This window comes from Pseudomonas sp. TMB3-21, from assembly GCF_054898145.1.
In genome coordinates this window covers 1768720-1823238 of the sequence record NZ_CM142718.1, presented here as the reverse complement: position 1 = coordinate 1823238, position 54519 = coordinate 1768720, and the positions used below count along the sequence as shown (strand labels likewise).

Sequence of the window (54519 nt, the reverse complement as noted above, 5' to 3'; positions counted from 1 at the left end):
GGATGTTCGTCCGAACGCCGCCCGGTCCAGGCCCGCTCCTGCAATTCAATAACCATCAGACAGTGAAGACAATGGAAGACACCGACCTGCAAGCGCTGATGGCCAGACTCGAACTGCTAATTAATCGGGTCGAGCAACTTAAGGGTCAAAACGGACTCCTATTAGCTCAGGAAAAAACCTGGCGCGAGGAACGCGCTCACCTCATTGAAAAAAATGAAATCGCCCGGCGTAAGGTCGAATCGATGATTTCGCGCCTCAAGGCCCTGGAGCAAGACTCATGAGTTCAAGCAATAGCGTTACCGTGCAGATTCTCGACAAAGAATATTCGATCATCTGCCCCCAGGAAGAACGCAGCAATCTGGTGAGCGCTGCCCGTTACCTCGACGGCAAGATGCGTGAGATCCGCAGCAGCGGCAAAGTCATCGGCGCCGATCGTATTGCTGTGATGGCCGCGTTGAACATCACTCACGATCTTCTGCACAAGGCAGAACGCCCGGATGTGCAGGCCAACAGCTCGACCCGCGAGCAGGTTCGCGACCTGCTGGACCGCGTCGATCTGGTGCTCGCCACCGATCCGGACGTCAGCAAGGGCTGATTCGCCGAGCCGCTTGGGTTATACTCGCAGCACTCCCTGGGGTGCTTGCCAGTTGACCACGTCCCTGAGCCGATTCGCACTACCCTGGAGGCTGCACGTTGGGCTGGTGTGCATGTCCGCTAGACGGAAAGCCTTAAAGCCTACTGCATCTTCCACCTTGAACTTTCGGGTTCAAGGGCTAAGTCAGCAGCGGTTCTTCCGGGGAGCCTGATTCCAGTCCGATGCCGGTTTTATTATCGGCATCGGCTTTTTTATGGGTACGGTTTCCGTGCCCGTCCTGCCGAAGCCGAATCCATGACCGAACCTGCGCTGCTACCCCGCCCGCAACTTCGACGCATGCTGCGCAAGGCCCGCCGCGCACTGACACCCCATCAGCAGCGTCAGGCCGCCCGCGGGTTGTACCAGCAATTGGCTCATCAGCCATTGTTCCGGCGCGCCAAACACATTGCCCTGTACCTGCCGACTGACGGCGAGATCGACCCGCGCATCCTGCTGCGTGCCGCTCAGCGCCGCGGCAAGGCGACGTACCTGCCGGTGCTCAGCGCATGGCCGCGGACCAAAATGGTCTTCCAGCGCGTTCGCCCTGGCGAAAAACTCAAACCCAATCGCTTCCGGATCCTGGAGCCTGGGCATAACCTGGCCCGCCAACGTAAAGTCTGGGCGCTCGATCTGGTGCTGTTGCCGCTGGTAGGGTTTGACGATGTCGGCGGGCGCCTGGGCATGGGCGGTGGTTTCTATGATCGAAGCCTGGCCTACCTGGCGCGACGAAAAAACTGGCGCAAGCCGACGCTGCTGGGGCTGGCCCATGAATGTCAGAAGGTCGAACGATTGGCTCAAGCGAGCTGGGACGTGCCGTTGCAAGGAACGGTGACGGACAAGGCGTGGTATTTCGCAGGGTAGACGCCACTGGAATCAGCGGCGTTGGAAAATGATCTCAGCGTTTGAGCGCCGACGACTGGTGTTGCTGGGCGATTTCCAGCGGCGCCTCGGTCTTGCTGGACCATAAGCTTTGGGCATAACCGGTGGTTACGACGCCGAGACCGAACAAAATAACCAATATCCATAGTAAATCCGGTTTGCGTTTCATCGATTGCCCCCCAAAGGCATATCAACACGATGACAGCAGCGGTTTCCGTTTTAGGCCGTGCAGCAGCGTCAAGCTTAGAAGGCCGGCATTCTGCGGCAACGTGAACCGACACGCAAACTTTGGCGTCAACCGACTGTCGGTTTGTCATAAAATTGCCCGACAACTTGCCCACTTGACTCGCAAGGAGCAAAAACCATGGCCTATTGGCTGATGAAATCGGAGCCGGACGAGTTCTCGATCGCCGATCTGGAGAAGCTCGGCAATGCGCGCTGGGACGGCGTGCGAAACTACCAGGCGCGCAACTTCCTGCGGGCGATGGCGGTGGGTGACGAGTTTTTTTTCTATCACTCCAGCTGCCCGGAGCCGGGGATTGCCGGTATCGGCAAAATTGCGAAGACGGCTTATTCAGACCCGACGGCGCTGGAGCCCGAGAGTCATTATTACGATCCCAAGGCCACCGCAGAAAAAAACGCCTGGAGCGCGATTGATGTCGCTCATGTGAAGACGTTTGCGAAGGTGCTGAAGCTGGATTATTTGAAGCAGCAGACAGCCCTGGCGGAGATGCCGCTGGTGAAGAAGGGATCGAGGTTGTCGGTGATGCCTGTTACCGATGAGCAATGGGCGGCGGTGATTGCGCTGCGCTGATCTCGGCCGGCTTGCTGGCGATGGAAGATCTGAAATACGGTCTGTAGGAGCCGGCTTGCTGGCGATGGAAGATCTGAAATACGGTCTGTAGGAGCCGGCTTGCTGGCGATGGCGATTCTGAGATCGCTATCGCCAGCGAGCCGGCTCCTACAAATCCAGCATTACTGGATGATCAGGTTGTTAAACAACAAATCCTCAACGACCGGCTTACCCGTCTCATCGCTCATGATCTGCTGAGTCTGCTTCAGTGCTTCCTGCCGCAGCTTCTCCTTGGCTTCAACATTATTCATGGCCTCAGTGGTCTGCTGTGCAAACAACGCCACCAGCTGATTACGAATCAACGGCTCGTTGGCCTTGACCAGTTTGGTCGACTCCTCGCCGGTCACCCGCAACGCCACGTCAGCCTTGTAGACTTTGAGCTTCGACGTACCGTCCAGCCCGTAATTGCCCACGAACGGCGGGCTCAAGGTGATGTAATTCACCTTCGGCGTCTCTCCTTCCTTGGCTTCTTCAGCCACTGCTGCCACGGGCAGAGACAGGGCCAGCAACAACATGATCCACGCTTTCACAATTCGCTCCTTATCCGGTTTGCGGCCTAGCATAACCACCCGACACGCAAGCACAAGCTTATGGCTGACTATCAGGGCGGGGCATGCTCGTTGACCCGTTGACTCACACACCTACACTTATCGGCCATCACTCCCAAAGGAATAGCCCTGATGAAAGCCGTGCTGTGCAAAGCCTTCGGCCCTGCCGAATCGCTGGTGCTGGAAGACGTCGCCAGTCCTGTCGCGAAGAAGAACGAAATCCTGCTGGACGTGCACGCCGCCGGGGTGAATTTCCCGGACACGCTGATCATTGAGGGCAAATACCAGTTCAAGCCGCCCTTCCCGTTTTCCCCGGGTGGCGAAGCAGCGGGCGTAGTCAGCGCCGTGGGCGAGAAAGTCAGTCACCTCAAAGTCGGTGATCGAGTCATGGCCCTGACCGGCTGGGGCAGTTTTGCCGAGCAAGTCGCCGTGCCCGGTTACAACGTGCTGCCGATTCCACCCTCGATGGACTTCAACACCGCCGCCGCTTTCAGCATGACTTACGGCACGTCGATGCACGCGCTCAAGCAACGCGGCAATCTGCAACCCGGTGAGACCCTGCTGGTGCTCGGCGCATCCGGTGGTGTCGGCCTGGCTGCGGTGGAAATCGGCAAAGCCATGGGCGCCCGCGTGATCGCCGCCGCCAGCAGCGCCGAGAAACTCGCCGTGGCCAAGGCAGCCGGTGCCGATGAACTGATCAACTACAGCGAAACCAACCTCAAGGACGAAATCAAACGCCTGACCGACGGCCAAGGCGCTGACGTAATTTACGACCCGGTCGGCGGCGACCTCTTTGACCAAGCCATTCGCGCCATCGCCTGGAACGGCCGCTTGCTGGTGGTCGGCTTCGCCAGCGGACGCATCCCGGAACTGCCAGTGAATCTCGCCCTGCTCAAAGGCGCAGCGGTGATCGGCGTCTTCTGGGGCTCCTTCGCCCAGCGCCAGCCGCAGGACAACGCGGCGAATTTCCAGCAGTTGTTTGGCTGGTTCGCTGAGGGCAAGTTGAAACCACTGGTGTCGCAGGTGTATCCGCTGAGCGAAGCGGCGCAGGCGATCAATGATCTTGGGCAGCGCAAAGCTGTTGGCAAAGTCGTTGTACAGGTTAGATAAGCAGTCCAACACATGACTTGTAGCAGCTACCGGAGGCTGCGTTCGGTTGCGAGGCTGGCCTGAAAGCGGTGTCGCTTCGCAACCCGACGCAGGCTACGCCAGCTGCTACAACGCTATGAGGGGCCATCGGATAGCTTTCCCACAACGTCCTTCACTTACGCCTCAGCGACATGTTCTTAAACGAACATGCAATCTCCATAATTTCCGCTGTTTGGTCGATGCGAACCAGTGCTATTTTCGGTAACGAAACTGTAACATTCGCATCCGCAGCCATAACAAGAAATCTGGAGCTTCTGAATGTTTGCTTTCTTTCGACCTGCCGCACATCAGGCTCCTCTGCCTGAAGAAAAAATAGACAACACCTACCGACGCCTTCGCTGGCAGATCTTCGCCGGGATATTCATTGGCTACGCCGGGTATTACCTGCTGCGCAAAAACTTCTCGCTGGCCATGCCGTACCTGATCGAAGAGGGATACACCCGCGGCGAGCTGGGCTTGGCGCTGTCGGCAATCGCGATTGCTTACGGCTTGTCCAAGTTCCTGATGGGCATCGTGTCCGACCGCTCCAACCCGCGATTCTTCCTGCCTTTCGGTTTGCTGGTTTCCGCCGGTGTGATGTTCATATTCGGCTTCGCGCCTTGGGCGACGTCCAGCGTGACCATCATGTTCATCCTGCTGCTTATCAACGGCTGGGCGCAGGGCATGGGCTGGCCACCGAGTGGGCGGACCATGGTTCACTGGTGGTCGCAGAAGGAACGCGGCGGCGTGGTGTCATTGTGGAACGTGGCGCATAACGTTGGCGGTGGCCTGATCGGTCCGTTGTTTCTACTCGGCATGGGCCTGTTCAATGACTGGCACGCGGCGTTTTATGTGCCCGCGTCCGTAGCAATGGTGGTGGCGGTGTTTGCCTTCGTGACCATGCGCGACACGCCACAATCGGTCGGCCTGCCGCCGATCGAGAAGTACAAGAACGATTACCCGGAAGGCTACGACGCCAGTCACGAAGAAGAATTCAGCGCCAAGGAAATCTTCGTCAAATACGTGCTGCGCAACAAAATGCTCTGGTACATCGCCCTTGCCAACGTCTTCGTCTATCTGCTGCGCTACGGCGTGCTGGACTGGGCACCGACGTACCTCAAGGAAGCCAAGGGCTTCACCGTTGACAAAACCTCGTGGGCGTACTTTTTCTACGAGTGGGCGGGTATTCCGGGGACGCTGCTGTGCGGCTGGATGTCGGACAAGATCTTCCGCGGCAACCGTGGCCTGACCGGCATGGTGTTCATGGCGCTTGTGACCGTGGCAACGCTGGTCTACTGGCTCAACCCGGCCGGCAACCCGACGGTCGACATGATCGCACTGGTTTCGATCGGCTTCCTGATCTACGGCCCGGTGATGCTGATCGGTTTGCAGGCACTGGAACTGGCGCCGAAGAAAGCCGCCGGCACTGCTGCGGGTTTCACGGGCCTGTTCGGTTATCTGGGCGGATCGGTCGCGGCCAGTGCGGCCATGGGCTACACCGTGGACCACTTCGGCTGGGATGGCGGTTTCGTGCTGCTGATCGGGGCGTGTCTGCTGGCGATGGCGTTTCTTGCGCCAACCCTGTGGCACAAGCAAGTCGCCAGTCAGAGCCGGGAAGCGGTTGCCTGATCGACCTGTGATTTGCAGCGCTTGAGCCGCGCCTCCAGATTCCGGTCTGGCATGGCGTGGCTACGCAGGGCGTTGGCGGTCTGCTCGACATAATCGCGAGTGGTGCCGTAACGCCCGCAAGCGTTTTCGAATACGTGACTCAGAACATGATCCGGCAGGTTGCCGGCATAGCTGGGCAGATGCCGCTCCAGGACAAATCCCAACGCCTGAACCTGGCTGCCATCTTCGAGACGGCAGTTGAGCCAGTGTGGACGATAAGACGGGAACGGCATTTCGCGTTGCCACAGTGCGTAAAGCGATGCGTCGAGTTGTTCTTCAGGCAGGCGATAAGCGAACCCGCTGCATGAGCCGCCGCGATCCAGACCAAAGACAAGCCCCGGCACTTCCGGCGTGCCGCGATGTTCGTGGGACCACAGGTACAAACCGCGATGGTAGCCATGCACCCGTCCGCGCATCCGCTCTACAGCCGCGCATTCAGGACGCCAGATCAGTGAGCCGTATGCGAAGAGCCAGACCGGCCCACCTTTGTGGCGAGCCATGGTCGACTGCATGGAACCGAGCAATTGTTCGTGCGTAAGCTGCGGCCCCAGATCGAGCCGCGGAGGGTAAGCCAGATTCAACAAAGACGATTCAATAGCGCTCATGGCGATTAGCGTTCAGCTCCCCGCGAATAATGAATTACTTAATAGAACGCACCGCTGAAACAATAAGGCACATATGTTTCAGGCAATTTAAGTGCCATGGCACAGTTATTTAATTAATGCCTGAGAGAGATATAACCTACCGGTATTTATAATATTCTATAAATACCGATCGGCTATATGGGGAGTTATATGCCTGTAGGAGCAAGCTTGCTCGCGATGATCGTCAACGATTACGCGGGAAGTCAGGATAACTGCGTCGCTCTCGAGTCCATCGCGAGCAGGCTCGCTCCCACAGGGATCTAGAATCAAGAGCGAGGCTCAAGAGCGAGGCGCATACGCAAAAACATCAGCGCGCATCTGATGGGCATCCATCCCCGCGTCGACCAGCGCGTCCAGCGTGCCGTAGACCATCGCCGGGGAACCACTGGCGTAGACATGCAACGCTTTCAGGTCAGGGAAATCTTCGCACACTGCCTGGTGCAACATACCGCAGCGGCCTTGCCAGCCGCATTGGTCACTGACGACTTTGTGCAGGAACAGATTGGGCAACTTCAGCCATTCGTCCCAATGTTCGATCTCGTAGAAATCCTCAGGACGGCGCACGCCCCAGTACAAGTGCACCGGATGCTTGAAGCCTGCAGCGCGGCAATGTTCGATCAGGCCGTGGACCTGGCCCATGCCGGTTCCTGCTGCAATCAGCACCAGAGGACCGTCTGGCAATTCCGCCAGGTGGGTATCGCCGAAAGGCATCTCGATGCGCACCAATGAATTGCGCTGGAGCTGTTCGATCAGGTTCAGCGCACTGCTTTCGCGCGCCAGCACATGAATCTCCAGATCGCGCCCCGAGTGCGGTGCCGAGGCGAGGGAGAAGGCAGACTTCTCGCCATTCTCTCGTTCGATCATCAGGTACTGGCCGGCGTGATAACGCGGCGGCTTGCCGGCCGGGGCTCGCAGATGCACACGGAACGTGTCGCCACCGACGTCTCTGCACTCAATGACCTGACACGACAGGCCGCGCACCGGCAACTCTCCCAGTGAGAGCACGCCATCCCACAGCACGATGCAATCTTCCAGTGGCTCTGCGATGCACGTGTAGAACTCGCCATGGTCGCGCACAGTGCCGGACTGCTCGACCCGCCCTTCGACCAGCAGCGCCGCGCACACATGGCAATTGCCGTTGCGGCAGCTTTGCGGGCAGTCGTAGCCCAGACGGCGTGCGCCATCGAGAATCCGCTCGCCCGGTTCGATTTCAAGCACTGCACCGGAGGGCTGCAAGGTTACGCGCATCAATCTATTCCTAACTGATTCCAGATGTCATCGATCCGACGGGTAACGGCTTCGTCCTTGACGATGACCCGGCCCCATTCGCGCGTGGTTTCGCCCGGCCATTTATGCGTGGCATCCAGGCCCATTTTCGAGCCCAGACCGGACACAGGCGAGGCGAAGTCGAGGTAGTCGATCGGCGTGTTGTCGATCATCACCGTGTCGCGTTTGGGGTCCATGCGCGTAGTGATCGCCCACACCACGTCATTCCAGTCCCGCGCGTTGATATCGTCGTCAGTGACAATAACGAACTTGGTGTACATGAACTGTCGCAAAAACGACCAGACACCCAGCATTACCCGCTTGGCATGGCCGGGATACGACTTTTTCATGGTCACGATGGCCATGCGGTACGAGCAACCTTCTGGAGGCAAGTAGAAGTCGGTGATTTCCGGGAACTGCTTCTGCAGGATCGGCACGAACACTTCGTTCAAAGCCACGCCGAGAATTGCCGGCTCATCCGGCGGACGGCCGGTGTAAGTGCTGTGGTAGATCGGCTTGATCCGGTGAGTGATGCGCTCGACGGTGAACACCGGGAAGCTGTCAACTTCGTTGTAGTAACCGGTATGGTCTCCGTACGGACCTTCGTCGGCCATCTCGCCCGGATGGATCACGCCTTCGAGGATGATCTCGGCAGTGGCCGGCACTTGCAGGTCGTTGCCGCGGCATTTCACCAGCTCGGTGCGATTGCCCCGCAGCAAGCCGGCGAAGGCGTATTCGGAGAGGCTGTCCGGCACCGGCGTGACGGCGCCGAGAATCGTTGCCGGGTCGGCGCCAAGTGCAACGGACACCGGAAACGGCTGGCCTGGATGCTTCTCGCACCACTCGCGGAAATCCAGCGCGCCACCACGGTGGCTCAACCAACGCATGATGACCTTGTTGCGGCCGATTACTTGCTGGCGATAGATGCCGAGGTTCTGGCGATCCTTGTTCGGACCTTTGGTGACGGTCAGGCCCCAGGTGATCAGCGGACCGACGTCGCCGGGCCAGCAGGTCTGCACCGGCAGCATCGCCAGGTCGACGTCGTCGCCTTCGATGACCACTTCCTGGCAGACCGCGTCTTTGACCACTTTTGGCGCCATGGCGATGATCTTGCGGAAGATCGGCAGCTTCGACCAGGCGTCCTTCAACCCTTTCGGTGGCTCGGGCTCCTTGAGGAATGCCAGCAGTTTGCCGATTTCACGCAGCTCGCTGACCGCTTCGGCGCCCATGCCCATGGCCACTCGCTCGGGGGTGCCAAACAGGTTGCCGAGCACCGGAATGTCATAGCCGGTCGGGTTTTCGAACAGCAGTGCCGGGCCTTTGGCGCGCAGCGTGCGGTCGCAGACTTCCGTCATCTCCAGCACTGGAGACACGGGAATCTGGATGCGTTTCAATTCTCCGCGCTGCTCAAGTTGCTGCACGAAATCCCGAAGGTCCTTGAATTTCATTGAAGATGCCACCCCGAAAATAGGCGTACATCCTACCTGCTCTGACGGCCAAACAGCAGCCCGTCAGAGCGCAGCAGTGATCAATTGTGATTTGTGCCCAGCAGCACCGGCGCAAACAACGGGCTCAATCGGGCGCTGCCGGTGTCCGACAGATGATCGCGCGGCGCGAAAGTTGTAACGGGAAACATAAATATTTCATGAAAAAAAAGCGCCCTGTGAGGGGCGCTTTTTTTGAAGCGTATTTCGTCTTACTTGCGCTTCATCGACAAGAAGAACTCGTCGTTGGTCTTGGTCGTCTTCAGTTTGTCGACCAGGAACTCGATGGCGGCGATTTCATCCATCGGGTGCAGCAGCTTGCGCAGGATCCACATGCGTTGCAACTCGTCGTCGGCGGTCAGCAACTCTTCGCGGCGAGTGCCGGAACGGTTGATGTTGATAGCCGGGAAGACGCGTTTTTCGGCGATGCGGCGATCCAGAGGCAGCTCCATGTTGCCGGTGCCTTTGAATTCCTCGTAGATCACTTCGTCCATCTTCGAGCCGGTTTCAACCAGCGCGGTGGCAATAATGGTCAGCGAGCCGCCTTCTTCGATGTTCCGCGCAGCACCGAAGAAACGTTTCGGTTTCTCCAGGGCGTGGGCATCGACACCACCGGTGAGCACTTTGCCGGAGCTCGGGATCACGGTGTTGTAGGCGCGAGCCAGACGGGTGATGGAGTCGAGCAGGATCACCACGTCTTTCTTGTGTTCAACAAGGCGCTTGGCCTTCTCGATCACCATTTCGGCAACCTGCACGTGGCGGGTTGGCGGCTCGTCGAACGTCGAGGCAACCACTTCACCGCGCACGGTGCGCTGCATTTCGGTTACTTCTTCCGGACGCTCGTCGATCAGCAGAACGATCAGGTGAACTTCAGGATTGTTACGCGCGATGTTTGCAGCAATGTTCTGCAGCATGATCGTTTTGCCAGCTTTCGGCGGAGCAACGATCAGACCTCGCTGGCCTTTGCCGATCGGGGCGCACAGGTCGATGACACGACCGGTCAGGTCTTCGGTGGAACCGTTGCCGGCTTCCATCTTCATGCGCACGGTCGGGAACAGCGGGGTCAGGTTCTCGAAGAGAATCTTGTTTTTCGCGTTCTCGGGACGATCGTAGTTGATCGTGTCGACCTTGAGCAGTGCGAAATAACGCTCGCCTTCCTTGGGAGGGCGGATCTTGCCAACGATGGTGTCACCGGTGCGCAAGTTGAAGCGACGGATCTGGCTCGGCGAGACGTAGATGTCATCGGGGCCGGCCAGATAGGAAGCGTCAGCGGAGCGGAGGAAGCCGAAGCCGTCCTGGAGAATCTCCAGCACGCCATCACCGGAGATTTCCTCGCCGCTTTTCGCGTGCTTCTTGAGCAGGGAGAAAATCACGTCCTGCTTGCGCGAACGGGCCATATTTTCTATGCCCATCTGTTCGGCCAATTCGAGCAGTTCGGTAATCGGCTTTTGCTTGAGTTCAGTCAGATTCATATAGGAATGACGTAATCATTTATGGAGGGGGGAAATTAAGCTTTTGGCTTAATGAGGCCGCGCCGCAGAGAAGGCGACAGGATCGCGAACTAATTCGAAAAGGAGTGCGTCGGCGACGGCTAGCAGGGGGCATTGGAGAAACCAGTGCGGGGCCGAATGTACCACCTGAGTTTCGGAGCGTCTAGCCCTGGATAACGAAAAAGCCCCGCAATATGCGGGGCCTTTTTTCGGACACTTTACGTCAACGCTTAGATGTTGGCGTCGAGGAAAGCAGCCAGTTGCGACTTCGACAGTGCGCCGACCTTGGTCGCTTCAACGTTGCCGTTCTTGAACAGCATCAGCGTCGGGATACCACGCACGCCGTGCTTGGCCGGGGTTTCCTGATTTTCGTCGATGTTCAGTTTGGCAATGGTCAGCTTGCCTTTGTAAGTCTCGGCAATCTCGTCCAGGACAGGAGCGATCATTTTGCAAGGGCCGCACCATTCAGCCCAGTAGTCGACCAGTACAGCGCCTTCGGCCTTGAGTACATCGGCCTCGAAGCTAGCGTCGCTAACGTGTTTGATAAGATCGCTGCTCATGGAAGTCTCCAGGTTGTAAGCAAAAAAACGTGGCCCATCATAGCCGCCCTTCCCCGGTTCAGGAAGCCGCAGATGATTGAGTCTCGCTATGGTGGCGGATGAGTTTGGGTATAGCTCAATTTGCGCACAGCCGGGACTGCTTGCAGGACGATGCACTATCAGGGTGCACGCCCCTCTTCGATTTTCCTGAACGGTATTCGCGCGCAAGCCCAGTAAAACTGCAGCTCGGAGCAGGTAAAACCGCTGTTGGCACAGCCCGTGCTCTATCGAATCGCAGCCATCAATTATCAGCCGATTCGGAGTTCCGCCATGACCCAGCGCTACAGCGCCCTCCTCGCCACCCTGTTCGCCAGCCTGATGCTGAGCCAGGCGCCCGCTCACGCCGATGGTCTGGAGGACGTGGTCAAGCGCGGCGTGCTCAAAGTCGCGGTGCCGCAGGATTTCCCGCCGTTCGGCTCGGTCGGCCCGGACATGAAGCCACGTGGCCTCGATATCGACACGGCCAAGCTGCTGGCCGACCAACTCAAGGTCAAACTCGAACTGACCCCGGTCAACAGCACCAACCGCATCCCGTTCCTGACCACCGGCAAGGTCGATCTGGTGATATCCAGCCTGGGCAAAAATGCCGAACGCGAGAAAGTCATCGATTTCTCCAGCGCCTACGCCCCGTTCTACCTCGCGGTATTCGGCCCGCCAGATGCCAATATCAAAAGCCTCGATGACCTCAAAGGCAAAACCATCAGCGTAACCCGCGGCTCCATCGAAGACATCGAGCTGAGCAAAGTGGCGCCCGAAGGCGTGACCATCAAGCGCTTCGAAGACAACAACTCGACCATCGCCGCCTATATCGCCGGTCAGGTCGACCTGATCGCCAGCGGCAACGTGGTGATGGTGGCGATCACCGAGAAAAATCCAAAGCGCGTGCCAGCGCTGAAAGTGAAGCTCAAGGACTCACCTGTTTACGTCGGCGTGAATAAAAACGAGCCGGCGCTGTTGGGCAAGGTCAACCAGATCCTCGCCACCGCCAAGACCGACGGCGCACTGGAGAAGAACTCGCAAACCTGGCTGAAAGAGCCGCTGCCGGCGGATTTGTGATCGCCGGGAGGGAGGGAGACCATGGCTTATCAGTTCGATTTTCTACCGGTGGTACAGAACACCGATCTGCTTCTGCGCGGTGCGCTGTTCACCCTTGAACTGACGGCCATCGGCGCAGTATTTGGCGTGGGCCTGGGCATTGTTGGCGCACTGGTGCGGGCGTGGAACATTCGCCCCTTCGCGGCGATATTCGGGGTCTATGTCGAGCTGATCCGCAACACGCCGTTCCTGGTGCAGTTGTTTTTCATCTTCTTCGGGTTACCGTCCCTGGGCGTGCAGATTTCCGAATGGCAGGCTGCAGTGCTGGCGATGGTGATCAACCTCGGCGCGTACTCGACCGAAATCATTCGCGCGGGCGTTCAAGCGATCCCGCGCGGTCAGCTCGAAGCGGCTGCCGCGCTGGCGATGACTCGCCTTGAAACCTTCCGCCACGTGGTCCTGTTGCCGGCGCTGGGCAAAGTGTGGCCGGCGTTGAGCAGCCAGATCATCATCGTCATGCTCGGCTCGGCGGTCTGCTCGCAGATCGCCACGGAAGAGCTGAGCTTCGCGGCCAACTTCATTCAGTCGCGCAACTTTCGCGCGTTTGAAACCTACGCCCTGACCACGCTGGTCTATTTGTGCATGGCGCTGATGATCCGCCAGTTGCTGAACTGGATCGGCCGTCGTTACATCGCCCGGAGCAGCCAATGAGCGATTTCACGTTCTGGGACGTCCTGCGCAACCTGCTCACGGGCCTGCAGTGGACGCTGGCATTGTCGCTGGTGGCGTTTATCGGCGGCGGGCTGATCGGCTTGCTGATCATGGTTATGCGCATTTCGCAAAAAGCCTTGCCGCGCAACGTCGCCCGAACCTACATCGAACTGTTTCAGGGCACGCCGTTGCTGATGCAGCTGTTTCTGGTGTTCTTCGGCGTGGCGTTGGCCGGCATAGAAATTTCGCCGTGGATGGCAGCGGCGGTTGCCCTGACGCTGTTTACCAGCGCTTATCTGGCGGAGATCTGGCGCGGCTGCGTCGAGTCGATCCCGCACGGCCAGTGGGAAGCGTCGTCGAGCCTGGCGCTCAATCCGCTGGAGCAACTGCGCTACGTGATCCTGCCGCAAGCCTTGCGCATCGCCGTGGCACCGACCGTGGGCTTTTCGGTGCAAGTGGTCAAAGGCACCGCCGTCACTTCAATTATCGGTTTCACCGAGCTGACCAAGACCGGCAGCATGCTCGCCAACGCGACTTTTGAACCGTTCATGGTCTACGGCCTCGTTGCCCTCGGCTACTTCCTGCTTTGCTACCCCTTGTCGCTCAGTGCGCGCTACCTGGAAAGGAGACTGCATGCCGCTGCTTAGAATTTCCGCCCTGCATAAGTACTACGGCGATCACCATGTGCTCAAAGGCATCGACCTGAGTGTCGAGGAAGGCCAGGTCGTGGCGATCATCGGCCGCAGTGGCTCGGGCAAATCCACCTTGTTGCGCACACTCAACGGTCTGGAGTCGATCAACGATGGCGTGATCGAAGTCGACGGCGAATACCTCGATGCCGCCCGCGCCGACCTGCGCACCTTGCGCCAGAAAGTCGGGATGGTGTTCCAGCAATTCAATCTGTTCCCACACCTGACCGTCGGTGAAAACGTGATGCTCGCGCCACAAGTGGTACAGAAGGTGCCCAAGGCCCGGGCTGCAGAACTGGCGCGAGAGATGCTCGAGCGTGTGGGGCTGGGGGAGAAGTTTGATGCTTTTCCCGATCGTCTCTCTGGTGGGCAGCAACAACGCGTGGCGATTGCCCGCGCGCTGGCGATGTCGCCGAAGGTGTTGCTGTGCGACGAGATCACTTCGGCGCTGGACCCGGAATTGGTCAACGAGGTGCTGAGCGTGGTTCGCCAACTGGCCAAAGAAGGCATGACGCTGATCATGGTCACCCACGAAATGCGCTTTGCGCGGGAGGTTGGGGACAAGTTGGTATTCATGCATCAGGGCAAGGTCCATGAGGTAGGCGACCCAAAGGTGCTGTTCGCGCGGCCGCAGACGGCGGAGCTGGCGAATTTTATTGGGACGGTTGAGGCCGGCGCTTAACCCGCAATGGCCTGGAGCTTTTTGTGGCGAGGGAGCTTGCTCCCGCTGGGGCGCGGAGCACCTCAAAAGAGGGCCTGCTTCGCAGCCCAGCGGGAGCAAGCTCCCTCGCCACAGGAACAGCGTGGGATCATTGCTTTGAAGGATGCGCGTTGGCGTCAGCGTATGATCGTGGCACGATGTCGAGGTTATCGACCGAGACTCCCTGACCATGCCGCAATTCCAAGCCAAGAATCTGTCCCTGATCGCCGCAATCGACCTGGGCTCCAACAGCTTTCACATGGTGGTGGCCAAGGCCCAGAACGGCGAAATCCGCATCCTCGAACGCCTCGGGGAAAAGGTTCAGCTGGCCGCCGGCATCAACGATGAACGCCAGCTCAACGAAGAATCCATGCAACGCGGGCTCGATTGCCTCAAGCGGTTTGCCCAACTGATCAACGGTATGCCGCTGGGCGCCGTGCGGATCGTTGGCACCAACGCCCTGCGTGAAGCGCGCAACCGCAACGAGTTCATCCACCGCGCTGAAGAAATCCTCGGGCACACGGTGGAAGTCATTTCCGGTCGTGAAGAAGCGCGCCTGATCTATCTCGGCGTCTCGCACACCCTCGCCGACACGCCGGGCAAGCGCCTGGTAGCCGACATCGGCGGCGGCAGCACCGAGTTCATCATCGGCCAGCGCTTCGAGCCGCTGCTGCGCGAAAGCCTGCAAATGGGCTGCGTCAGCTTCACCCAGCGTTATTTCAAGGACGGCAAAATCACCCCGGCCCGCTACGCCCAGGCTTATACGGCGGCGCGGCTGGAGATCATGAGCATCGAGCACGCCCTGCATCGGCTGACCTGGGATGAAGCCATCGGCTCCTCGGGCACCATCCGCGCCATCGGCCTGGCGCTGAAGGCCGGCGGGCACGGCACCGGTGAGGTCAATGCCGAAGGGCTGTCGTGGCTCAAGCGCAAGCTGTTCAAGCTGGGTGATGTAGAGAAGATTGATTTCGAAGGGATCAAGCCTGACCGCCGGGCGATTTTCCCGGCCGGCCTGGCCATTCTCGAAGCCATCTTCGATGCACTCGAATTGCAACGCATGGACCACTGCGAGGGCGCGCTGCGCGAAGGCGTACTCTACGACCTGTTGGGCCGTCACCACCACGAAGACGTCCGTGAGCGCACCCTCAGCTCACTGATGGAGCGTTATCACGTCGATCTTGAGCAGGCCGCGCGCGTTGAACGCAAAGCCTTGCACGCCTTCGATCAAGTGGCGCAGGACTGGGACCTGGACGACGGTGTCTGGCGCGAACTGCTCGGCTGGGCCGCCAAGGTCCACGAAGTGGGTCTGGACATCGCCCACTATCACTACCACAAGCACGGCGCATACCTGATCGAGCACTCGGACCTCGCCGGGTTTTCCCGCGAAGACCAGCAAATGCTCGCGCTGCTGGTGCGGGGCCACCGCCGCAATATTCCCCGGGACAAGTTTGCCGACTTCGGCGACGACGGCATCAAGCTGATCCGCCTGTGCGTGCTGCTGCGCTTTGCGATCCTGTTCCATCACATCCGCGGCACCCAGGAAATGCCTCAGGTGACCCTGCGCGCCAGTGGCGACAGCCTGGATGTGCTGTTCCCTGACAACTGGCTGAACGAAAACCAGCTGACCCAGGCCGATTTCGCCCTGGAAGCGGACTGGCTGACGCGGGTGGGCTTTAACCTTAACGTGCGTTAAGCACTGTGGCGAGGGAGCTTGCTCCCGCTGGGCTGCGAAGCGGCCCCAAAAAAGGCCTGCTGCGCAGTCCAGCGGGAGCAAGCTCCCTCGCCACGGTTTTCCATCTGGCAAAAAAAATGGCGATCCGCAGGGATCGCCATTTTTTATGCCCCCGTGAGGGTTAACGCACGGCCAGAATCGGGCTGCCCAAGCGCTCCAGCAGCGTCGCCTGCGCACTGCGCGGGTTCTGGTTGCCGGTTGGCGTGTTGCGGATGTAACGACCGTCCGCCTGCAGGCTCCAGCTATGGGTGTTGTCGGTCAGATAAAGCTCCAGCTCCTTCTTGACCCGCATGATCAGCTTCTTGCCCTCGACCGGGAAGCAAGTCTCGACGCGCTTGTCGAGGTTGCGCTCCATCCAGTCGGCGCTGGAAAGGAACATCTGCTCCTCGCCGCCATTGAGGAAGTAGAACACCCGCGTGTGCTCAAGGAAGCGGCCGATGATCGAGCGCACGTGAATGTTGTGCGATACCCCGGCAATGCCCGGACGCAGGCAGCACATGCCGCGCACCACCAGATCGATGCGCACACCGGACTGGCTGGCCTTGTACAACGCACGAATGACTTTCGGGTCAGTCAATGAGTTGAACTTGGCAATGATGTGCGCCGGTTTGCCGTCGAGTGCGAACTGCGTCTCGCGGGCAATCATGTCGAGCATGCCTTTCTTCAGTGTGAACGGCGCGTGCAGCAGCTTCTTCATCCGCAGGGTTTTACCCATGCCGATCAACTGGCTGAACAGTTTGCCGACGTCTTCGCACAAGGCATCGTCGGACGTCAGCAGGCTGTAGTCGGTGTACAGACGGGCGTTGGCGGCGTGATAGTTACCCGTCCCCAAGTGCGCGTAACGAACGATTTCGCCCGCCTCGCGACGCAGGATCAGCATCATCTTGGCGTGCGTCTTGAAACCGACCACGCCGTAGATCACTACCGCACCGGCCGCTTGCAGGCGGCTGGCCAGTTGCAGGTTGGACTCTTCGTCGAACCGCGCACGCAACTCGATCACCGCCGTGACTTCCTTGCCGTTGCGCGCGGCATCGACCAGCGCATCGACAATTTCCGAGTTGGCGCCGGAGCGGTACAGGGTCTGACGAACCGCCAATACATGCGGGTCTTTCGCTGCCTGACGCAGCAGGTCGACCACCGGGGTGAACGACTCGAAGGGGTGCAGCAGCAAGATGTCCTGCTTGCTGATCACGCTGAAGATGTTCTCGCTGTTTTGCAGTAATTTCGGGATCTGCGGCGTGAATGGCAGGTATTGCAACTCGCGCTGGCTGTCGAGGCCGGTGATGCTGAACAGACGGGTCAGGTTGACCGGGCCGTTGACCTGGTAGAGCTCGGACTCGTGCAAGTTGAACTGCTTGAGCAGGTAGTCGGAGAGCTGTTTCGGGCAGGTGTCGGCCACTTCCAGACGGACCGCGTCGCCGTAACGACGGGAGAACAGTTCACCGCGCAACGCGCGGGCCAGGTCTTCGACGTCCTCGGAATCCAGCGCCAGGTCGGCATTTCGGGTCAGACGGAACTGGTAGCAGCCCTTGACCTTCATGCCCTGGAACAAGTCATCGGCGTGTGCGTGGATCATCGACGACAGGAACACGTAGTTGTCGCCGGCCCCGCCGACTTCTTCCGGGACCTTGATGACCCGAGGCAGCAGGCGTGGTGCCGGAATGATCGCCAGACCGGAATCGCGACCGAAGGCGTCGATACCTTCCAGCTCGACGATAAAGTTCAGGCTCTTGTTCACCAGCAACGGGAACGGGTGCGTCGGGTCGAGGCCGATCGGGGTGATGATCGGCGCGATCTCGTCGCGGAAATAACGGCGCACCCAGGTTTTGATCTTGGTGGTCCAGTGACGCCGACGGATGAAGCGGACCTGATGTTTTTCCAGTTCCGGCAACAGAATGTCGTTGAGGATCGCGTATTGACGGTCGACGTGGCCGTGCACCAGTTCGCTGATGCGCGCCAACGCCTGATGCGGCTGCAGACCATCGGCGCCGGCCTGTTCGCGGGCGAAAGTGATCTGCTTCTTGAGGCCGGCCACGCGAATTTCGAAGAACTCGTCGAGGTTACTGGAGAAGATCAGCAGAAACTTCAGCCGCTCAAGCAACGGGTAGGACTCATCCAGCGCCTGTTCCAGCACGCGGATGTTGAACTGCAATTGCGAGAGCTCGCGATGGATGTACAGGCTGCTGTCATCCAGGCCGGGGGTGGCAATCGCTGGCGCCGCCGTCGTTTCGGCCACGATCGCGGGTGGAGCTGGCTCCAGTTCCGGCGGGGTTTCGACGACTTGCTCGACCACCGGCAGAGCTTCTTTTACGGCAACTTCAGTGAGGCCTTCGGTATTCATGGAATGTTCCTGGGAGGGCTATTGTTGCTCTCGTAACAGTTGAGCAGCACGGGCGGCAAAGTAAGTCAGGATGCCGTCAGCGCCTGCACGTTTAAAAGCGGTCAGGGATTCAAGGATAACCCCTTCGCTCAACCAGCCATTCTGGATTGCCGCCATGTGCATGGCGTATTCGCCGCTGACTTGATAAACAAAAGTCGGGACTTTGAATTCTTCTTTGACGCGGTAAAGGATGTCCAGGTAAGGCATGCCCGGTTTGACCATGACCATGTCCGCGCCTTCTGACAAGTCGGCCGCCACCTCATGCAGGGCTTCGTTGCTGTTGGCCGGGTCCATCTGGTACGAGGCCTTGTTGGCCTTGCCCAGGTTCGACGCCGACCCCACCGCATCGCGGAACGGGCCGTAATAGGCGCTGGCGTATTTGGCCGAGTAGGCCATGATCCGCACATTGACGTGATCGGCCAGTTCAAGGGCTTCGCGGATCGCCTGGATGCGACCGTCCATCATGTCCGAGGGCGCGACGACCTGGGCACCGGCGGCAGCATGGGACAGCGCCTGTCGAACCAGTGCATCGACGGTAATGTCATTCTGCACGTAGCCTTCGTCGTCGAGGATACCGTCCTGGCCGTGGGTGGTGAACGGGTCGAGGGCCACGTCGGTGATCACCCCCAGTTCAGGGAAGCGCGCACGCAACGCACGCGTGGCGCGTTGGGCAATACCGTCAGGGTTCCAGGCTTCGGCCGCATCCAGCGACTTGAGCTCTGGCGGGGTCACCGGGAACAGTGCCAGCGCCGGAATCCCCAGCTCGACCCACTTTGCCGCTTCTTCAAGCAGCAGGTCGATGGTCAAACGCTCGACACCCGGCATCGAGGCCACCGCCTCGCGACGGTTTTCGCCGTCGAGCACGAACACCGGCAGGATCAGGTCATCGACGGTCAACACGCTTTCACGGACCAGTCGACGCGAGAAATCATCACGACGGTTGCGGCGCAATCGGGTGGCGGGGAACAGACGGTTGGCAGGGGTAAAGCTCACGGCAGACTCCTGAGCCCGCGCTGACGGGCGAGCGTGACAGTTATAAGCGGCCATTATGACGGTGGTATTACAGTTATGTGCACCCCTATGACAGGTAGGCGCTTTCCATTGTCCTTGTAGGAATTCTTCACGTCGAGACGCATTTGGACACTTTCATGAATGTGCCTGAAGGGTTAGGCTGCGCGTTCATTTCGCCAGCACCCAGACAATGCTCCAGCAATTTCTTCAGGAATTCGGGTATTTCGCCCTGTTTCTCGGCACCTTCTTTGAAGGCGAAACCATCCTGGTGCTCGCAGGCTTTCTTGCGTTCCGCGGTTACATGGACATCAAGATCGTCGCGATTGTGGCGTTCTGCGGCAGTTATGCCGGTGACCAATTGTGGTATTTCCTGGGACGCAAGCACGGCCGCAAGCTTCTGGCGCGCAAACCTCGCTGGCAATTGATGGGTGACCGGGCACTTGAACATATCCGCCGGCATCCGGACATCTGGGTGCTGAGCTTCCGCTTCGTTTATGGATTACGCACCGTCATGCCAGTGGCGATTGGCTTGTCGGGTTATCCACCAGCACGTTATCTGCTGCTTAACGGCATTGGCGCTGCGATCTGGGCCTGCGCACTGGCCGCTGCCGCCTATCATTTCGGCGCGGTGCTGGAAGGCATGCTCGGCAGCGTGAAGAAATACGAATTGTGGGTACTCGGCGCGCTGCTCGTGCTCGGCGTGGGCCTGTGGCTGCGTCGACGTTTCAAGAATGCCCGTCTGGCGAAGAAAATCTACGCAGACGAGCAGGCGTTGAAAGCCGAACAGGCCAAGTCCGCCGGGCCTACGACGCCCATCGAGTAAGACGGTTTCTGCAGCAGTAGAGACCGATTGCGCTGAGCAAGCTGTAACTGAGCAACGCAACCCAACTGATCGCACTGGCTGGCCACAGCCCGGCCAATGGCGCGAGCCACACCACTGGCAGGTTCGATGCCAGCCGCAACAACTCAAGCTTCCACGCCCACGGGCGATTCTCCAGCGCCACGCCCAGCACGAACAGCCCCAACGCCACCGCGCTCCAGCCAAGCACTAAAGCACTGGTCGATAACTGCTGCTCGAAATTCATCAGATAGCTGCCCAGCGCGATGTACACGCAGAACTGCAGCAGCACATAAATCTGCTGACGTGAATCCAGCGGCACCTCGTATTTGCGGAACAGGCTTAAGTCTGGCTTGCTCATTGGGTATTTGGCGGCGACGTCTGCCGGGCGCCACCCGGTGCGCATGAACCAGATCCGCAGCTTGTCCCACTTGCTCTGCGCCCGTCGCGCGTCGGCCCACAGCTGCGCATAAAACTGCACGTTGGCCCATAGCGGATTCCAGCTCGCCAATGGCGTAGTCACGCCGAAAATCACCGGCTCGTTATCGTCCTCTTCCTGGAACGAGCCAAATAGACGGTCCCAAATAATGAACACCCCGCCGTAGTTGCGATCCATGTAGAGAGCGTTCTGCGCATGGTGGGCCCGATGATTGGATGGCGTAACGAAGAACCACTCGAACCAGCCGAGCTTTGGAATGTGCCGCGTGTGCACCCAGAATTGATACAGCAGGTTCAGCGCCGCAACGCTGATGAACACCAGCAACGGCACGCCGAGAACGGCTATTGGCAGATAGAAGATCCAGCTCAACAGGAAGCCGGTGCTGGTCTGGCGCAACGCCGTGGAGAGGTTGTAGTCCTCGCTTTGGTGATGCACCGAATGCGCCGCCCAGAGGATATTGCGTTCATGGCCCATGCGATGCAGCCAGTAGTAGCAAAAGTCGTAGAGCACAAAGGCGAAAGCCCAGACCCAGACGCTGTCAGCCGACAGTTCGAACAGCGCCAGGTGCTCGAGCGCGAACGCGTAGGTGACCAGGCCGACACCTTTGGTCAGCAGGCCGGTGGTGGTCGACAACACGCCCGTGCTGATGCTGTTTATTGCGTCGGCCAGCCGATAATTACTGACCCCGCGCCAACGGTCGGCCAACAGCTCGGCAGCGATCAGCACGAAGAAAAACGGCACCGCATACAGAATGAAGTCCATGACGCGCCCTGATCAGAATCCAGAGGACAGATCCTAGGTGTAGCCGTGAATTAACCCTATGGCAACGAGTGACAAATTAGTGGACATTTAACGCCATAAACAAGGAGAAAAGACCATGAGCAAAAAAGTCGCAGTGATCCTTTCCGGCTGTGGCGTCTACGACGGCGCCGAGATCCACGAAAGCGTGATCACCCTGCTCCGTCTGGACCAGCGTGGCGCCCAGGTGCAGTGCTTCGCGCCCAATATCGCCCAGTTGCATGTGATCAATCACCTGAACGGCGAAGAGATGCCGGAGTCGCGCAATGTGCTGGTGGAATCGGCGCGGATTGCCCGGGGCAACATCAAGGACCTGCGGGAAGCGAGCGTTGAAGACTTCGATGCGTTGATCGTTCCAGGCGGTTTCGGCTCGGCCAAAAACCTGTCGAACTTTGCCATTGAAGGCGCCGGCTGCTCGGTACAACCTGAAGTACTGGCATTGACGGAAGCGTTTGCCGAAGCCGGCAAACCGGTAGGGTTGATCTGCATTTCGCCGGCCCTGGCGGCGAAAATCTACGGTCCGGGCGTGACCTGCACCATCGGCAATGATGCCGACACGGCGGCAGCGATGAACAAAATGGGGGCTACTCATACCGAGTGCGCGGTGACTGACATCGTCGAGGACAAGGCACGCAAACTGGTGAGCACACCGGCCTACATGCTGGCGCAGACGATCAGCGAGGCGGCGTCCGGCATCAACAAACTGGTTGATCGTGTCCTCGAACTCACCCACGAAAACGACGAGTAACCCAGTTCGAGGAGCTATTGTGGCGAGGGAGCTTGCTCCCGCTCGGCTGCGCAGCAGGCGTAATAGCAGATGCCGCAGTCTTCCTGAAGGATCGTATTTGGGCCGCTTCGCAACCCAGCGGGAGCAAGCTCCCTCGCCACAGGATAGAGCCCATTCAGGATTTGCGTGTCAGCCGCGTTAGAATCCGGTCCAGCGCATTGGCGAACGCCTGCTTCTCACGCTCGCCAAACGGCGCCGGTCCGCCGCTCATTTGCCCCTGCTCACGCAAATCAGTGAACAGATTGCGCACCGCCAAACGATCACCCATGTTCTGCGCATCGAACTCCTTGCCGCGCGGGTCGAGCGCTGACACGCCCTTCTTGACCAAACGGTCGGCCAGCGGTACGTCGCTGCAGATCACCAGCTCACCCGGCACAGCGTGTTCCACCAGGTAATCGTCGGCCGCATCAGGGCCGCTCGGCACCACGATCAGTTTCACCAGCGCGAGGCCCGGTTTGATCTGCGGCTGCCCCGCCACCAGCACGACTTCGAACTGGCGCTTGAGGGCGAACTTCACCACCAGATCCTTGGCCGCCCGAGGGCAGGCGTCGGCATCAATCCATACGCGCATTGTGTTTTACCTCTCAAAAAAAATCGCGAGCAGGCTCGCTCCCACAGGTTATACGCGATCCTGTGAGCGAGCCTGCTCGCGATGGTGAGCGCAGCGAATGCTTCAGGAAACCTGCACCCGACGCTTCTCGGCGATCCTGCTGCGACCATACAGCACAATAATCGCAACAATCGCCACGGCCTGCGCCCCCAGTGAATACGCATCGGCATGAATGCCCAGCCAATCGAAGTCAAAAAACTGCACCGGTCGCGTGCCGAAAATGCCTGCTTCCTGCAACGCCTTCACGCCATGCCCGGCGAACACCACCGACAACGCGCAGAGCAGAGCGGCGTTGATGCTGAAGAACAGCGACAACGGCAACTTCGCCGAACCGCGCAAAATCACCCACGCCAGACCGACCAGCAACACCAGCGCCGTGGCACCGCCCGCCAATACGGCGTTATGACCCGCCGGGCCGGCCTGCAGCCACAGCGTTTCGTAGAACAGGATCACTTCGAACAACTCGCGATACACCGAGAAAAACGCCAGCGTTGCAAAACCAAAACGCCCACCGCCGCCCACCAGGCTGCTCTTGATGTAATCCTGCCACGCCGCAGCGTGACGACGGTCGTGCATCCACACGCCGAGCCACAGCACCATGACGCTGGCAAACAGCGCAGTTGCGCCCTCCAGCAATTCGCGCTGCGAACCGCTGACATCGATCACATACGCCGCCAGCGCCCAGGTCGCCAGGCCAGCGACCAAGGCCAGGCCCCAGCCGACATTAACGCTGCGCACTGCCGATTGCTGACCGGTATTACGCAGGAACGCGAGAATCGCCGCCAGCACCAGGATGGCTTCAAGACCTTCGCGCAGCAGAATCAGCAGACCGGAGATGTAACTCAGCGACCAACTCAAGCCATCGCTGCCCAACAGGCCGGCCGACTCTTTCAACTTGGCTTTGGCGGCGTCCAGACGCTGCTGGACTTCGACCAACGGCAAGCCGTCCTGCAAGGATTGGCGGTAAGCCATCAGCGATTTTTCAGTGTCCTTGCGCACGTTGGCGTCGACGTTATCGAGGGAGCTCTCGACCAGCTCGAAACCTTCCAGATACGCCGCCACCGACAAGTCGTACGCCTGATCGTGATCGCCACCACGATAGGCAGCGATACTTTTGTCCAGCGTCGCGGCGGTGTAATCGAGCAATTGCCCCGGACCACGCTTGACCTGCGGCGGCTGTGCGCGCTGGGCACGGAATGTCGCCGCTGCCTGCGGGCCTTCGGCAGCCAGCACTTCGGCCGGCGTCTGCCGGGCGAGGTCGGCGATGTTGTAGGTTTTTTCGGATTGCGCGGCCGCCGGATCGGTGCTGAAACTGGCGACATAGGTCGCCAGATCCCAACGCTGACGATCGTCCAGTTGATCGGCGAAGGACGGCATGTCAGTGCCTTCGACGCCCATTCCCACGGTATTGTAAATCGCATACAGGCTGAGGCGATCCAGTCGCGAAGCATCGCGCAGGTTGGCCGGTGGCGGCGTCATGCCTACGCCGGCAGGACCGTCACCGGCGCCGGTATCGCCATGACACACCGAGCATTGCTGGAGGTAAAGCGCCCCGCCACGCGTGGGGTCGGGCGTAATCACCGGCGCCTGGCTGACTTCATACGCCACGGCCAGCTTTGCACCCAGTTGCCGTGCCTGGCGCGCGACGTCGGCACCGTCCTGCTTGCTCGCGATTGCAGCGCGCAAATTGCCGACACCTTGCTCGAGTTCGGCACGCTCAGGCTTTGCCGGCAATTCGACAATCAAGTCGTGCAGCACACCAAGAAATTCCTGCTGCTCGCGGTATTCCGATTCATCGATGACTTTGCCGGCATCGACCGTAGCCGGGTAATCGGCGCCGATGTAGTCGAGCAAGTGCAGGGCTTTGGGCGCTCCTTCGGCGGTTTCGGCCAGCACATTGAAGCTGCAAAACGCGATGACTGGCATCGCCAGCCAGGCCAGAAAACGGGAGAAGGCAATCATGAATGGATCTCAGATGGAAATACGAAGTAACACATTGTTCACTTCCAATGCGTTTCGCTCAAGCTTTGTAGTGATTTTTCGGGGGAGAAAGGGAGAAGTCCTGCGTCTTGAGGTGACTCTGTGTGAGAAGAGTCATCCCGGCTGGGACTGCGCAGCATTCCAAACCTTGGGTCGCTTCGCGCCACATGGGGATAAATCCCCTTACCACAGAAGCCCTCACCACTTGAGCATCTGCATCACACATGAAAAAGGCGACCTCATGAGGTCGCCTTTTTTGTGCCTGAACTGTTTAAACCGGCGCTTTGCGCAATGTCGCCATAAACGCTGCGGCACCGATGAACAAGCCGGCAAAAGTGCGGTTCATTCGTCTCTGCTGTTTCGGCGTGCGCAATAGACGCAGCACTTTCGAGGCCAGCCCGGTGTAGCCGGCCATAACGATCAGGTCCACGCAAACCATGGTCACCCCGATGATCAGGTACTGAGCCAGCAACGGCGCATGTGGATCAATAAACTGCGGCAACACCGCCAGCATGAACACCAGCGCCTTGGGGTTGCTGATGTTCACCAGAAAACCACGGAACACCAGGACCAGGGGTCTGCCAATCGGGCGCCCAGGCGCATCGTCGCTCATGTCGCTGGGCAGCGCTCGCCATTGCTTCACAGCGAGATAAACCAGGTACGCCACGCCGAACCACTTGATCGCATAAAACGCAGTAGATGAGGCCGTCAGAATCGCGCCTACTCCGGCGCCGACAATCGCGATCTGCACCGCCAGGCCTATCTGCAGGCCCAGTGCATTCCAGTAGCCCCGCCAGAAACCGTATTGCAGACCGCTGGACATCGACGCAATGGCGCCGGCACCGGGAGACAGACTGATCACCCAGCAGGCAGCAAAAAATGCCAGCCATGTTTGAAGCTCCATTGCACACCTCGACCCGGACACGTGACAGACGTCTAAGCTAATGCGGGTTTGGCGGGATGACTACTGGTTTTTGCAGGTCGGTTTGCGAGGGCCTGTCGCGAGCAAGCCCGCACTCACAGCTACTGGGGTGGATTGCTGATTCAAGAGCAACCGAAACCCCTGTGGGAGCGAGCCTGCTCGCGATAGCAGTGTGTCAGGCACCCGATGGTTTACTTCTCGAAACCACTCGCCGGCAGCACATCGGTCCCACGCCAGCGCCGCACCGAGCGCTGGAAGAACAGGCTGTTCGGCACTTGCACCATCGCACTGCCAGTGCCGAGTTCTTCAGCTTCGACCAACGTGGTGTAAAGCAGATTGATCGCCACCACCCGGCCTTTGACACCGGGCTTGTCGGTGGTGTCGACCAGCTCGACCACGTCGCCAATGCGAAACGGGCCGACGGTGAAAATCAGCACGGCGCAGAGCAGATTGGACAACACGCTCCACATGGCGAAAAACGCCACCGCAGCGACCGCCACGAATCCGGACAAGGCCGTCCACAGCACAGTGGCCGACACACCGAGGCGCTCCAGCACAAACAGCAGCGCGCTGCCCATGATCAGCCAGCGCAACACGCCACGCAGGGGCATCAGCAATTGCGGCGGGAACGGATAACGCTCACCCAGACGCGTCAGGCCCCGAGCCACAAATCGTTGCGCGAGATACCCTGCCAGCAAAATCAGGAGGATTTGCACGGTGAACCAGATCGGCTCGATCCACACAGGTGACATCTTCAGCGAGAAGCCTTCCATCAGGACAACGCCTCCAGCTCCGCCTGCATGCTTTCAAGCAATTCCAGGGCTTCCATCCATGCCTCTTCGAGCTCGGCTTCGCGCACTTTCAGCTTGGCCTGCTCGGCCAGCAGATCGCGCAGATCGTTCTTGCGCGCCGGTTCGTAGATATCGCTGTCACCGAGGCTGGCATCGATTTTCGCCAGTTTTTCGTGCAGCTTGCCCAGCTCGGCTTCGAGCTTGTCGGCTTCACGCTTGTGCGGCGCCAGTTGCTGACGCAATGCGGCGGCGGCCTGGCGCTGGGCTTTCTTGTCGGTCTTGTCCGGATTCACCGGGGTATTGCTGACCGGTGCGTTGCGCTGACGATATTCCACCAGCCAACGGGTGTAGTCCTCGAGGTCGCCGTCGAACTCTTCGACCTTGCCGTCCGCGACCAGATAGAAATTGTCGGTGGTGCTCTTGAGCAAGTGCCGATCGTGAGAGACCACCAATACCGCGCCCGTGAATTCCTGCAGAGCCATGGTCAGCGCCAGGCGCATTTCCAGATCGAGGTGGTTGGTCGGTTCATCGAGCAGCAACAGGTTAGGCCGGCCCCAAGCGATCAACGCCAGCGCCAGACGAGCCTTTTCACCACCGGAAAAATTCAGCACCGGCTCATCGATCCGCGCACCGCGGAAGTCGAAGCCACCGAGGAAATCGCGCAAGGTCTGCTCGCGCTCGGTGGGCGCCAGGCGTTGCATGTGCAGCAATGGGCTGGCCTTGGAATCGAGGGAATCGAGTTGATGCTGGGCGAAATAGCCGACAACAGTGTTCTCGCCACGGGTCAGTCGCCCGGCCAGCGGTTCGAGTTCACCGGAGAGGTTTTTGATCAGGGTCGATTTACCCGCCCCGTTCGGGCCGAGCAGACCGATGCGCGCGCCGGGGGTCAGTTGCAGCCTGACCTTCTCCAGCACGGTTTTGTCGCCGTAACCCAGACGCGCGTCGGACAGGTCGATCAACGGGCTGGAGATCTTCGTCGACTCGCGGAAAACGAAGTCAAACGGTGAATCGACATGAGCGGCCGACAACTCTTCCATCCGCTCCAGCGCTTTGATCCGACTCTGCGCCTGACGGGCCTTGGTGGCCTGGGCCTTGAAGCGGGCGATGTAGCTTTCCATGTGCGCACGTTGCACCTGCTGCTTCTCGTAGGCCTGCTGCTGCTGGGCCAGACGTTCCGCACGAGCGCGTTCGAAAGCGGTATAACCGCCACGATACAGGGTGATTTTGCGCTGATCGACATGGGCGACATGGTCAACCACGGCGTCAAGGAAATCCCGGTCGTGGGAAATCAGCATCAGCGTACCGGGATAGCTCTTGAGCCATTCTTCGAGCCAGATAATAGCGTCGAGGTCCAAGTGGTTGGTCGGTTCGTCGAGCAGCAGCAAGTCCGAAGGACACATCAAGGCCTGCGCCAGATTCAGACGCATCCTCCAGCCACCGGAGAAATCTCCTACCTGGCGATCCATCTGGTCATTGGTGAATCCGAGGCCGGCGAGCAACTTGCGGGCGCGAGCGTCGGCGGTGTAACCATCGGCGCTATCGAGTTCCGAGTGCAGGCGGGCCTGAGCAGCACCGTCATGCGCCGCTTCGGCGGCAGCGAGGTCGCGTTGCACCTCGCGCAGACGCAGGTCGCCATCGAGCACGTAGTCGACCGCAATGCGATCAAGGGTGTCGATCTCCTGCCGCATGTGGGCGATGCGCCAGTCGGCCGGCAGGAAGCAGTCACCCGAGTCCGGGTGCAGGTCACCCAGAAGCAAGGCGAACAGGCTCGATTTGCCGGCGCCATTGGCACCGATTAGGCCGGCTTTGTGGCCGGCGTGCAGGGTCAGCTCGGCATCTTCTAGCAGACGCTGCGGGCCACGCTGTAAAGTCAGGTTCTGAAGTCGAATCATAATGGCGGCGGAGTCTACCAGCTTCGCTCGCAACTGGCGCGAGTAGCACTATGTCCTCTGACCTGTGGAGCTTTTCCCTTGGCACTTATGCCCGCCCCGGCGTCGAAGCCGCGTGCCTCACGCTGCAGTCTGCGGGGGTGAATGTGTGCCTGTTGCTGTGTGGGTTGTGGCTGGAAGAACGTGGCGTCGCCTGCAATCAGCAACGGCTGGAGCTGCTAAGAAGTGTCTGCGAACCTTGGGACGTGGAGGTCGTGCGGCCGCTGCGGGCCTTGCGTGTGCAATGGAGAGTCGCCGCCGGAGACGATGCCGAGCTGCGCGATTTGCGTGAAAAGATGAAGGTTTTGGAGCTGGAAGCCGAGCGGCATCTGCTTTTGCGCCTGGAACGCGCGGCGATCAATTGGCCGCAGAGCGAAGCGACCGATCACTCGGCCTGGCTGGACGGTGTGGCGGCAGACGCCGCCAACCTGGACCGCAACGCGCTGAATCAACTGCGCGTCGCGGTAACCGGCACTTAGGAAGCGCTGGTTGGGGTGTTGCTGGTGCTCGACGGAGCAGCAGGCGTTGGCGATGCTGTGGTGGTCGTCGAGGGATTGGCTGCTGGTGCAGATCCAGTCGAAGCAGACGGCGCTGGACTTGCTGGTTTGGCAGCAGTTGCCGCAGCTGGCTTGGCAGCGGTGACCGGTTTTTTCACCGCGGGTTTGGCGGCCGCTTTGGTTGCCGGTTTTGCTGCTACTGGTTTGGCTGCAGGCTTTACCGCTGCTGGTTTGGCTGCTGGTTTTGCCGCTGCAGTTTTGGCTGCGGTGGCAGGCTTGGCGGCAGCAGTTTTGGCAGCCGGTTTAGCGGCAGCTTTGGTTGCAGGTTTAGCCGCCGGTTTAGCTGCGGATTTCGCCGCGGCTGGCTTGGCGGCAGATCTTGCGGCTGCAGTTTTAGCCGCTGGTTTCGCAGCAGGCTTGGCAACTGGTTTTGCAGCAGCGGTTTTGGTTGCTGCAGGTTTGGCGGCAGCAGTTTTCGCAGCCGTCGATCTAGCAGTGGCTGGTTTGGCAGCAGTGGTTTTAGCCGCAGGTTTTGCAGTGCTGGCAGCCACCGGTTTTCTCGCCACTGGCTTGGCGGTAGCTTTTGCCGGTGCCTTGGCGGCAGGAGTCGGTGAAGCTTTTGCAGCGACCGACCTGGTTGCGGATTTCTTCGCAGGAACTGCAGCAGCCTTGGCCGAACGCGAGGACAACGCCTTGCTGACGGCCTCTTGTACTCGACCGATACCCTGAGCCAGTTTCAGGCTCTCCTGAGCATCGCGCTTAAGCTGAACGATGTAGTTGCGAGTTTCGGATTGACGATCCTTGAGGGCATCGAGCAGGTCCTCAAGTTCTTTGACCCCACCTTTAGCTTTGTTCTGCGCCTTGGCTTTGCCGGCGGACGCAGCGTCCTGCAATTTGGTTCGGGATTTGTGCAGTTTTTCCTGTGCTTTGCCGCGCTGCTTTTCCAGCTTGGCGAGCAGTTTTTCAGCATCAGCCAAGGCTTGCGAACAAGCGGTTTCCAGATGCTCGAGCAGGCTGCCCGACAATTGTTGGAGTAAGTGCAACGGAGTATTTACAGGCTTCTTGGTGGCCGACATGGTTTACCTCCTGGCTGACGTGGGTGCGGCTCATACTAGACCTCTGCTGATACCGCCGCTAGGGCATGTTGACAGTATCGAAAGCGCTGCGTTGCAACTGAACGAAAATCTTCCGCGCTCGGAAAAATCCAGTTCACCGTTTAACGCATCCACACTGGCATAATCCGCCGCATCCAAGGTCGGAGAGTGCCCATGTCGCGCTACCTGTTTTTATTGCTGTGCGTGCTTTTTTCAGTGGCTCATGCTGCGGAAAAACCCACCAAAAATGACGCTCACGATCTCGCTTACAGCCTGGGGGCGAGCCTGGGCGAACGCCTGCGCCAGGAGGTTCCCGACTTGCAGCTTCAGGCTCTTGTCGAAGGTTTGCAGCAAGCCTACAGAGGCCAGCCGCTGGCGCTGAAAGATGAGCGGATCGAACAGATACTGACCGAGCACGAGGCGCAGACCGCATTGAAACAAGCCGCGCCGCAGGACGCAGTCGCCCTCGAAAAAGAACAGCGTTTTCTTGCCGAGGAGAAAACCAGAACTGGCGTGCGACAACTGGCTGATGGAATCCTTATGACAGAACTGACTCCAGGCTCGGGTGCAAAAGCAGGTCCGAATGGCAGAGTGCAGGTTGTGTATGTCGGTCGACTCCCGGACGGCAGCGTGTTCGATCAGAACAATCAGCCGCAATGGTTCAGCCTCGACAGCGTGATCAGCGGATGGCAAAGCGCGCTGCAAGACATGCCGGTCGGCGCGAAATGGCGGTTGGTGATTCCGTCCGCCCAGGCTTATGGAGCAGAAGGTGCAGGCGACTTGATCGAGCCGTTCACGCCACTGATTTTCGAAGTGGAATTACGCGACGTCGCCCGCTGAACCACAGAAACGAAAACGGCGCGCAGAGCGCACCGTTTTTGAAGGACTTGCAGGAAGCGGTTCAAGCCTGAACCGGATCCTCTTCCTTGTGAGCCGTATGCAGCACTTCGATCAGACAGTCTTCCAGCTCGAAGCGTTCATGCAACAGACCGCCCAGTTCCTTGAACTTCTCTGCGACGCATTTGCCTTCGTCGCACAGGTCATTGAATGCGAGCAACTTCTCAGTGATGACATCAATGCGCGGATAAATCGTATCGGCGAGTTCGAGGCCACGCTTGTCGTTGAAGGCCTTGGCCTCCCCGGTCAGCTGTTCGTAGATTTCGAAGTGGCCGGCGGAAACGTAATCAACCAGTACACCGCAGAATTCCTGCAATGGTTTGCGGTTCTCGCTGAGCGCCTCAGGCTTTTCGCCGAGGTCATCATAAGCCCGAACCAGTTCGTGACGCTCCTGCAACCAGCGATCGATCAGCAGATGCACTCCACCCCAGCGTTCCTGAGCATTCTGACAACTTTCGAGCATGGTGATCTCTCTTCCCTTGTGGGTCATGCTGCTCTACACCGACCGCCTTCCGGACTCAGAAATCGGCCAAGCGGAGCGCCATTCGAGCAACATTATTCCAATGACACGTGCCGGCCAGATTATGCCCGCACGCCAATGGCATCAAGGTACGCAGGAGATAAAGTTCATACAAGTGTTTAATCGCCGGCCAGTGCCGGGTGCGACGACGCGCCGCTAACCGGTCGCTGACAGGCAACCCAGACCTGCTGCAGCACCTGGAAGATACTCAGGACTGCCATCGCGAGAAAGAACAGCAGGCTCCACTCCGGGATGCTCAGATCGAACAGCGTCCACGTGATGCGGCCGCAATCCGCGGTACCTGCGAACAGTTGTTGCGCCACATTCGTCCACGGCGTCGTCGCGAAGACGTCCGATAAACTGGACGAGCATGTAGCAAACTGTTTCGCGGGATCAGTCTGCAACAACACCTGTCGCCACGCCGTCACCGTCCCTGCCAAAGCGGCCATCAGACTCAGTGACCAATACAGAAAAGCACCGAACCGCCCGGGCCCATGCACCGACGCCATCAAACAGATACCCGTCAGCACTGCCAGGCACATGCGCTGCAGCAAACACAAACCGCAAGGTTGCAGGCCAACAGCGTATTCCAGGTAGTAGGAAACGCCCAATGCCAGTGAACCGGCTATGAAAACCATGAAAAACAAGGAGCGTGAGCAGGCCAGGGACATGGCTTTTCCGTACCAGTAGAGACAAGTGGTTACGGTAGAGGAAAGCGCGCCCGCGTTTCAAGACGAACTAACTGCGACACTTCAGCAAACGCGTAGGGAAATCCCGACAGTAACGAGAGGACAAGATGTAGTCCGCTGTAGGATTTTGCCTAAGACAGAAGCTGCGAGTAGGAATGAGCAGTTTCACGTGTGCAAAAAGTTCGGGGCGATGGCGTTATGTAGCAGCTGACGCAGGCTGCGCCAGCTACTACATCAAGCAATCTTTATGCGTGAGTCAGCGAAGGTAGCGGCGCTGCCAACAGGCGCTCGTCAAGCAAGCCAAGGCCTTCCTGGAACAGTTGATTGCTGCGCTCGGTATCGCCCAGTTGCGCGAGTAATCTCGCCAGTTCGGCGCAGGCTTCCGGGTTACGCTGCAAGCGCAGGCTGCTTTCAAGGTAGTCGCGCGCCTTGCCCCACAGGCTGCTTTGGAGACACAGGCGACCCAGCGTCAGCAAAAGACCAGGATCGGCCGAATGATCCTTAAGCCAACCCTCGGCCACTTGCAGCTGCCGAGCCGGATCACTGCCACGGACCAGCCCGTAGAGACGGGCGAGATGGCTGTCGTATTGGCGTTTGAGCGCCGTACGTAAAATCTCTTCTGCCTCGACCTGAGCACCCAACTGCCGCAGCTGCTCGGCATACGCCAATACCAGTTGCGGTTCCTGGCGTTGCGCCGACGTCAGTTGCTGCCAGGCGCGGTTGAGCGATTGCAGCCCCACCGTCCCGTCCTCTTCCCGTTGCGCCGCCAGTGAAAGGTTTTTACCCCACGCGCGACGTTCCAGCTCGGCCAGCTCTGCCGGCGGCAGGACCTTGTCTTTGCGCAATTCCGGCAGCAGGCGGATCACTGCCGACCAATCGCCACGCTGTTGATGCAGACGCTGCAACTGCCGCAACGTCTGTACGTTGTGAGGGTGGCGCTCGTGCATGGCTTGCAAGGTCACCAGAGCGCCTTCGGTATCGCCGCGATCGGTTTGCAACTGTGCGTGACTGAGGGCAATCGCCAACTCCGCCTGCGGCTGACGCTCGAGTGCGCGCTCCAGCAGCTTGTCACTTTCTTCATAGTGACCTTGCTCGTTCGCGGCACGCGCCGCTCCGAGGTAATACAACAGCGGCTGACGTTCAGCTTCGGCGGCCCGATGCAGATGACGTTGCGCGCTGGCCCAGCGCCCTTCGGCGAGGTCGAGTTGACCGTGTTCGATCGCCACCTGCACGCGACGACTGCGATTGCGCCGCGACCAGGGATTAACCACACCACTGGATGCCATGACCAATTCAATCAGCGCCTTGATGCCCCACACCAGCAGCCAAAGCACCGCCACCACAGCCAGCGTCGCCCAGAGGCTCGACTCGTAGCGAAAACTTTTGTAAGCCACCAGCACGTAGCCCGAATGCTCCGCGATCGCCAGCCCCAAGGCAGCGGCGGCGGCGATCACCAGAAACACGATCACATAGAGGCGTTTCATGGCGTGGCCTCCGGCGTCGTGCTGGCGGCAGGTTTTTCCAACGGCTTGATCGAGTCGACGGCGTTGACGTTGCGGCGCTCAAGGTATCCCTGAACCGCACTCAACGTGCCGGCCAGGTCCGGCGTGATCACGGTGACCGACTCCTTGCTCAACTCGCCGACCTGCTCGAGCATCACTTTGCTCTGCGGATTGTCCGGGTTGAAATTGCCCGTCAGCACATCGCGCGCTTCAGCCAATGACTGTGTGTAAACCGCAGCCTGACCATTCAGCGCTGCCCACTGTGCCTGTTCCAGTGCGAGGCTGAGGGCCAGCCGCACCTGACTCAGGCCCTGACCTGCCAACAGCGGTCGGACATTTTTGTCGGCATTGAAATCGATGCGGATGTAGCGCGAAATCTTGTCCCACCACTGCGCCCAACGACTGGTGCCGTCACCATCAGCCGTGAGGCCCAGCAGCGACTCGCCACGGTCTTTGTACTCAGGCGCCAATTCAGTAAGGTTGATGACCTGATCGCGCAGCGCGCCCAGTCGCAGAAACAGACCCGTGCGGTCCGGTTGCTCGGTGCTGCGCAGCGCAACCAGGGTTTTGGCGACCTGTTCGCGGGCGGCGAATGAACCCGGATCATTCTGCTCTCGAAGAATTTCGTCGGCGCCCTGCACCAGGGCCTGGGCGCTGCTGATGTCCTGCAATGCCGAAAGACGCAAACTGGCCAAACGCAACAGGTGTTCAGCCTCCGCCAGACGCCAGTCCTTGCGACTGGCACCGAGTACGGTTTCCAGACGCTGGTTCAGGCGTTGCTGATCGCCTTGAAGTTGCGCGACCAGACGACTGCGAGCTTCAAGTTCGTCAGCGGCAGGCAACTCCGCGAGGCGAGCCGTCAGGCGCTGCTCATTGAGCTTCAGGCTCTGCGCCTGATCGTTCAACGCCTGCACCTGACTCAACTGTTGCTGGTTATTGGCTTGCAGGTGACGCACCTGCCAGACTCCCCAACCGCCCACGGCAACACCGGCGGCACCCAACAGCAGCGCGACGATCGCCAGGCCATTGCCCCGACGCTGGTCTGCAGCTGGTGGCGGCGTTTCAACCTGGGCATCAACCGGGGCATCAAGCACTGGCTGGACGTCATCTTTTGGCAAGGTTGTTTCGCTCACGTATCCATCCTTTGCATTAGAGAACGGGTTCGGGTGCTCCCGTAACGCCGTCAGCAAGGCCGTGGCACTGGCGCCACGACAATCCACAACTGTTTGAGCCCCGGCGGCACGTGCCAGCTCGGCGACCCGTGGGCTTGGAACAAACAACGGCAACTGCGCCAAATGCGGCCAGGCATTGCCAGCCAATTGATGCAGGTGCTCAAAACCCTGTCCACTGCTGACCACCAGCCCGTTCAAGCGTTCCGCTTCGATCCGCTCGGGCAGGGTCGCCGGCGAATACTGCGGCAACTCGCGACGGTACAACTCCAGATAGTCGACACTGGCACCCAGCTCGCGCAACCGATCAGCAAGCAACTCGCGCCCGCCTTCCCCGCGCATGATCAACACGCGTGCACCGGTTCTGGCGACCGCCTCGCGCAGCTCACTCATTTCCAACAACGCTTCGCTGTCGTCGCCCTCGGCGGGAAAACCCACCTTCAACCCTTGATTCTCAAGGATCTGCGCCGTGGCCGCGCCCACGCTGAACCACTGCAGATGCGGCATTTTAATGCCCTGTTCTGCAACATGCGCCAAGGCAATTCTGGCGGCTGGCTTGCTGACGACGATGACCGCGCAATAACGATCCAGATGCTGGAGGATCTCACGCATCGTGGCAGAGACAGGCAGGGGATCAATCTCCAAGAGCGGCAGGCTGGCGCTGAAAATCCCCGCTTCGGCGAGCATGCTGTTCAACGCCGCAGACTCCTCCGCAGGGCGCGTCAACAGCAGGCGCCAGCCAGTCACTCGTGACCCGCCTCGCCGTACACCGCTTTCAGAATGTCATCGGCGCCCTGGCTCAACAGGTCTTCGGCGACTCTGACACCCAGCGCTTCAGCATCCCCACGCGGCGCCCGACCTTCAGCACTCAGCAGCAGCCGACCGCTTGGGTCGCCGACCAAACCACGTAGCCACACTTGCTCATCTTCAAGCACGGCATAACAGGCGATAGGCACTTGGCAGCCGCCGTTCAGATGCTTGTTGAGGGCACGCTCGGAGAACACGCGGGTGGCGGTGTCGTCGTGATGCAGAGGCGTCAACAAGGCGTGAATTTCACTGTCGGCACTACGGCATTCGATGCCTACTGCGCCCTGCCCGCCAGCCGGCAGACTGTCGTCGACGCTGATCGCCGAGGTGATGCGGTCCTCGAAGCCGAGACGAATCAGACCAGCCGCCGCGAGGATGATCGCGTCGTACTCGCCCGCATCCAGTTTGGCCAGCCGAGTATTGACGTTACCGCGCAGGAAACGGATTTCCAGGTCCGGACGACGGGTCAACAACTGCGCCTGACGACGTAGGCTGGAGGTGCCAACGATGCTGCCTTGAGGCAACGCGTCCAGGCTGGCGTAGGTATTTGAGACGAACGCGTCGCGTGGGTCTTCGCGCTCACAGATGCAGAACAGACCGAGACCTTCCGGGAAGTCCATCGGCACGTCTTTCATGGAATGCACGGCGATGTCGGCGGTGTTTTCCAGCAGCGCAGTTTCCAGTTCCTTGACGAACAGACCTTTGCCGCCGATTTTCGACAGTGGCGAGTCGAGCAGCTTGTCGCCGCGACTGACCATGGGGACCAGGGTCACCAGCAGTCCCGGATGAGCTTCTTCAAGACGCGCTTTGACGTACTCGGCCTGCCACAGGGCGAGAGCACTTTTGCGGGTGGCGATGCGGATTTCGCGAGAGGACATGGATCAATCCGTACTGAATAGATACGGCGGATAATAACAGCTCAGTCAAATCCACTTTGACTTGTATCAGGTAATACCTGGCCTCCCTGGCCCTGAACGTCCGGCAATCGGGTGTGGTATTCGCCTGGGTGAGGCGAATTAAAGCTGTTGCATCATTTTTCGTACGCCGGCCACGTGACGGCGACTGACGATCAACGCGTCGCCGTTGAGACCTTTGAGAAACAATTGAAAATGCCCCAAAGGCGTACGCTGCAGACGTTCGATGCGTTCACGTGCGACCAGCGCATTGCGGTGGATGCGCACGAAGCGATCGCCGAATTCGTCTTCAAGGGCCTTGAGCGGTTCGTCCAGCAGCACTTCGCCGCCTTCGTGGCGCAAGGTCACATACTTGTGATCGGCGATGAAATAAACCACCTGCCCCAGCGGGATCAGTTCGATCCCTTTGCGGGTTCTCGCACTGATGTGGCTGCGAGGACCACTGCCGGTTTCAGCGGCGGGCCGGGTCAGTGCTGCGAGCTGGACACGATTGGGCCGCTCGGCTTTTTTCAAGACGTCATGTAATTGTTCAGTACGCACAGGTTTCACCAGATAGCCTACGGCGCTGGCCTGCAAGGCTTCCACGGCAAATTCATCGGGCCCTGTGCAAAACACCACGGCTGGCGGGGTTTCGCGTTCGCACAATCTGGCAGCAACTTGCAGACCATCGAGGCCTGGCATACGGATATCGAGCAAAACGATATCCGGTTTGTGGCTGTCGATCAGTGCCAACGCTTCTTCGCCATTCGTGGCGCTGGGCTCCAGGACACTGTATCCCTCGAGTTCGCCGACCATTCGGCTCAGGCGCTCGCGGGCCAAGGGTTCGTCATCAACGATCAGGACATTCATATTGCGCTGGATTCCTGCGTGAGTCTCGCACAAGGATAGCGTAGACAAGTGAAGTGACGTCCGTCACCGCGATCCACGCTAAGACCGGCGCGAAGGCCAAAAAGTGCCGCCAGGCTGACGGCTAAATTTTCCACTGCCTTGAGATTGGTGGCCGCGGCCCGCGTTGGCGAGGCATCACCGTAGGGTTTGCTAATCAACAATCTGAACACCCCCTCTTCTTATAGTCGCTAAAACGCCAGGACGTGCGCCGAGCCTACTGTCCAACTGTAGACGGTTGCCGGAGCGATATTGCTCAATCGAAAAATATCGTTGCGCAATTCCTCCGGAACCCCCGCAATCCGGTAGCAACCGCCCGAGGAAAATCGTGTCGACCAGTGTCAACGACAGGCTTGGCAACCCTGTTATTATCCGCGACGTCATTTATCTTCAGCAGACACGAGCGAATTCATGAGCACTGACAAGACCAATCAGTCCTGGGGCGGCCGCTTCAGTGAACCCGTCGACGCCTTCGTCGCCCGCTTCACCGCCTCCGTCACTTTCGATCAGCGCCTGTATCGCCACGACATCATGGGCTCGATCGCCCACGCTACCATGCTGGCCAAGGTCGGTGTGCTGACCGATGCCGAGCGCGACAGCATCGCCGACGGCCTGAAAACCATTCAGGGCGAGATCGAGGCTGGCCAGTTCGACTGGCGCATCGACCTCGAAGACGTGCACATGAACATCGAAGCGCGGCTGACCGATCGCATCGGCGTAACCGGTAAAAAGCTGCACACCGGACGCAGCCGTAACGATCAGGTCGCCACCGATATTCGCCTGTGGCTGCGTGACGAAATCGACCTGATCCTGGCTGAAATCACCCGCCTGCAAAAAGGTCTGCTGGAACAGGCAGAGCGCGAAGCCGCGAGCATCATGCCCGGCTTTACTCACCTGCAAACCGCTCAGCCAGTGACCTTCGGGCATCACATGCTGGCCTGGTTTGAAATGCTCAGCCGCGATTACGAACGTCTGGTCGACTGCCGCAAGCGTACTAACCGCATGCCATTGGGCAGCGCCGCACTGGCGGGCACCACGTACCCGATTGACCGCGAATACACCGCGCAGTTGCTGGGCTTCGACGCAGTGGGCGGCAACTCGCTGGATAACGTTTCCGATCGCGACTTCGCTATCGAATTCTGCTCCGCCGCGAGCATTGCGATGATGCACCTGTCGCGCTTCTCCGAAGAGTTGGTGCTGTGGACCAGCGCGCAATTCCAGTTCATCGATTTGCCCGACCGCTTCTGCACCGGCAGCTCGATCATGCCGCAAAAGAAAAACCCGGACGTGCCGGAACTGGTGCGCGGCAAGACCGGCCGCGTGTTTGGCGCGCTTATGGGTCTGCTGACTTTGATGAAAGGCCAGCCCTTGGCCTACAACAAGGACAATCAGGAAGACAAGGAACCGCTGTTCGACGCCGCCGACACACTGCGCGATTCGTTGCGCGCGTTCGCCGACATGATCCCGGCAATCAAACCCAAACATGCAGTCATGCGTGAAGCAGCACTGCGTGGTTTTTCCACCGCCACCGACCTCGCCGATTACCTGGTGCGCCGCGGCCTGCCCTTCCGTGACTGCCACGAAATCGTTGGCCACGCGGTCAAATACGGTGTTGAAAGCGGTAAGGACCTGGCGGAGATGAGCCTGGAAGAGTTGCGCAAATTCAGCGATCAGATTGATCAGGATGTGTTCGCCGTGCTGACTCTGGAAGGCTCGGTAAATGCCCGTGACCACATTGGCGGAACAGCGCCGGCGCAGGTCAGGCAAGCAGTGATTCGCGGCCAGGCGTTGCTCGCCAGCCGCTAATGCAGTGGTAAAAACAAGCGCGATGGCTGCCCCGGCCATCGCGCTTTTTCATGCCTGGCCGGTGGCCCGACCCACTGCCTGTACGCGCGCCAGGAATGCAGGCGCCTCCGCGAGCCTGTCAGCGGCAATCTTTTGCACATTTGGAGTACGGCCCAGACGCTCCAGTAGTAAGCGGGCCCCGGGCATATCAGCCAGGAAATCCACATCGAACAATTGCTTGCCGACATCCACCGCGAGATCGACGCTGTATAGAAAATACAAATCGGCCACGGTAAATTGCTCGCCCGCCACATATGGCGCAAATCGCCCACGCTGTTTCAGCGCCGTGAATCCTTTGATCAAGTCACGCTCGGACTTGGCTTTCAATGCTTCGGGTGTGGATCTGCCACCAAAGAACACTTCCACGTAACAGACTCGTGCAGGCAGTTCGATGTACAGCTCGATTTCCTTCGCCAGAGCCCTGACTCCAGCTCGAGCAAAAGGGTCGGCGGGCAGTAGGGCAACCCCGCCTTGCGTCTCTTCGATGTAATCGAGAATGGCATCCGTTTCACTGAGGAAACCGTGATCGGTTTCCAGCACCGGCACTTTTCCTCGCGGGCTGACAGCGAGGATTTCGGGATTCTGGCAGCCATGAAACGGGACCGTTTCAAACGGCACGCCTTTTTCCATAAGGGCCAGCTTGACCATGTTGAAGTAGTTGCTTGCTGCAAAACCGTAAAGCTTGAGCATCGTGGGGTTTCCTTGTCCATACAGATCTGATGGCCAAGGTAAACATTGCTGAAAATCCTGTAAGCGTTGGCTTATTACCGTATGAGACAAAAGTCGGTGGAAAACCCCAATTATAGGGATGGCGGCCTTATGGCACAAAAGATTGCAAACCCTCTGACACGCATGAAGGCCGCCCGAACGGTCAGCGTTTGGCCGCAATCATCGCCATGAACGCCGGCATCGCCGCTTCCCTGTCTGCAGCAATGCGCTGCACGTTGGGGTTCTGCTCGAGGCGTTCCAGCAACGCTTTGGCCGCCGGCATTTGCGCCAGCAAATCCAGATCGAACAGCTTCTTCGCTACTCCACAGGCCAGCGGCACGCTGTAGAGGAAATACAGGTCTGCAATGCTCAGGCTGTCGCCCGCGACATAAGGCGAGAACTTGCCGTGGCGTTCGAGCGAGGCAAAGCCCAGCAGCAGTTCTGCTTTGCTCTTTTCCTTGATCGGATCAGCCACCGGCATGCCGAAAAATGCTTCGGCATAACAGGCGCGGCCCGGCAGCTCGATGTACAGCTCGATTTCCTTGGCCAGGGCCAGAACCTGTGCGCGCTCGAAGGGGTCACTCGGCAGTAGCGGAGTGGCCTGTGAACTCTGTTCGATGAATTCGAGTATGACCGCGGTTTCGTTGATGAAACCTTGCTCGACACCCAGCACTGGGACCTTGCCGCGCGGGCTGATGGCCAGCGCCTCGGGAGTCTGGCCGGCATAAAACGGCACCTCCTCGAACGGCAGGCCTTTCTCCAGCAACGCCAGTTTCACCATGTTGTAGTAGTTGCTGACGGAAAATCCATAAAGCTTGAACATTACAAAGTCTCCAGGCCGTGCGGGGTTGGCAGTTATGTTTTATAGAACGCCGGAGCCTGTCTTGCCAACAGCATCACCGCGCTGAATGCAGGTAAACTGGCCGCCTTAACTTTTAGGAGCCTGCCATGAGCGAGCCAACAGATATCGAGATGGACGAAGAAGAGTTCGCTGAACAAACTCTGATCCAGGCAATTGAAAACCAGATCGAAAGCGACAACCCGCCAGCCGCCAAGGCCACGTTCAACAAGCTAACGCTGGTAGGTTATGAGCGTGACGAGATTTTGAACCTGATGGCCCACGTGCTTGCGGTGGAAATCGACGCAATTCTTGAAGAAGACCGCGCATTCAGTACCGAATGGTATGAAACAGCGCTGCGCGCGTTGCCTGAGTTGCCGCCGGAAAAGAAATAGTCCAGCCCTGCCAAGGGCTCTTTGGCGAGAGAGCTTTCCTGTGGCGAGGGAGCTTGCTCCCGCTCGGCTGCGTAGCAGTCGCAGAGCCTTGGGGCCGCTTCGCGACCCTGCGGGAGCAAGCTCCCTCGCCACAGGCGAACCCTCACACCACCGAAGCCGCCTCCAGCAGCCCCTTGTCCTAGACGCTGTCTAAATCGAAAACCACCCCGAGGCAAAAAAACCCTGTAGCGAGCACTGGACATGCCGCACAAGCGGGTTCACCTTAGGAGCGCTGTCGTCTAATTCCTAGAAAGTCTGGAGTCCTTTTATGTCGCTTACCCCTGAGTTGGTTGCCGAACTGGAAATCCTTGCACTCTTCAACCTGGACAGTTCCCAGGAAGGTTTGAAAATTCATCAGACCGCGGCCCCGAAAGCCATTGCTGCCGCTCGACGCCTCTACGAAAAAGAACTGATCGACCAGCCCGATGGCGGTTACCTGACCAGCCTGGGTCGTGACGCCGCGCAAAGCGTGCAAACCGTTCTGACCATTCTGAGCGTTCCGGAAACGGCCTGAGCATTGGCGCATCGCCCTCGGAAAGCCCAGCCAAGGGATTTCCGCGGGCGCACTTACTGTGCCTGACCGGCCTGCTCAGTAGAAATCCGACGGGAAATAACAAAATCAGCTTAAATGTCCGCAGGACGAGGCGCTAAACTGCCGGTTCTCCTGAGGCCTACGACGTCCGCGCCCTGCAAGCCGGTTTGAGCTGACATGACCCGCACCCATGAAATCCGCCCCGATCTGGACGAAGGAATCGACCGTAAGGTTCTCAGTCAGCTGCGCGCCCGTTTTCTCAAACTGAACGAAGGTCGCATGGCTCGCGCCATGGAAGGGTTGTCGACGCGCCAGCAGAGCGTATTGACCCTGTTGCCGCTGTTTTTTCATGTCAATCATCCGCTGCTTCCTGGCTATGTTTCGGGCAGCACACCGGCTGGATTGTCCAGCTTCGAGCCCGACGCCAATGTGCTCGCCGAAGCTCAGCGCCTGACCCGATCGTTTTCCTACAAGCCACGCCACGGCAGTAATCCGCCGCGACCGATCCACGGTCTGTTCCTGATGGGCAGCCTCGGCACGCTGGCGCAGGCGGATCAGAGCGATATGGACGTGTGGGTCTGCCACGCGCCGGGCCTTGGCGAGAGCGAACTCGCCGAGCTGCGCAAGAAATGCCAGCTGCTGGAAGTCTGGGCCGCCAGCCAGGGGGCCGAAGCGCACTTCTTCCTGATCGACCCGAGCCGCTTCGTGCTCGGCGAGCGTGACGCGCAATTGAGTTCGGAGGACTGCGGCACTACTCAGCATTACTTGTTGCTGGATGAGTTTTACCGCACGGCAATCTGGCTGGCCGGTCGCACGCCGATCTGGTGGATGGTGCCGGTGTACGAAGAGTCCGCCTACGACCGCTACACGCACACGCTGCTGTCTAAACGATATATCCGCGCCGATGAAAGCCTGGACCTGGGCCACCTCGCATTTATCCCGCCGGGTGAATTCATCGGTGCCGGCCTCTGGCAATTGTTCAAGGGTATCGAATCGCCTTACAAGTCGGTCCTAAAACTACTACTGATCGAGGTCTATGCCAGCGAGCATCCGAGAGTCCATTGCCTGAGCCTGCGCTTCAAGGAGGCAGTGTTCGCCAATCAACTCGACCTCGACGAGCTGGATCCGTACATCGTGGTCTATCGGCGCATCGAGGAATACCTCATCGCTCGCCGTGAGCCTGAGCGTCTGGAGCTGGTGCGACGCGCGCTGTATTTGAAGGTCAACCGTAAACTGACCGGCAACAGCCGTACCCAGAGCTGGCAACGTTCGCTGCTGGAGCGGCTGGCCCACGAATGGAACTGGGACGCCCGCCAGCTGGCCTTGCTTGATAGCCGCAGCCAGTGGAAAGTCCGTCAGGTTGCGGCCGAGCGACGCGCAGTGGTCAGCGAACTGAATTACAGCTATCGCTTTCTCCTCGCGTTTGCCCGCAGCGAACAGACGGTCAGCCTGATCAACAAACGCGATCTGAACGTGCTGGGCAGACGTCTGTACGCAGCGTTCGAGCGCAAGGCGAACAAAGTCGAATTCATCAACCCGGGCATTGCCCCGGACCTGGCCGAAGACACCCTGACGCTGGTGCATGCGCCCAACAAGAAAGAACCGGGGCAGACCCAGTGGGGGTTGTACAACGGCAGCCTGACCGCGCTCGAATGGGAGAATTTCGCACCGATCAAACGCAGCCGGCATTTGCTTGAGTTGCTGACCTGGTGCCATCGCAACGGCGTGATCGACAGCAGCACGCGTCTGGCCCTGCATCCGGGCGCCAGCGACCTGAGTGAGTTCGAACTGTTCAATCTGCTCGGCAGCCTGCAACAGAGTGTCGCCCTGCCCTTGTCCCCGCTGGCCGAGGAGCCGTTACTGCGCGCCAGTGTCCCGAGCGAAGTACTGATGCTGGTAAACGTCGGCGTGGACCCGCTCAAGCATCATCGTGACCTGAACATCCTGATGACCACCGAACGCACCGACTCACTGAGTTATGCCGGGGTTCGCGAAAACTTGGTACTGACCCTGGATCAGGTCACGCTCAACAGCTGGAACGAGGTCATGGTCGATCGCTTTGACGGTCCCCACGCGTTGCTCGATTGCGTGCGCGATTACCTCAACAACCTGCCCAAGGGACAGGAACAGCCCAGGCTGAAGGTCCGGTGTTTCTGCCACAACCGCGCGCAGTTCATCGCCCGGCGCGTCGAAGAAATCGTCGACATGGCGCACAACCTGCTGCTGAGCAGGCTCAATCATCGTTATCTGATCCAGGTCCAACAGCACTACCACGTGCTGGAATTGGTGCCGGGCCAGGTCAATCACGTCGCTCTCGCCACACTGCCGGCACTGTTCGATTACCTGGGTGAAGAACTCGCGAGCTACAGCCCGCTGCACCTGGACCCAATGGCACTGGAAGACCATGACCTGGCGCTGATTCTGCCCATGGGTCAGCCCGAAAGCCTGCAGGTTTTTTACCGCATTCATGACGATCAGGCCGATGTGTACGTACTGGATGAATTCAACGCACTCTGGCAGCAACGTTTGCCTTATCACGACGAACAAAGCCTGCTGGTGCCGCTGCAGCGTTTTCTGCAATCCATCCAGTACCGGCGCGACGCTTTGCTGCCGATGGACGCGGCCCAGCCACAGCATCTAGAGGTCTTGCATTACCAGTTGCAGCCGTCCGGCCCTTCGCGCGCCCGCCGTGTGGACGCCCGTCCCGCACCGCAATTGCCGGTCAACCAGCCGTTCTATGACGTGCAGGCGATCATCGGCAAAGCCGCAGCTGATCAAGTGCAGGTGACGTTGTATTGCAATCAAAGGGAGTTTTCGGAGTTGGAGCATGGCGACCAATTGTTCAGTGTGGTCGCCCGGGAAATCGTCGAGCAGCGCCGCGAGATTGAACGCTACCGCTGCTATATCACCGACCTGGACCTGTCGGGCCTGCTCGGTGATGGCCAGAGCTCAAGCAATTTGTATCTGCGCTACAAGGCTGATCTGGAGCGCGCGCTGAATGACGCACTCGAGCAGGTCTGACGGGTCTATTCCGGAAAATGGCCGCCCTCGGCAGGCTGCGATTCCACTTCCAGCAGGGTCAGTTTGAGGGTCTTGCCGCCAGGCGCTGGCCAATCGATATGCTGGCCGACTTTCAGGCCGAGCAGCGCACTGCCGACTGGCGCCAGGATGGAAATTTTGCCTTCGTCGGCGTTGGCATCCTTGGGATAAACCAATGTGAGGTGATAGTCCTTGCCGCTGCTTTCTTCACGGCAATGCACTGTTGAATTCATGGTCACGACGTCGGCGGGCACCTCTTCGTGACCGACCAGAGTATCGGCGCGATCCAGTTCGGTTTGCAGCGCGATAACGCCCGGCAGCGTGTCGTCCAGGCTGTCGATCAGGCGCTCCAGACGTTGTACGTCCAGACGGGTAAGGGTGATGGAAGGTGCGGTCATGATCAGGGCAGACTCCTTTCTTCTGCACGAAAAAAGCAAAACCCCGCCAGAAAAAGGCGGGGTTTTCACGAACCTCGATGAGTTGAGGCGTACCCGGACACTATCACAGCTCAATAAATATACAAGCCGGGGGGTGTAGCAGCTGGCGAAGCCTGCGTCCGGCTGCGTAGCAGTCGTAAAACCGGCGCATTCGGTGCATCTGGAAGACAGCCGTGTCTGCTGGGCGACTGCTTCGCAGCCGGACGCAGGCTTCGCCAGCTGCTACAGGTCTCGCTTGCGATTGGCAGCCTGGGCGCAGATCACCCGGCGGCGCTCGTCATCCGCCGAGCGCCATTCGCGGATGTCTTCGACGTGACGAAAACAGCCGAGGCAGACTTTCTGCTCATCCAGCCGACACACGCCGCTGCACGGCGACGGCACCGCCGGGCTGATATTGCTGTAAAGCGGTTTGGGCGGACGAACGGCTGCCGGCTCGGTCACGATGTCACAAGCCTTCGAAGTCGAGTTCGACGTCGGCTTGCTGCTTGACGATGCGCTCGAGCATCTCGCCCAGTTGCTCTTCGCTTTTGTCGCACATCCAGCGCTCGCTTTCTGCGTCATAGTCGAAGTGGAAACCGCCGGACACCGCCGCCAGCCACAGCTGCCGCAACGGCTCCTGACGGCTGAAAATCAGCTGGCTGCCATTTTCGAATTTGACGGTGAGCACACCGGCAGAGCTCTCCAGATCGAGATCCAGGCCACTCTCATCGAAAATATCCTCCAGCGATTGCTGGGTGGCATCGACCAGATCGTGAAAACGGGCTTCGGTCAAACTCATTACGGCAACCTCAAAAAATGTCTGTTCTCGCTCAAGCGCCGCAAGATACGGCCGAGCCCCGGCGATTGCAAAGGATAACCGACAGATCACGAACCTGTGGGAGCGAGCCTGCTCGCGAAGAGGCCATCATATTCAACATCAATGTCGACTGACACTACGCCTTCGCGAGCAGGCTCGCTCCCACAGGGACTGCACCTGGCTGAGCGGCAGCAGGCCAACCCCCGCCGGACGGGAGCCCTGTCGCATAGGCAAGCTGCCGGGTGGCCGGTATACTCCGGCGCAATTAAAGCATTTTCAAGGATTTCGCCATGAAGCGCCTGATCTCTTCCCTTGCTGCGCTCCTCGCGGTTGCCTGCCTCGTTTCGGCCTGTGGTCAAAAAGGTCCGTTGTACCTGCCTGACGAAAATCAAGACCCTGTCGAGCAGGCCAAGTCGTCGCAACAACAGCCTGCCTCCAAGGCGCACAAGCACGACGTCTACTAAGGGAACGCCATGGACGCTTTTAACTACCGTGACGGCGAGCTGTTCGCGGAAGGGGTTTCCCTGTCCGCCATCGCCGAACGCTTCGGCACACCGACTTACGTTTATTCCCGCGCCCACATCGAAGCCCAGTACCTGGCATACGCCGATGCGCTGGCCGGCATGCCGCATCTGGTGTGCTTTGCGGTAAAGGCCAACTCCAACCTGGGCGTGCTGAATGTCCTGGCGCGTATCGGCGCCGGTTTCGACATCGTTTCCCGGGGCGAACTGGAACGTGTACTGGCCGCCGGCGGCAGCGCCGACAAGATCGTCTTCTCCGGTGTCGGCAAGACCCGTGACGACATGCGCCGCGCGCTGGAAGTCGGCGTGCATTGCTTCAACGTCGAATCCACCGACGAGCTGGAACGCCTGCAGGTAGTCGCCGCCGAACTGGGCGTTCGCGCGCCGATCTCGTTGCGTGTGAACCCGGACGTCGATGCCGGCACTCATCCGTACATTTCCACCGGCCTCAAGGAAAACAAGTTCGGCATCGCCATTGCCGATGCGGAAGACGTGTACATCCGCGCCGCGCAGCTGCCGAATCTGGAAGTGGTCGGCGTCGATTGCCACATCGGTTCGCAACTGACCACCCTGCCGCCCTTCATCGATGCCCTCGACCGCCTGCTGGGCCTGGTCGACCGTCTCGGCGATTGCGGCATCTACCTGCGCCACATCGATCTCGGTGGCGGGTTGGGCGTGCGCTATCGCGATGAAGAGCCGCCTCTGGCTGCCGACTACATCAAAGCCGTGCGCGAGCGTCTCGACGGTCGCGACCTGGCGCTGGTGTTCGAGCCGGGCCGCTTTATCGTCGCCAACGCCGGTGTACTGCTGACTCAGGTTGAGTACCTCAAGCATACCGAACACAAAGACTTCGCCATCGTCGACGCGGCCATGAACGACTTGATCCGTCCGGCGCTGTACCAAGCCTGGATGGACGTGACCGCCGTGCGCCCGCGCGACAGTGCTGCCCGCGTCTACGACATCGTCGGACCGATCTGCGAAACCGGCGACTTCCTGGCCAAAGAGCGTGAACTGGCTCTGGAAGAAGGTGATCTGCTGGCCGTGCATTCTGCCGGTGCATACGGGTTTGTCATGAGTTCCAACTACAACACCCGCGGCCGTGCCGCTGAAGTGTTGGTGGACGGTGATCAGGCATTTGAAGTGCGTCGCCGCGAGACGGTAGCCGAGTTGTTCGCTGGCGAAAGCCTGCTGCCGGAGTAAAACCATGCTGCTGCGTTTTACCAAAATGCACGGCCTGGGCAATGACTTCATGGTCCTCGACCTGGTCAGCCAGCACGCGCATATTCTGCCCAAACACGCCAAGCAATGGGGTGATCGGCACACCGGCATCGGCTTTGATCAATTGCTGATCGTCGAAGCGCCGAGCAACCCGGATGTGGATTTCCGTTACCGGATCTTCAATTCCGACGGCTCTGAAGTGGAGCAATGCGGCAACGGTGCGCGTTGTTTCGCCCGTTTTGTGCTCGACAAGCGCCTGACCGCCAAGCGGCAGATTCGCGTCGAGACCAAAAGCGGCATCATCGAGCTTGATGTGCGCAGCGACGGTCAGATCGGCGTCAACATGGGTGCTCCGCGCCTGGTGCCCGCCGACATTCCTTTCGATGCGCCGGAACAGGCCGTGAGTTATCGGATTGAAGTCGACGGCACGCCGGTCGATCTGGCGGCAGTGTCCATGGGCAACCCCCATGCGGTGCTGCGAGTCAGTGATATCAATAATGCACCGGTGCATGAGCTGGGACCGAAAATCGAACACCATCCGCGCTTTCCGGCACGGGTCAATGTCGGTTTTCTTCAGGTCATCGACCGCAACCGCGCACAGCTGCGCGTTTGGGAACGCGGCGCCGGGGAAACCCAGGCCTGTGGTACCGGCGCGTGCGCTGCTGCAGTGGCCGCAATCAGCCAGGGGTGGATGGATTCGCCGCTGTTGATCGACCTGCCCGGCGGGCGTCTGTCCATTGAATGGGCTGGCCCCGGCCAACCGGTCTTGATGACTGGCCCGGCAGTGCGAGTTTACGAAGGACAAGTGCGTCTTTGAGTGAGTCAAACCCATGACCGATAAGCCCCAGGTTCCCGCCCTGCAGCCCGACGAATCCCCTTCCGAAAGCCTCGAGGCGACGGCAATAGCCGCGTACCTGGAGGCTCATCCGGATTTCTTCGTCGAGCACGAGGAATTGCTCGCGACCTTGCGCATCCCGCATCAGCGTGGCGATACCATTTCGCTGGTCGAGCGGCAGATGACCATCCTGCGCGACCGCAACATCGAGCTGCGACATCGTCTGTCGCACTTGATGGACGTGGCCCGCGACAACGACCGCCTGTTCGACAAGACCCGCCGCCTGATTCTCGCGCTGATGGACGCCACCAGCCTGGAAGACGTTGTAATCAGCGTCGAAGACAGCCTGCGTCAGGATTTCCAGGTGCCCTTTGTCAGCCTGATCCTGCTCGGCGACAACCCGATGCCGGTCGGCCGCTGGGTAACCCATGCCGATGCGCAAACCGCCATTGGCGGTTTGCTGTCAGAGGACAAAAGCGTCAGCGGCAGCCTGCGTGAGCACGAACTGGACTTCCTGTTCGGCGAAGAACAGCGCAAGCAGATCGGCTCCACCGCCGTCGTCGCCATCAGCTATCAAGGCATCCACGGCATTCTGGCCATCGCCAGCCGGGATCCACAGCACTACAAAAGCTCGGTGGGCACGCTGTTCCTGAGTTACATCGCCGAAGTCATGGGCCGCGTGCTGCCACGGTTCAACAACCCTCTGCGCTCGGTACGCTAATCATGGAACGGCAACTGGACGCTTACTGCGAACACCTGCGCAGTGAGCGGCAGGTGTCGCCGCATACGCTGTATGCCTACCGCCGCGACCTCGACAAAGTGTTGGGCTGGTGCGTCAAACAGAACATCGGTAGCTGGGCAGCGCTGGATATCCAGCGCTTGCGCAGCCTGATCGCGCGCTTGCATTCGCAAGGCCAATCTTCGCGCAGTCTTGCGCGGCTGCTCTCGGCGGTGCGCGGGCTCTATCATTATCTGAATCGCGAAGGCCTGTGCGATCACGATCCGGCCAACGGTCTTGCGCCACCGAAAGGCGAACGGCGCCTGCCGAAAACCCTCGACACCGACCGCGCGCTGCAACTGCTTGAAGGCGCCGTCGATGATGATTTTCTGGCCCGTCGCGATCAGGCGATTCTGGAGCTGTTCTACTCCTCGGGTTTGCGTCTTTCGGAACTGACCGCGCTCAATCTTGATCAGCTCGATCTGGCAGACGGCATGGTTCAGGTGCTTGGCAAGGGCAGCAAGACGCGGTTGTTGCCGGTGGGTAAAAAAGCCCGGGAGGCGCTGGAACTGTGGTTGCCACTGCGCGCGCTGACCCATCCTGCAGACGACGCTGTGTTCGTCAGCCAGCACGGCCGGCGCCTGGGTCCGCGGGCGATTCAGGTGCGGGTCAAAGCGGCCGGCGAACGGGAGCTGGGGCAGAACCTGCATCCGCACATGCTGCGACACTCATTTGCGAGCCATTTACTGGAGTCGTCCCAGGACTTGCGCGCCGTGCAGGAATTGCTCGGCCACGCCGACATCAAGACGACCCAGATTTACACCCATCTGGACTTCCAGCACCTGGCGACGGTCTACGACAGTGCCCATCCACGGGCCAAACGTATTAAGGGCGATGATTCATGACAATCCAGTTGATCACTTTCGACCTCGACGACACCCTGTGGGATACCGCCCCGGTCATCGTCAGTGCCGAAGCCGTGTTGCGAGAATGGCTCACCGCGCACGCACCGAATCTGGGCGAAGTGCCGGTGGAGCATTTGTGGTCGATTCGTGAGCGCGTGCTGAGCCAGGAGCCGAGCCTCAAACACCGCATCAGTGCGTTGCGCCGGCGTGTCCTGTTTCATGCCCTGGAGGATGCCGGCTACACCCATCCCGACGCTTCAGACCTGGCCGATCAGGGGTTCGAAGTGTTTTTGCATGCGCGGCATCAGCTGGAAGTCTTCCCCGACGTGCAGCCGACTCTGGAAATTCTCGCCAACCATTACGCCTTGGGCGTGGTCACCAATGGCAACGCCGATGTACGTCGGCTTGGGCTGGCGGATTTTTTCAAGTTTGCGTTGTGCGCCGAAGACATCGGCATCGCCAAACCGGATGCGCGCCTGTTTCATGAGGCACTGCAGCGTGGTGGCGCGACGGCGGAGACTGCAGTCCATATCGGCGATCATCCGGGCGATGACATTGCCGGAGCCCAACAGGCTGGTTTGCGAGCCATTTGGTTCAACCCGACGGGCAAGGCTTGGGAGGCGGAAAAAGCGCCGGATGCCGAGATTCGCAGCCTGACAGAGTTGCCGGAATTGTTGGCGCGATGGAATGCCCATCACATAATTTGAATTGACACAGAACCTGTGGGAGCGAGCCTGCTCGCGATAGCGGTGTGTCCGCCGACATTGATTTTGAATGTGCCGGACTCTTCGCGAGCAGGCTCGCTCCCACAGGGATCGCGTTGGGCTCAACGTTTTTGTCACCCATAAAAAAGCCCGCAGCGACGGCGGGCTTCTTCAGCAAGCATGGGCAGGCGCTTAGATAGGCCGGCTGCCGTACTTGTTGTCAGGCTTCTTGGGCGGATCGGCGACCACATTGGCCTCCACTTCCTGCACCTTGCCGCCTTTGGCCAGGAACTCTTCCATGGCCCTGGCCAGGGCGTCACGCTCCTTGTTCTTGGCTTCGACACTCGGCAGCTCATCGACCGATACCGCAGCCTTGGCCTTGCCTTTGGCGGCCGGAGCGGGCGTTTCACCGCCGTCGTCTTCGGCGACGTCTTCGGCTGCCACTTCAAGGCCTTCCTCGGTTTCGTCGTCGTCGCCTACTTCGAGTTCGTCGTTTTCCAGATCATCGTCGCTCATGTTCTACCTCATGACTTGCGAAAAGCAGATTAGTTATAGCCCAGCTTCGCCGTCTGTCGACGGCTGCCGGAGAAAATTCTACAACCGCTGGCAACCAGCGGCTTATGCCCCTTCACCGTGCAAGGTGGCGAGGACTTTACGGGCACCGCCATGATCACGATGCTCGCCCAGATAAACGCCTTGCCAGGTTCCCAACGCCAGTCGGCCTGCCGAAATCGGCAAACTGAGCTGACAGCCAAGCACGCTGGCCTTGAAGTGCGCCGGGAGGTCGTCCAGGCCTTCGTCGTTATGCTCATAGTCGACTGGTCCTTGTGGGATCAGCCGATTGAAAAATCGTTCGAAGTCGCGACGTACCGCCGGATCGGCGTTCTCGTTGATGGTCAACGACGCCGAGGTATGCTGCAGCCACAAATGCAACAGACCGACCCGACATGCCTTGAGTTCAGGCAAGCCGGCGAGTAACTCGTCCGTTACCAGATGAAAGCCCCGGGGCCGTGCCCGCAGAGTAATCAGCGTCTGTCGCCACATACAGTTCTCCGCACGTTCGGGGCGCATTCTAGCGCGCTCTGGGAAAAAACAAAGGCCCTAATAATCCTTCAATCATGTAAGCCTTTGGCCGTAGAAAAACGCCTGTCGTAAACGCTGCCGTACATGTACGAAAAAACCTTTCAGCCATGACTTCAGAGACAAATTTCAGGCAAAAAAATGCCCGGCAAGCCGGGCAGATTTTTTAGCCGTGTCTTACAGGTTGTAGCCGCGTTCGTTGTGCAGCGACAGGTCGATGCCGACTGCCTCTTCTTCTTCGGTAACACGCAGACCCATGACAGCGTCCAGCACCTTGAGAATGATGTAAGTGATGATACCGGTGTAAATCACCGTGAAACCTACGCCTTTGCACTGAATCCAGACTTGTGCAGCGATATCGGTAACGGTGCCGAAGCCACCCAGCGATGGTGCGGCGAAGACACCGGTGAGGATTGCGCCGAGGATACCGCCGATCCCGTGGACACCGAAGGCGTCCAGCGAATCGTCGTAGCCGAGTTTGCGTTTCAGGGTGGTGGCGCAGAAGAAGCACACCACGCCCGCTGCCAGACCGATCACCAGTGCGCCCATCGGGCCTACCGTGCCAGCGGCCGGAGTGATCGCAACCAGACCGGCGACCACACCCGAAGCAATACCCAGTGCGCTTGGCTTGCCGTGGGTGACCCATTCGGCAAACATCCAGCCCAGTGCAGCAGCAGCCGTTGCGATCTGAGTCACCAGCATCGCCATACCGGCCGTGCCGTTGGCAGCCGCGGCGGAACCGGCGTTGAAGCCGAACCAGCCAACCCACAGCATGGCCGCGCCCATCAGGGTGTAACCAAGGTTATGCGGTGCCATTGGCGTGGTCGGGAAACCTTTACGCTTGCCGAGCACGATGCACGCTACCAGCCCCGCCACACCGGCGTTGATGTGCACTACGGTGCCGCCAGCAAAATCGAGCACGCCCCAGTCCCACATCAGGCCGCCGTTACCGGCCCAGACCATGTGCGCAATCGGCGCGTAGACCAGGGTGAACCAGATGGTCATGAAGATCAGCATCGCGGAAAATTTCATCCGCTCGGCGAAGGCACCGACGATCAGCGCCGGGGTGATGATGGCGAAGGTCATCTGGAAGGTGATGAACACCGCTTCAGGGAACAGCGCCGCAGGACCGGTCACACTCGACGGCGTGACACCAGCGAGGAACGCCTTGCCCATGCCGCCGAAGAACGAGTTGAAGTTGACGACGCCCTGCTCCATACCGGTGGTGTCGAACGCGATGCTGTAGCCATAAATGACCCACAGAATGCTGATCAGACCGGTAATGGCGAAGCACTGCATCATCACGGAAAGAATGTTTTTGGAGCGAACCATGCCGCCGTAGAACAGCGCGAGGCCGGGAATGGTCATGAACAGCACGAGGGCTGTCGAGGTCAGCATCCAGGCGGTATCGCCGGAATTGAGGACTGGGGCCGCCACTTCGTCTGCCGCCATAGCCAGGCTGGGCATTACGAGGGACAACAGGGCTCCTAGCCCTGCGAATTTACGCAGAGTCATATTGTTTTCTCCTGGGGCGTTGGGTTTGTGGCGGCTTAGATCGCGTCGGTATCGGTTTCGCCGGTACGGATGCGAATCGCCTGTTCCAGATTGACCACGAAGATTTTGCCGTCACCGATCTTGCCGGTATTGGCCGCCTTGGTTATCGCCTCGATAACCCGGTCAAGATCCTTGTCGTCAATGGCGACATCAATCTTCACCTTCGGCAGGAAATCGACCACGTACTCAGCGCCGCGATACAGCTCGGTGTGACCCTTCTGCCGCCCGAAGCCTTTGACTTCAGTGACGGTAATGCCCTGCACGCCGATCTCGGACAGCGACTCGCGCACGTCGTCCAACTTGAACGGCTTGATGATGGCAGTGACTAGCTTCATGAAAACTCTCTCCCGAATTGGTGGACTTGCCCCAGGAAAACAAACCCGGCTTAAGTCTAAGCGCAGTGCCTGGCTTTGTAACGCGTCGTCGGCCTGCATCGACCGTCCGACGCCAGCTAACCACTCCGCACGAAACACTTCCCCCGTTTCGCTTGGCGCACTGCATTCGTCACTTCGACTGCATCAGTGCATGGGTCCCTTGCGACTAAGCAGAAAGCTTGCCATCTCGCATAAACCCGCGAAATTCAATGGATTGGCCTGGGTTGATCATCTGCTTGCGGGCGACCACTGGCGGTAACGCACAACAACAGTGCGACGCCGTCTATCCGCATGCGCGAAAAGCGTGCATGGCCGGCGTTCGGAATTGACTATAGACACTGCGTGGTACACTGCCCGCCATTGTTTCCAGGACATCAGCCATGCTCGCGCCCAAAGACTTCCTCGACGCCCTGACCGGCACCGCCTCGCGCCTTTTCAGCGGCGACACACCATTGCCGAAAAG

Annotated in this window: 57 protein-coding genes, 1 other RNA gene and 2 pseudogenes (1 of these 60 only partly in view); 27 read left to right on the top strand and 33 right to left on the bottom strand. The window is 59.5% G+C overall.

Annotated features, from left to right (window positions below; translation table 11 throughout):
- The first annotated feature begins 71 nt into the window (after positions 1–71).
- The 4 genes from ACYZTS_RS08445 (at position 72) to ACYZTS_RS08430 (ending at position 1495) form a co-directional block, all read left to right on the top strand.
- Positions 72–281 carry a TIGR02449 family protein gene (locus ACYZTS_RS08445; RefSeq protein WP_028622044.1) on the top strand — a complete coding sequence of 70 codons (210 nt, stop codon included), beginning with the start codon at positions 72–74 and terminating at the stop codon, positions 279–281.
- The gene (locus ACYZTS_RS08440; RefSeq protein WP_028622045.1) at positions 278–595 is read left to right on the top strand and encodes a cell division protein ZapA; all 318 of its coding nucleotides are present in this window, start codon (positions 278–280) and stop codon (positions 593–595) included. Before ACYZTS_RS08445 ends, ACYZTS_RS08440 begins: the two co-directional genes overlap by 4 nt.
- Before the next feature lie 30 nt (positions 596–625).
- A non-coding RNA gene (ssrS, locus tag ACYZTS_RS08435) (6S RNA) lies at positions 626–804 on the top strand.
- An 85-nt stretch (positions 805–889) separates the two neighbouring features.
- Complete coding sequence (locus ACYZTS_RS08430) at positions 890–1495, top strand: 5-formyltetrahydrofolate cyclo-ligase (protein ID WP_461995291.1); 606 nt, start codon at positions 890–892, stop codon at positions 1493–1495.
- Positions 1496–1529: 34 nt separating this feature from the next.
- On the opposite strand, the gene ACYZTS_RS08425 is transcribed toward ACYZTS_RS08430, so the two are convergent.
- The gene (locus tag ACYZTS_RS08425; protein WP_152635543.1) at positions 1530–1682 is read right to left on the bottom strand and encodes a hypothetical protein; all 153 of its coding nucleotides are present in this window, start codon (positions 1680–1682) and stop codon (positions 1530–1532) included.
- 195 nt (positions 1683–1877) lie between these two features.
- Between ACYZTS_RS08425 and ACYZTS_RS08420 the strand changes: the two genes are divergently transcribed.
- Positions 1878–2327 carry an EVE domain-containing protein gene (locus ACYZTS_RS08420; protein ID WP_028622047.1) on the top strand — a complete coding sequence of 150 codons (450 nt, stop codon included), beginning with the start codon at positions 1878–1880 and terminating at the stop codon, positions 2325–2327.
- Positions 2328–2488: 161 nt separating this feature from the next.
- Here the strand turns inward: ACYZTS_RS08420 and ACYZTS_RS08415 are convergent, their stop codons facing one another.
- Complete coding sequence (locus ACYZTS_RS08415) at positions 2489–2896, bottom strand: flagellar basal body-associated protein FliL (protein WP_028622048.1); 408 nt, start codon at positions 2894–2896, stop codon at positions 2489–2491.
- Between the two features lie 150 nt (positions 2897–3046).
- Here ACYZTS_RS08415 and ACYZTS_RS08410 point away from each other — a divergent pair, with 150 nt between their 5' ends.
- Together ACYZTS_RS08410 and glpT are read left to right on the top strand one after the other, a co-directional pair.
- Positions 3047–4024 (top strand): NADPH:quinone oxidoreductase family protein, encoded by a 978-nt coding sequence (locus tag ACYZTS_RS08410; protein WP_461995288.1) that lies wholly within the window; start codon positions 3047–3049, stop codon positions 4022–4024.
- Between the two features lie 297 nt (positions 4025–4321).
- Entirely contained in the window at positions 4322–5671 is a 1350-nt protein-coding gene (gene glpT, locus ACYZTS_RS08405) for a glycerol-3-phosphate transporter (protein ID WP_461995286.1), read from the top strand.
- Here glpT and ACYZTS_RS08400 read toward each other — a convergent pair.
- The 5 genes from ACYZTS_RS08400 to trxA all read right to left on the bottom strand — a co-directional run bounded on the left by ACYZTS_RS08400 (position 5647) and on the right by trxA (position 11154).
- The gene (locus tag ACYZTS_RS08400) at positions 5647–6315 is read right to left on the bottom strand and encodes a gamma-glutamylcyclotransferase (RefSeq protein WP_461995284.1); all 669 of its coding nucleotides are present in this window, start codon (positions 6313–6315) and stop codon (positions 5647–5649) included. The two genes, glpT and ACYZTS_RS08400, sit on opposite strands and share 25 nt — an antisense overlap.
- Positions 6316–6633: 318 nt before the next feature.
- The gene (locus tag ACYZTS_RS08395; protein ID WP_461995282.1) at positions 6634–7602 is read right to left on the bottom strand and encodes a CDP-6-deoxy-delta-3,4-glucoseen reductase; all 969 of its coding nucleotides are present in this window, start codon (positions 7600–7602) and stop codon (positions 6634–6636) included.
- A complete protein-coding gene (gene ubiD / locus ACYZTS_RS08390; RefSeq protein ID WP_028622053.1) occupies positions 7602–9068 on the bottom strand; it encodes a 4-hydroxy-3-polyprenylbenzoate decarboxylase in 1467 nt (488 codons plus the stop codon). The genes ACYZTS_RS08395 and ubiD overlap by 1 nt, the downstream gene beginning before the upstream one ends.
- Before the next feature lie 248 nt (positions 9069–9316).
- The gene (gene rho, locus ACYZTS_RS08385; protein ID WP_007942421.1) at positions 9317–10576 is read right to left on the bottom strand and encodes a transcription termination factor Rho; all 1260 of its coding nucleotides are present in this window, start codon (positions 10574–10576) and stop codon (positions 9317–9319) included.
- A 248-nt stretch (positions 10577–10824) separates the two neighbouring features.
- The gene (gene trxA / locus ACYZTS_RS08380) at positions 10825–11154 is read right to left on the bottom strand and encodes a thioredoxin TrxA (protein WP_003177349.1); all 330 of its coding nucleotides are present in this window, start codon (positions 11152–11154) and stop codon (positions 10825–10827) included.
- 309 nt (positions 11155–11463) lie between these two features.
- On the opposite strand from trxA, the gene ACYZTS_RS08375 reads away from it, so the two are divergent.
- The 5 genes from ACYZTS_RS08375 (at position 11464) to ppx (ending at position 16021) form a co-directional block, all read left to right on the top strand.
- On the top strand, positions 11464–12249 hold the full coding sequence (locus ACYZTS_RS08375) for a transporter substrate-binding domain-containing protein (protein ID WP_461995280.1): 786 nt from the start codon (positions 11464–11466) through the stop codon (positions 12247–12249).
- Positions 12250–12270: 21 nt separating this feature from the next.
- Positions 12271–12939, top strand: a complete 669-nt coding sequence (locus ACYZTS_RS08370; protein ID WP_028622055.1) for an amino acid ABC transporter permease — start codon at positions 12271–12273, stop codon at positions 12937–12939.
- Positions 12936–13586: an amino acid ABC transporter permease gene (locus ACYZTS_RS08365; RefSeq protein ID WP_461995277.1), complete on the top strand. Its 651-nt coding sequence runs from the start codon at positions 12936–12938 to the stop codon at positions 13584–13586. The genes ACYZTS_RS08370 and ACYZTS_RS08365 overlap by 4 nt, the downstream gene beginning before the upstream one ends.
- Positions 13573–14310 (top strand): amino acid ABC transporter ATP-binding protein, encoded by a 738-nt coding sequence (locus ACYZTS_RS08360; RefSeq protein WP_461995275.1) that lies wholly within the window; start codon positions 13573–13575, stop codon positions 14308–14310. Before ACYZTS_RS08365 ends, ACYZTS_RS08360 begins: the two co-directional genes overlap by 14 nt.
- A gap of 208 nt (positions 14311–14518) precedes the next feature.
- A complete protein-coding gene (gene ppx / locus ACYZTS_RS08355) occupies positions 14519–16021 on the top strand; it encodes an exopolyphosphatase (protein WP_461995273.1) in 1503 nt (500 codons plus the stop codon).
- Between the two features lie 160 nt (positions 16022–16181).
- On the opposite strand, the gene ppk1 is transcribed toward ppx, so the two are convergent.
- Together ppk1 and hemB are read right to left on the bottom strand one after the other, a co-directional pair.
- Positions 16182–18401, bottom strand: coding sequence for a polyphosphate kinase 1 (gene ppk1, locus ACYZTS_RS08350; protein WP_461995271.1), 2220 nt, complete (start codon positions 18399–18401; stop codon positions 16182–16184).
- 18 nt (positions 18402–18419) lie between these two features.
- Positions 18420–19433, bottom strand: a complete 1014-nt coding sequence (gene hemB / locus ACYZTS_RS08345; RefSeq protein ID WP_461995270.1) for a porphobilinogen synthase — start codon at positions 19431–19433, stop codon at positions 18420–18422.
- Between the two features lie 208 nt (positions 19434–19641).
- Here hemB and ACYZTS_RS08340 point away from each other — a divergent pair, with 208 nt between their 5' ends.
- The gene (locus ACYZTS_RS08340; protein ID WP_461995268.1) at positions 19642–20274 is read left to right on the top strand and encodes a DedA family protein; all 633 of its coding nucleotides are present in this window, start codon (positions 19642–19644) and stop codon (positions 20272–20274) included.
- Here ACYZTS_RS08340 and ACYZTS_RS08335 read toward each other — a convergent pair.
- Complete coding sequence (locus ACYZTS_RS08335) at positions 20255–21490, bottom strand: sterol desaturase family protein (protein ID WP_461995266.1); 1236 nt, start codon at positions 21488–21490, stop codon at positions 20255–20257. The two genes, ACYZTS_RS08340 and ACYZTS_RS08335, sit on opposite strands and share 20 nt — an antisense overlap.
- Positions 21491–21605: 115 nt before the next feature.
- Here ACYZTS_RS08335 and elbB point away from each other — a divergent pair, with 115 nt between their 5' ends.
- Complete coding sequence (elbB, locus tag ACYZTS_RS08330) at positions 21606–22274, top strand: isoprenoid biosynthesis glyoxalase ElbB (RefSeq protein WP_461995264.1); 669 nt, start codon at positions 21606–21608, stop codon at positions 22272–22274.
- Between the two features lie 154 nt (positions 22275–22428).
- Here elbB and ACYZTS_RS08325 read toward each other — a convergent pair whose 3' ends face one another.
- From ACYZTS_RS08325 to ACYZTS_RS08305, 5 genes are all read right to left on the bottom strand, one after another.
- Positions 22429–22884, bottom strand: coding sequence for a YaiI/YqxD family protein (locus tag ACYZTS_RS08325; protein WP_028623832.1), 456 nt, complete (start codon positions 22882–22884; stop codon positions 22429–22431).
- A gap of 102 nt (positions 22885–22986) precedes the next feature.
- Positions 22987–24885 carry an FTR1 family protein gene (locus tag ACYZTS_RS08320; protein WP_461995262.1) on the bottom strand — a complete coding sequence of 633 codons (1899 nt, stop codon included), beginning with the start codon at positions 24883–24885 and terminating at the stop codon, positions 22987–22989.
- A 289-nt stretch (positions 24886–25174) separates the two neighbouring features.
- On the bottom strand, positions 25175–25807 hold the full coding sequence (locus ACYZTS_RS08315) for a LysE family transporter (protein ID WP_028623834.1): 633 nt from the start codon (positions 25805–25807) through the stop codon (positions 25175–25177).
- A gap of 209 nt (positions 25808–26016) precedes the next feature.
- A complete protein-coding gene (locus tag ACYZTS_RS08310) occupies positions 26017–26598 on the bottom strand; it encodes a mechanosensitive ion channel domain-containing protein (protein ID WP_461995259.1) in 582 nt (193 codons plus the stop codon).
- Positions 26598–28508 carry an ATP-binding cassette domain-containing protein gene (locus ACYZTS_RS08305; protein WP_461995257.1) on the bottom strand — a complete coding sequence of 637 codons (1911 nt, stop codon included), beginning with the start codon at positions 28506–28508 and terminating at the stop codon, positions 26598–26600. Before ACYZTS_RS08305 ends, ACYZTS_RS08310 begins: the two co-directional genes overlap by 1 nt.
- Before the next feature lie 50 nt (positions 28509–28558).
- On the opposite strand from ACYZTS_RS08305, the gene ACYZTS_RS08300 reads away from it, so the two are divergent.
- Positions 28559–29023: a TIGR02444 family protein gene (locus tag ACYZTS_RS08300; protein ID WP_461995255.1), complete on the top strand. Its 465-nt coding sequence runs from the start codon at positions 28559–28561 to the stop codon at positions 29021–29023.
- Here the strand turns inward: ACYZTS_RS08300 and ACYZTS_RS08295 are convergent.
- A complete protein-coding gene (locus ACYZTS_RS08295) occupies positions 29020–30117 on the bottom strand; it encodes an AlgP family protein (protein ID WP_461995253.1) in 1098 nt (365 codons plus the stop codon). The two genes, ACYZTS_RS08300 and ACYZTS_RS08295, sit on opposite strands and share 4 nt — an antisense overlap.
- A gap of 192 nt (positions 30118–30309) precedes the next feature.
- Between ACYZTS_RS08295 and ACYZTS_RS08290 the strand changes: the two genes are divergently transcribed.
- Positions 30310–30975, top strand: a complete 666-nt coding sequence (locus ACYZTS_RS08290; RefSeq protein ID WP_028623839.1) for an FKBP-type peptidyl-prolyl cis-trans isomerase — start codon at positions 30310–30312, stop codon at positions 30973–30975.
- 61 nt (positions 30976–31036) lie between these two features.
- Here ACYZTS_RS08290 and ACYZTS_RS08285 read toward each other — a convergent pair whose 3' ends face one another.
- From ACYZTS_RS08285 to ACYZTS_RS08250, 8 genes and pseudogenes are all read right to left on the bottom strand, one after another.
- Positions 31037–31495, bottom strand: coding sequence for an Rsd/AlgQ family anti-sigma factor (locus ACYZTS_RS08285; protein ID WP_028623840.1), 459 nt, complete (start codon positions 31493–31495; stop codon positions 31037–31039).
- A 176-nt stretch (positions 31496–31671) separates the two neighbouring features.
- Entirely contained in the window at positions 31672–32223 is a 552-nt protein-coding gene (locus ACYZTS_RS08280) for a disulfide bond formation protein B (RefSeq protein WP_028623841.1), read from the bottom strand.
- A 263-nt stretch (positions 32224–32486) separates the two neighbouring features.
- Positions 32487–33725, bottom strand: a complete 1239-nt coding sequence (locus ACYZTS_RS08275; protein ID WP_028623842.1) for a heme biosynthesis protein HemY — start codon at positions 33723–33725, stop codon at positions 32487–32489.
- Positions 33722–34876, bottom strand: coding sequence for a uroporphyrinogen-III C-methyltransferase (locus ACYZTS_RS08270; RefSeq protein ID WP_028623843.1), 1155 nt, complete (start codon positions 34874–34876; stop codon positions 33722–33724). The genes ACYZTS_RS08275 and ACYZTS_RS08270 overlap by 4 nt, the downstream gene beginning before the upstream one ends.
- A 36-nt stretch (positions 34877–34912) precedes the next feature.
- Positions 34913–35659 (bottom strand): annotated as a pseudogene (locus tag ACYZTS_RS08265) (uroporphyrinogen-III synthase); the annotation flags it as partial.
- Positions 35656–36597 carry a hydroxymethylbilane synthase gene (gene hemC, locus ACYZTS_RS08260; protein WP_461995250.1) on the bottom strand — a complete coding sequence of 314 codons (942 nt, stop codon included), beginning with the start codon at positions 36595–36597 and terminating at the stop codon, positions 35656–35658. The gene hemC and the pseudogene ACYZTS_RS08265, both read right to left, overlap by 4 nt.
- A 138-nt stretch (positions 36598–36735) precedes the next feature.
- Positions 36736–37482 (bottom strand): LytR/AlgR family response regulator transcription factor, encoded by a 747-nt coding sequence (locus ACYZTS_RS08255; protein ID WP_028623845.1) that lies wholly within the window; start codon positions 37480–37482, stop codon positions 36736–36738.
- A pseudogene (locus tag ACYZTS_RS08250) lies at positions 37479–37595 on the bottom strand (sensor histidine kinase); the annotation flags it as partial. The gene ACYZTS_RS08255 and the pseudogene ACYZTS_RS08250, both read right to left, overlap by 4 nt.
- Before the next feature lie 334 nt (positions 37596–37929).
- On the opposite strand from ACYZTS_RS08250, the gene argH reads away from it, so the two are divergent.
- Positions 37930–39324 carry an argininosuccinate lyase gene (gene argH, locus ACYZTS_RS08245; RefSeq protein ID WP_028623846.1) on the top strand — a complete coding sequence of 465 codons (1395 nt, stop codon included), beginning with the start codon at positions 37930–37932 and terminating at the stop codon, positions 39322–39324.
- A gap of 48 nt (positions 39325–39372) precedes the next feature.
- On the opposite strand, the gene ACYZTS_RS08240 is transcribed toward argH, so the two are convergent.
- Together ACYZTS_RS08240 and ACYZTS_RS08235 are read right to left on the bottom strand one after the other, a co-directional pair.
- A complete protein-coding gene (locus tag ACYZTS_RS08240; RefSeq protein WP_028623847.1) occupies positions 39373–40053 on the bottom strand; it encodes a glutathione S-transferase family protein in 681 nt (226 codons plus the stop codon).
- A gap of 181 nt (positions 40054–40234) precedes the next feature.
- Positions 40235–40894, bottom strand: a complete 660-nt coding sequence (locus ACYZTS_RS08235; protein WP_028623848.1) for a glutathione S-transferase family protein — start codon at positions 40892–40894, stop codon at positions 40235–40237.
- Positions 40895–41019: 125 nt separating this feature from the next.
- Between ACYZTS_RS08235 and ACYZTS_RS08230 the strand changes: the two genes are divergently transcribed.
- The 3 genes from ACYZTS_RS08230 (at position 41020) to ACYZTS_RS08220 (ending at position 44896) form a co-directional block, all read left to right on the top strand.
- Positions 41020–41304, top strand: a complete 285-nt coding sequence (locus tag ACYZTS_RS08230; protein WP_028623849.1) for a hypothetical protein — start codon at positions 41020–41022, stop codon at positions 41302–41304.
- Between the two features lie 307 nt (positions 41305–41611).
- Positions 41612–41857, top strand: coding sequence for a TIGR02647 family protein (locus tag ACYZTS_RS08225; RefSeq protein WP_028621437.1), 246 nt, complete (start codon positions 41612–41614; stop codon positions 41855–41857).
- Positions 41858–42052: 195 nt separating this feature from the next.
- Complete coding sequence (locus tag ACYZTS_RS08220) at positions 42053–44896, top strand: class I adenylate cyclase (protein WP_461995246.1); 2844 nt, start codon at positions 42053–42055, stop codon at positions 44894–44896.
- A 5-nt stretch (positions 44897–44901) separates the two neighbouring features.
- Here ACYZTS_RS08220 and rnk read toward each other — a convergent pair whose 3' ends face one another.
- From rnk to cyaY, 3 genes are all read right to left on the bottom strand, one after another.
- Positions 44902–45312, bottom strand: a complete 411-nt coding sequence (gene rnk / locus ACYZTS_RS08215; RefSeq protein WP_028621439.1) for a nucleoside diphosphate kinase regulator — start codon at positions 45310–45312, stop codon at positions 44902–44904.
- A 261-nt stretch (positions 45313–45573) separates the two neighbouring features.
- Positions 45574–45792 (bottom strand): DUF1289 domain-containing protein, encoded by a 219-nt coding sequence (locus ACYZTS_RS08210; RefSeq protein ID WP_461995244.1) that lies wholly within the window; start codon positions 45790–45792, stop codon positions 45574–45576.
- Positions 45793–45796: 4 nt separating this feature from the next.
- Entirely contained in the window at positions 45797–46129 is a 333-nt protein-coding gene (gene cyaY / locus ACYZTS_RS08205; protein ID WP_461995242.1) for an iron donor protein CyaY, read from the bottom strand.
- Positions 46130–46437: 308 nt separating this feature from the next.
- Between cyaY and lptM the strand changes: the two genes are divergently transcribed.
- Genes lptM through ACYZTS_RS08175 form a run of 6 tightly spaced genes read left to right on the top strand, consistent with a single transcriptional unit; the run spans position 46438 to position 51051 of the window.
- Positions 46438–46611: an LPS translocon maturation chaperone LptM gene (lptM, locus tag ACYZTS_RS08200; protein WP_033050391.1), complete on the top strand. Its 174-nt coding sequence runs from the start codon at positions 46438–46440 to the stop codon at positions 46609–46611.
- 9 nt (positions 46612–46620) lie between these two features.
- Complete coding sequence (gene lysA, locus ACYZTS_RS08195; RefSeq protein WP_028621442.1) at positions 46621–47868, top strand: diaminopimelate decarboxylase; 1248 nt, start codon at positions 46621–46623, stop codon at positions 47866–47868.
- 4 nt (positions 47869–47872) lie between these two features.
- Entirely contained in the window at positions 47873–48703 is an 831-nt protein-coding gene (gene dapF / locus ACYZTS_RS08190; protein WP_028621443.1) for a diaminopimelate epimerase, read from the top strand.
- Positions 48704–48716: 13 nt separating this feature from the next.
- On the top strand, positions 48717–49442 hold the full coding sequence (locus tag ACYZTS_RS08185; protein ID WP_028621444.1) for a DUF484 family protein: 726 nt from the start codon (positions 48717–48719) through the stop codon (positions 49440–49442).
- A 2-nt stretch (positions 49443–49444) separates the two neighbouring features.
- The gene (gene xerC / locus ACYZTS_RS08180; RefSeq protein ID WP_461995239.1) at positions 49445–50344 is read left to right on the top strand and encodes a tyrosine recombinase XerC; all 900 of its coding nucleotides are present in this window, start codon (positions 49445–49447) and stop codon (positions 50342–50344) included.
- Positions 50341–51051: an HAD family hydrolase gene (locus tag ACYZTS_RS08175; RefSeq protein WP_461995238.1), complete on the top strand. Its 711-nt coding sequence runs from the start codon at positions 50341–50343 to the stop codon at positions 51049–51051. Before xerC ends, ACYZTS_RS08175 begins: the two co-directional genes overlap by 4 nt.
- A gap of 189 nt (positions 51052–51240) precedes the next feature.
- Here the strand turns inward: ACYZTS_RS08175 and sutA are convergent, their stop codons facing one another.
- The 4 genes from sutA to glnK form a co-directional block, all read right to left on the bottom strand.
- Positions 51241–51564 (bottom strand): transcriptional regulator SutA, encoded by a 324-nt coding sequence (gene sutA, locus ACYZTS_RS08170; RefSeq protein WP_461995236.1) that lies wholly within the window; start codon positions 51562–51564, stop codon positions 51241–51243.
- A 102-nt stretch (positions 51565–51666) separates the two neighbouring features.
- A complete protein-coding gene (locus ACYZTS_RS08165) occupies positions 51667–52092 on the bottom strand; it encodes a secondary thiamine-phosphate synthase enzyme YjbQ (RefSeq protein WP_028621448.1) in 426 nt (141 codons plus the stop codon).
- Between the two features lie 213 nt (positions 52093–52305).
- On the bottom strand, positions 52306–53643 hold the full coding sequence (locus ACYZTS_RS08160; RefSeq protein ID WP_028621449.1) for an ammonium transporter: 1338 nt from the start codon (positions 53641–53643) through the stop codon (positions 52306–52308).
- A 35-nt stretch (positions 53644–53678) separates the two neighbouring features.
- The gene (glnK, locus tag ACYZTS_RS08155) at positions 53679–54017 is read right to left on the bottom strand and encodes a P-II family nitrogen regulator (RefSeq protein WP_002555808.1); all 339 of its coding nucleotides are present in this window, start codon (positions 54015–54017) and stop codon (positions 53679–53681) included.
- 419 nt (positions 54018–54436) lie between these two features.
- Between glnK and ACYZTS_RS08150 the strand changes: the two genes are divergently transcribed.
- Positions 54437–54519: the 5' end (the start) of an accessory factor UbiK family protein gene (locus tag ACYZTS_RS08150; RefSeq protein WP_028621450.1), read on the top strand. 178 nt of this gene lie beyond the right edge of the window; only the first 83 of its 261 coding nucleotides appear in the window; it begins with the start codon at positions 54437–54439; its stop codon lies off the right edge, out of view.

What these genes read in the sequence shown, in the direction of transcription:
- ppx (WP_461995273.1), top strand. Translation starts at nt 14,519, where the DNA reads ATGCCGCAATTCCAAGCCAAGAATCTGTCCCTGATCGCCGCAATCGAC.
- sutA (WP_461995236.1), bottom strand. Translation starts at nt 51,564, where the DNA reads ATGAGCGACGATGATCTGGAAAACGACGAACTCGAAGTAGGCGACGAC.
- ACYZTS_RS08300 (WP_461995255.1), top strand. Translation starts at nt 28,559, where the DNA reads ATGTCCTCTGACCTGTGGAGCTTTTCCCTTGGCACTTATGCCCGCCCC.
- ACYZTS_RS08395 (WP_461995282.1), bottom strand. Translation starts at nt 7,602, where the DNA reads ATGCGCGTAACCTTGCAGCCCTCCGGTGCAGTGCTTGAAATCGAACCG.
- ACYZTS_RS08255 (WP_028623845.1), bottom strand. Translation starts at nt 37,482, where the DNA reads ATGAATGTCCTGATCGTTGATGACGAACCCTTGGCCCGCGAGCGCCTG.
- ACYZTS_RS08185 (WP_028621444.1), top strand. Translation starts at nt 48,717, where the DNA reads ATGACCGATAAGCCCCAGGTTCCCGCCCTGCAGCCCGACGAATCCCCT.
- ACYZTS_RS08280 (WP_028623841.1), bottom strand. Translation starts at nt 32,223, where the DNA reads ATGTCCCTGGCCTGCTCACGCTCCTTGTTTTTCATGGTTTTCATAGCC.
- ACYZTS_RS08305 (WP_461995257.1), bottom strand. Translation starts at nt 28,508, where the DNA reads ATGATTCGACTTCAGAACCTGACTTTACAGCGTGGCCCGCAGCGTCTG.
- ACYZTS_RS08360 (WP_461995275.1), top strand. Translation starts at nt 13,573, where the DNA reads ATGCCGCTGCTTAGAATTTCCGCCCTGCATAAGTACTACGGCGATCAC.
- ACYZTS_RS08295 (WP_461995253.1), bottom strand. Translation starts at nt 30,117, where the DNA reads ATGTCGGCCACCAAGAAGCCTGTAAATACTCCGTTGCACTTACTCCAA.
- ACYZTS_RS08220 (WP_461995246.1), top strand. Translation starts at nt 42,053, where the DNA reads ATGACCCGCACCCATGAAATCCGCCCCGATCTGGACGAAGGAATCGAC.
- ACYZTS_RS08420 (WP_028622047.1), top strand. Translation starts at nt 1,878, where the DNA reads ATGGCCTATTGGCTGATGAAATCGGAGCCGGACGAGTTCTCGATCGCC.
- ACYZTS_RS08375 (WP_461995280.1), top strand. Translation starts at nt 11,464, where the DNA reads ATGACCCAGCGCTACAGCGCCCTCCTCGCCACCCTGTTCGCCAGCCTG.
- ACYZTS_RS08240 (WP_028623847.1), bottom strand. Translation starts at nt 40,053, where the DNA reads ATGCTCAAGCTTTACGGTTTTGCAGCAAGCAACTACTTCAACATGGTC.
- ACYZTS_RS08445 (WP_028622044.1), top strand. Translation starts at nt 72, where the DNA reads ATGGAAGACACCGACCTGCAAGCGCTGATGGCCAGACTCGAACTGCTA.
- ACYZTS_RS08225 (WP_028621437.1), top strand. Translation starts at nt 41,612, where the DNA reads ATGTCGCTTACCCCTGAGTTGGTTGCCGAACTGGAAATCCTTGCACTC.
- ACYZTS_RS08315 (WP_028623834.1), bottom strand. Translation starts at nt 25,807, where the DNA reads ATGGAGCTTCAAACATGGCTGGCATTTTTTGCTGCCTGCTGGGTGATC.
- lysA (WP_028621442.1), top strand. Translation starts at nt 46,621, where the DNA reads ATGGACGCTTTTAACTACCGTGACGGCGAGCTGTTCGCGGAAGGGGTT.
- ACYZTS_RS08425 (WP_152635543.1), bottom strand. Translation starts at nt 1,682, where the DNA reads ATGAAACGCAAACCGGATTTACTATGGATATTGGTTATTTTGTTCGGT.
- hemC (WP_461995250.1), bottom strand. Translation starts at nt 36,597, where the DNA reads ATGTCCTCTCGCGAAATCCGCATCGCCACCCGCAAAAGTGCTCTCGCC.
- dapF (WP_028621443.1), top strand. Translation starts at nt 47,873, where the DNA reads ATGCTGCTGCGTTTTACCAAAATGCACGGCCTGGGCAATGACTTCATG.
- ppk1 (WP_461995271.1), bottom strand. Translation starts at nt 18,401, where the DNA reads ATGAATACCGAAGGCCTCACTGAAGTTGCCGTAAAAGAAGCTCTGCCG.
- ACYZTS_RS08340 (WP_461995268.1), top strand. Translation starts at nt 19,642, where the DNA reads ATGCTCCAGCAATTTCTTCAGGAATTCGGGTATTTCGCCCTGTTTCTC.
- elbB (WP_461995264.1), top strand. Translation starts at nt 21,606, where the DNA reads ATGAGCAAAAAAGTCGCAGTGATCCTTTCCGGCTGTGGCGTCTACGAC.
- ACYZTS_RS08320 (WP_461995262.1), bottom strand. Translation starts at nt 24,885, where the DNA reads ATGATTGCCTTCTCCCGTTTTCTGGCCTGGCTGGCGATGCCAGTCATC.
- ACYZTS_RS08325 (WP_028623832.1), bottom strand. Translation starts at nt 22,884, where the DNA reads ATGCGCGTATGGATTGATGCCGACGCCTGCCCTCGGGCGGCCAAGGAT.
- ACYZTS_RS08290 (WP_028623839.1), top strand. Translation starts at nt 30,310, where the DNA reads ATGTCGCGCTACCTGTTTTTATTGCTGTGCGTGCTTTTTTCAGTGGCT.
- ACYZTS_RS08165 (WP_028621448.1), bottom strand. Translation starts at nt 52,092, where the DNA reads ATGTGGCGACAGACGCTGATTACTCTGCGGGCACGGCCCCGGGGCTTT.
- lptM (WP_033050391.1), top strand. Translation starts at nt 46,438, where the DNA reads ATGAAGCGCCTGATCTCTTCCCTTGCTGCGCTCCTCGCGGTTGCCTGC.
- ACYZTS_RS08230 (WP_028623849.1), top strand. Translation starts at nt 41,020, where the DNA reads ATGAGCGAGCCAACAGATATCGAGATGGACGAAGAAGAGTTCGCTGAA.
- ACYZTS_RS08440 (WP_028622045.1), top strand. Translation starts at nt 278, where the DNA reads ATGAGTTCAAGCAATAGCGTTACCGTGCAGATTCTCGACAAAGAATAT.
- ACYZTS_RS08430 (WP_461995291.1), top strand. Translation starts at nt 890, where the DNA reads ATGACCGAACCTGCGCTGCTACCCCGCCCGCAACTTCGACGCATGCTG.
- ACYZTS_RS08335 (WP_461995266.1), bottom strand. Translation starts at nt 21,490, where the DNA reads ATGGACTTCATTCTGTATGCGGTGCCGTTTTTCTTCGTGCTGATCGCT.
- ACYZTS_RS08285 (WP_028623840.1), bottom strand. Translation starts at nt 31,495, where the DNA reads ATGCTCGAAAGTTGTCAGAATGCTCAGGAACGCTGGGGTGGAGTGCAT.
- glpT (WP_461995286.1), top strand. Translation starts at nt 4,322, where the DNA reads ATGTTTGCTTTCTTTCGACCTGCCGCACATCAGGCTCCTCTGCCTGAA.
- xerC (WP_461995239.1), top strand. Translation starts at nt 49,445, where the DNA reads ATGGAACGGCAACTGGACGCTTACTGCGAACACCTGCGCAGTGAGCGG.
- ACYZTS_RS08365 (WP_461995277.1), top strand. Translation starts at nt 12,936, where the DNA reads ATGAGCGATTTCACGTTCTGGGACGTCCTGCGCAACCTGCTCACGGGC.
- ACYZTS_RS08175 (WP_461995238.1), top strand. Translation starts at nt 50,341, where the DNA reads ATGACAATCCAGTTGATCACTTTCGACCTCGACGACACCCTGTGGGAT.
- ACYZTS_RS08235 (WP_028623848.1), bottom strand. Translation starts at nt 40,894, where the DNA reads ATGTTCAAGCTTTATGGATTTTCCGTCAGCAACTACTACAACATGGTG.
- ubiD (WP_028622053.1), bottom strand. Translation starts at nt 9,068, where the DNA reads ATGAAATTCAAGGACCTTCGGGATTTCGTGCAGCAACTTGAGCAGCGC.
- rho (WP_007942421.1), bottom strand. Translation starts at nt 10,576, where the DNA reads ATGAATCTGACTGAACTCAAGCAAAAGCCGATTACCGAACTGCTCGAA.
- ACYZTS_RS08310 (WP_461995259.1), bottom strand. Translation starts at nt 26,598, where the DNA reads ATGGAAGGCTTCTCGCTGAAGATGTCACCTGTGTGGATCGAGCCGATC.
- cyaY (WP_461995242.1), bottom strand. Translation starts at nt 46,129, where the DNA reads ATGAGTTTGACCGAAGCCCGTTTTCACGATCTGGTCGATGCCACCCAG.
- glnK (WP_002555808.1), bottom strand. Translation starts at nt 54,017, where the DNA reads ATGAAGCTAGTCACTGCCATCATCAAGCCGTTCAAGTTGGACGACGTG.
- argH (WP_028623846.1), top strand. Translation starts at nt 37,930, where the DNA reads ATGAGCACTGACAAGACCAATCAGTCCTGGGGCGGCCGCTTCAGTGAA.
- trxA (WP_003177349.1), bottom strand. Translation starts at nt 11,154, where the DNA reads ATGAGCAGCGATCTTATCAAACACGTTAGCGACGCTAGCTTCGAGGCC.
- ACYZTS_RS08370 (WP_028622055.1), top strand. Translation starts at nt 12,271, where the DNA reads ATGGCTTATCAGTTCGATTTTCTACCGGTGGTACAGAACACCGATCTG.
- ACYZTS_RS08275 (WP_028623842.1), bottom strand. Translation starts at nt 33,725, where the DNA reads ATGAAACGCCTCTATGTGATCGTGTTTCTGGTGATCGCCGCCGCCGCT.
- rnk (WP_028621439.1), bottom strand. Translation starts at nt 45,312, where the DNA reads ATGACCGCACCTTCCATCACCCTTACCCGTCTGGACGTACAACGTCTG.
- ACYZTS_RS08160 (WP_028621449.1), bottom strand. Translation starts at nt 53,643, where the DNA reads ATGACTCTGCGTAAATTCGCAGGGCTAGGAGCCCTGTTGTCCCTCGTA.
- ACYZTS_RS08410 (WP_461995288.1), top strand. Translation starts at nt 3,047, where the DNA reads ATGAAAGCCGTGCTGTGCAAAGCCTTCGGCCCTGCCGAATCGCTGGTG.
- ACYZTS_RS08400 (WP_461995284.1), bottom strand. Translation starts at nt 6,315, where the DNA reads ATGAGCGCTATTGAATCGTCTTTGTTGAATCTGGCTTACCCTCCGCGG.